Source organism: Neorhizobium sp. T6_25, assembly GCF_002968555.1.
GTDB lineage: Bacteria > Pseudomonadota > Alphaproteobacteria > Rhizobiales > Rhizobiaceae > Neorhizobium.
The window spans coordinates 1-57,671 of sequence record NZ_PVBL01000016.1; the positions used below are offsets into that span (position 1 = coordinate 1).

Here is a 57,671-nt window from a genome sequence, read left to right on the forward strand (position 1 = left end):
TTATATCCTCGATCATCCGGAAACGGTCGCGGGCAAAGAGGTGCTGGATTTCGCCAGCGGCTCCGGCCTGGTGGCGATTGCAGCCCGGCTCGCCGGCGCCGCCGACGTGCTGGCCGCGGATATCGATCCCTGGGCTGCGAGCGCCATAGCGTTGAATGCCGCGGAGAACCGAGTGGTAATCCGCTCCACCGCCGACGACCGGATAGGCAAGGCTGTCGAGGCGAATGTCATCGTGGCCGGCGATGTCTTCTACGACCGGGATTTTGCGTCGGCCCTGATCCCGTGGTTCACGCGGCTTGCGGGCGAGGGAAAGCTGGTCCTGGTCGGCGATCCCGGCCGCAGCTACCTTCCGAAGGACAGGCTCAAGTCGCTGGCGGTCTATCAGGTGCCGGTCACCCGGGCGCTGGAAGACAGCGAGGTGAAGATGACGACCGTCTGGCGGTTTGTTTAGCTTCGAGCAGGTAACGCCGCCCCTCAATTCCCGCCGCGGATGACGCAGACGCCGGCTTCGTAGGAGCAGGCGTTTCCGAAGCCCCGCATGCCGCTATCGACATCGATGATCTTGGCCTTGGGCGCGAGCACCACGCGGCCTTCCTGCGCCCACCAGTAGTCTTCCGAAAAATAGCGCGCGAAATGGATGCCGAAGTCGGGGATCGGGGGAGCCTGCAGCGGTCCGCTGAAAATGCCGAGTCGGCGGACGAAGGATGCCGTGCCGGTATAGAAGACGCGGAAGCTTTCCACCTCCGGCGCGCGGTCCTTCCGTTCCGTCCAGCGATTGCCTGCCAGGCGATAGACGCTGCTGTCGGCATCGCTCCGGCCGTCGCGGGCGTTCGTGGCGGATGCGAGCGACGCCAAAAGGGCGGCAGCGACCAGGACAGGCTTGATGCGATTCGCGATCATGGCGAAACTCCGGAGGATATGATTAACGAAACGTTATCATAAATCGGCTCCTCCCGTCCCGGCGGCAACGAAATCTTTCGAAAGTGTAGTTAATGTGACAGTCGGGTTTGCACCGCATCAGCCCCGAGAAAGCCACAATCGATTAAATTGGAAATCCGTTTGAATTGTTCTTGTCGTCCGACATTCGTACGATTAAACCACGCCAATGATGCAATGCACATTTCTTCGGCATCGCGTGCATTGCCGGGCACCCGCTCTTGATACCGCATACGACGCCGCGAGGTTCTGATGGCGAATGTGACAAATAACCGGCCCCTGTCGCCGCATCTTCAAATCTACAAATTTATTCCCACCATGGCGATGTCGATCGTTCACCGCATTACCGGTGCGGCGCTCTACTTCGGCACGCTGCTGGTCGCCGCCTGGCTGATCGCGGCCGCGTCCGGCGAGGAATATTTCAACCAGGTCAACTGGCTGTTCGGCTCGATCGTCGGTCAGATCGTCCTGTTCGGTTATACCTGGGCCCTTCTTCACCATCTGCTCGGCGGCCTGCGCCATATCATGTGGGATATCGGCTACGGGTTCGAGAAGGAATTCTCGACCATGCTCGCCAAGGCCAATCTCGTGGCTTCCATCGCGCTGACCGTTCTGGTCTGGGCGATCGTGCTCATCGTTCGCTGAGGGGATCGATCATGGATATGCGCACTCCTCTCGGAAAAGTTCGCGGCCTCGGCTCGGCCAAGAGCGGCACGGAGCATTTCTGGCGTGTTCGAACCACGTCGCTCGCCCTCGTCCCGCTTCTCCTCTTCTACATCGTCTTCCTGATCGCCTATGGTGGCAGGCCTTATGCCGAAGTGGTCGGCGCGCTCGCCAATCCCTTCGTCGCGACGATCAACGGGCTGACCGTCATCGCCAGCATCATCCACATGCGTCTCGGCATGGAAGAGATCATCCAGGACTACATCCATTCCGAAATCACGAAGATCGTTCTTCTGATCCTCAACGCCTTCTTTTCCCTCGCGGTGGGCGGCCTCTGTCTTTTCGCCGTCCTGAAAATCGCATTTGCAGGATAACCCCGTCATGGCATCCGTCACACCCATCGCCCAGAACGGCAAGGCCTATACCTATGTCGACCATTCCTATGACGTGATCGTCGTCGGCGCCGGTGGCGCTGGCCTGCGCGCCACGCTCGGCATGGCCGAACAGGGTTTCAAGACCGCCTGCATCACCAAGGTCTTCCCGACCCGCTCGCACACCGTGGCCGCCCAGGGCGGCATCGCCGCCTCGCTGCAGAACATGACGCCGGATAGCTGGCAGTGGCACCTTTACGACACCGTCAAGGGTTCCGACTGGCTCGGCGACGTCGATGCCATGCAGTACATGGTTATGGAAGCGCCGAAGGCGGTCTACGAGCTCGAGCACTACGGTGTGCCTTTCTCCCGCAACGAAGAAGGCAAGATCTACCAGCGCCCGTTCGGCGGCCACATGCAGAACTTTGGCGCCGGCCCTCCGGTGCAGCGCACCTGTGCCGCGGCAGACCGTACCGGCCACGCCATCTTGCACACGCTTTACGGCCAGTCGCTGAAGAACAACGCCGAATTCTTCATCGAATATTTCGCGCTCGACCTGATCATGTCTGACGACGGGCGCTGCACCGGCGTCGTCGCCTGGAACCTCGACGACGGCACGATACATCGCTTCGCCGCCAAGATGGTGGTGCTGGCGACCGGCGGTTACGGCCGCGCCTATTTCTCGGCGACATCAGCCCATACCTGCACCGGCGACGGCGGCGGCATGGTGGCTCGTGCCGGCCTGCCCTTGCAGGACATGGAATTCGTGCAGTTCCACCCGACCGGCATCTACGGCTCCGGCTGTCTGATCACCGAAGGCGCGCGCGGCGAAGGCGGTTACCTCGTCAATTCCGAGGGCGAGCGCTTCATGGAGCGTTATGCACCTTCGGCGAAGGACCTTGCTTCCCGCGACGTCGTCTCGCGCTGCATGACGCTGGAAATCCGCGAAGGCCGCGGCGTCGGCAAGAACAAGGACCACATCTTCCTGCATCTCGACCATCTCGATCCGGCCGTTCTGCACGAACGCCTGCCGGGCATTTCCGAGAGCGCCAAGATCTTTGCTGGCGTCGACGTGACGCGGGAGCCGATCCCGGTTCTTCCGACCGTGCATTACAACATGGGCGGCATCCCGACCAATTTCTGGGGTGAAGTGCTCAACGCCGACAGCAACAATCCGGAACGTCTTCTGCCCGGCCTGATGGCCGTCGGCGAAGCGGGCTGCGCCTCGGTTCACGGCGCCAACCGCCTCGGCTCCAACTCGCTGATCGACCTCGTGGTCTTCGGCCGCGCCGCCGCGATCCGCGCCGGCGAGGTGATCAACAAGGCCGAGCCGATCCCGGCGCTCAACATCGCCGCCTGCGACAAGATCATGGAGCGTTTCGACCGCCTGCGGAACGCCAACGGCGGCACGCCGACCGCGGTGCTGCGCGACAAGATGCAACGCACCATGCAGGACGACGCCGCCGTGTTCCGCACGCAGGAATCGCTGGAATCGGGCTGCAAGCGCATGTCGGCGATCTGGGGCGAGCTGAAGGACATCAAGGTCACCGACCGTTCGATGATCTGGAACTCGGACCTGGTCGAGACGCTGGAACTCGAAAACCTGATGGCGAACGCGATCGCCACAGTGGTCGGCGCGGAAGCCCGCAAGGAAAGCCGCGGCTCCCACGCCCGGGAGGACTACACGTCCGGCCCGTTCGGCGGCCGCGACGACGAGAACTGGCGCAAGCACACGCTCGCCTGGGTCAGCGACAGCGGCGACGTCAAGCTCGACTATCGCCCGGTTCACACCGAGCTCATCGCCGAAGGCATCGATCCGCACAAGATCGAGCCGAAAGCGCGTGTTTATTGAGGTAAATTGTGGCGCGCATTGAGATTGTATCCTTGGCAGCGTTGGGGGTAATCGTTTTGATGCTCGCCGGATGTTCGTTCATTTTCGTGAACGGCGTTGAAGGCGCGTACAGCGCAACTGGAAAGCCACTTATCGGTAAGGTGAGCGCGCATAACGAGCCGGGTGGGACGCTGGCTCTCGGTTCTCCCGATAAGCAAGAGTGCCAAGGGCGATATACGGAACTGCGCTCCGGTATTTCCGTGCTCGGGCTGCAGGTCAAAAATGCGACTTACAAGGGTCGCCTCTATTGTCTTGATGGCCGAACTGGAAGCTTTGAGTTGATTTCGGCACCACATGGACGAACGGGTTCAATTACGGGCGAGATTGGCGGCGAAGCGTTTCGTCTAGCGTTGATCGAACCGAAGAAAGCAAGATGCGATAACGATGAATGCCGATGGGGCCTTAAATGGACCTATGGAAACGAACTTAGGGATATGCGGACCTACAATAAGGTCGAGGCCGAACATATCGCCAGTAAAGCAATTCGGTCTGCCGGTGACATGTAAGGAAAACAAACATGGTTGAACTCGCTCTTCCCAAGAACTCTCAGATGACCGAAGGCAAGACCTGGCCGAAGCCGGCGGGTGCCAAGAACGTCCGGGAATTCCGCATCTACCGCTGGAACCCGGATGACGGCCAGAACCCGCGCATCGACACCTATTATATCGATGTCGACGATTGCGGCCCGATGGTTCTCGACGGTCTGCTCTACATCAAGAACAATATCGATCCGACGCTGACGCTGCGCCGCTCCTGTCGCGAGGGCATCTGCGGCTCCTGCGCCATGAACATCGACGGCACCAACACGCTCGCCTGCACCAAGGGCATGGACGACGTGAAGGGCACCGTGAAGGTCTATCCGCTGCCGCATATGCCTGTGGTCAAGGACCTGGTTCCGGACCTCACCAACTTCTACGCCCAGCACCGCTCGATCGAGCCCTGGCTGAAGACGGTTTCGCCGCCGCCGGCCAAGGAATGGAAGCAGAGCCACGAAGACCGCCAGAAGCTCGACGGCCTCTACGAGTGCATCCTGTGCGCCTGCTGCTCGACCTCCTGTCCGAGCTACTGGTGGAACGGCGACCGTTACCTCGGCCCGGCCACCCTGCTGCAGGCCTATCGCTGGCTGATCGATAGCCGCGACGAAGCCAAGGGCGAGCGCCTCGACAATCTCGAGGATCCGTTCCGGCTCTATCGCTGCCACACGATCATGAACTGCGCCCAGACCTGCCCGAAGGGCCTGAACCCGGCCAAGGCGATCGCCGAAATCAAGAAGATGATGGTCGAGCGTCGCGTCTGAGGCGTTCTCGACATTTGATGCCTCATTCGGTCCTCGCGTCGGCGGGACCGGATGCATTGCAGCATTCTTCTTGATCAGCCATGCCGAATTGTTCCAATACGACTTGATTAACCAAGGTGGTTTACGATAATTCGGTCTCAATTCAGTGGCATCGGTGGCGGGTCAAGCTGAAAGCAGGAGTTAGATGATGCAGTTCAGATACGTGGCGACGGGACTTGTTCTTGCCTTGGCGCTGGCCGGTTGCCAGCGCACATCCTATAGCCCCTATAGCGATCTGCCCGCCCAACCCTCTCAGCCGGCGCCGCTTCAGGCGCAGCCCGTGCCGTCCGTTCAGGGCGGCCAGCTTCCGCCGCCTCCCGGCGCTGCCGGTTCCTCCCAGTTCCCGAGCGCGCCCGGCGCAAATCCTGCCATGGCGTCGGCCAATGCCGCACCGCCTGCGACTGCGCTCGACATCAAGAAGGAAGCGATGGTCGGCAATTGGCGTGTGTCCAATTCCGGTTCGTCCTGCGACATGTTCCTGACGCTCACCAATCTCGGCGGCGGTTCGCGCGGCGGTACCCGCGGCTGTGCCGGCGAACTGACGGCGATGGGCTCCTGGGACGTGTCGGGCAAAATGGTCCAGTTCAAGAACCGGGCCGGCGACGTGATCGGACGTGTCTACAAGAGCGCCGAGAACCGCTTCGACGGTACGATGAACTCCGGCCAGCCGGTCAGCCTCAGCCGCTAAGCGGTTCCCCACAGTATCGAGGGCGTCCGGTTGGAACCCATTCCCGAATACACGACGAGCGTCGGCGAGGAGCTGAAGGCTTTGACCGTGTCGGGTGTGCTGACCGCCGACGCAGCCCAATTGGCGGTTGCCGTCAAGCTCGACCATCTGCTGACCTGCCTTCGCGAGACGGGACCTGCGAAGAAGAAGAGCGCGCTTGGCTGGCTTTTCGCCAAGGGCGGCGGGCGGCCGCGCGAAATCCGCGGACTCTACGTGCATGGCAGCGTCGGGCGCGGCAAGACCATGCTGATGGACATGTTCTTCAAGAAGGCGCCGACGACAAAGAAGCGTCGGGCGCATTTCCACGAGTTCATGGCGGATGTGCATAACCGCATTCACGACCATCGCCAGAAGCTGAAGCGCGGCGAGACCAAGCAGGCCGATCCCGTGCCGCCGGTCGCTGCCGCCCTCTTTGCGGAAGCCGAGCTTCTCTGCTTCGACGAATTCTCGGTCACCGACATCACCGATGCGATGATCCTGGCGCGGCTGTTCACGGAGCTGTTCGGGCTCGGCTGCGTGCTGGTCGCGACCTCCAACGTGGCCCCCGGCGATCTCTACAGGGACGGGCTGAACCGCGGGCTGTTCCTGCCGTTCATCGCGCTTCTCAACCGCTACGTGGACGTGGTCACCCTCGACTCGCCCAACGACTACCGCATGCAGAAGCAAGCAAGCCTGCCGGTCTACGTGACGCCGCTCGATGCGCGCGCCGACGCCGCGATGGAGTCCGCCTGGCACCAGGTGACCGAAGGCAAGAAGGCGGCGCCTGCCGAGATCCCCATGAAGGGCCGCAGCATCCACGTGCCCTCCGCCGCCGGGCGAGCAGCACGCTTCGATTTCAAGGACATCTGCGGCAAGCCGCTGGGGGCGTCGGACTATCTGGCGCTCGCCAATCGCTTCGACGCGATCTTCGTCGAGCGCGTTCCGCAGCTCGGGCCAGAGAAGCGCAACGAAACCAAGCGGCTGATCAACCTCGTCGATGCGCTCTACGACCACGCGGTCCGGCTCTATATTTCCGCCGCGACCGCGCCGGAACATATCCTCCTGGAGCGAAAAGGCACAGAAGGCTTCGAGTTCGACCGCACCGTCTCGCGTCTTTTTGAGATGCGCAGCCCGGACTATCTTGCACTGCACCAGGAAAAGCGCCGCCGACTTTAACGGTTTTGTGACATAAACTATTACGTTTACGTAAGAGTTTTAACATCTAACCGATTGAAAAAGTTGGGCCGGAAATAATCGATTGCCATTTTAGGCGGATGGCGGTATGCGGTCTGGCACGTTGGTAGGCGAGCCGTAGTCTGCCATGGATTCGGATCTCGAAAGGAAGCTTTTCGATGGCGCGCAAGAAGATCGCACTTATTGGTTCTGGCATGATCGGTGGAACGCTGGCACATCTCGCCAGCCTGAAGGAATTGGGCGACATCGTCCTCTTCGACATCGCTGACGGCATCCCGCAGGGCAAAGGCCTCGATATCGCCCAGTCCGGCCCGGTCGAGGGCTTCAATGCCAAGCTTTCCGGCGCCAGCGACTACGCGGCTATCGAAGGCGCCGATGTCTGCATCGTTACCGCCGGCGTCGCCCGCAAGCCGGGCATGAGCCGCGACGACCTGCTCGGCATCAACTTGAAGGTCATGGAACAGGTCGGCGCCGGCATCAAGAAATATGCCCCGAACGCCTTCGTGATCTGCATCACCAACCCGCTCGACGCGATGGTCTGGGCTCTCCAGAAGTTCTCGGGTCTGCCGAAGAACATGGTCGTCGGCATGGCCGGCGTGCTCGACAGCGCCCGCTTCCGCCTCTTCCTTTCCGAAGAATTCAACGTTTCCGTCCAGGACGTCACCGCCTTCGTTCTCGGCGGTCATGGCGACACGATGGTGCCGCTCGCCCGTTACTCGACCGTCGGCGGCGTGCCGCTCACAGACCTCGTCAAGATGGGCTGGGTCACCAAGGAACGTCTCGAAGAAATCATCCAGCGCACCCGTGACGGCGGCGCCGAAATCGTCGGCCTGCTGAAGACCGGTTCGGCCTATTACGCGCCGGCCGCCTCGGCGATCGAAATGGCCGAGTCCTTCCTCAAGGACAAGAAGCGCGTTCTGCCGGCGGCCGCCTATCTCTCCGGCCAGTACGGCGTCAAGGACATGTATGTCGGCGTTCCGACGATCATCGGCGCTGGCGGTGTCGAGCGCATCATCGAGGTCGAGTTCAACAAGGACGAAGAAGCTGCCTTCCAGAAGTCCGTCGGCGCCGTTGCCGGCCTCTGCGAAGCCTGCATCAACATCGCCCCGGCTCTCAAGTAATTGACGCGCTGAAGTCATCGAAACAGGGACAAACCCATGAACATTCATGAATATCAGGCCAAGGCTCTGCTGAAGGGCTATGGCGCGCCGGTTGCGGAAGGTGTCGCGATCCTCAAGGCTGACGAGGCCGAGGCTGCTGCGAAGTCGCTGCCGGGTCCACTTTACGTCGTCAAGAGCCAGATCCATGCGGGCGGCCGCGGCAAGGGCAAGTTCAAGGAACTCGGCCCCGACGCCAAGGGCGGCGTTCGCCTCGCCTTCTCGATCGAAGAAGCCAAGGCGCATGCCAAGGAAATGCTCGGCAACACGCTGGTGACCGCGCAGACCGGTGAAGCCGGCAAGCAGGTCAACCGCCTCTACATCGAAGACGGCGCCGACATTGCCCGCGAACTCTATTGCTCGCTGCTGGTGGACCGCTCGGTCGGCCGCGTCGCATTCGTGGTTTCGACCGAAGGCGGCATGGACATCGAAGCCGTTGCCCACGACACGCCTGAGAAGATCCAGACGATCGCCATCGATCCGGAAGCCGGCGTGACGGCGGCGGACATCGCCGCGATCTCCAAGGCTCTGGAACTCGACGGCGCTGCCGGCGAAGATGCCAAGTCGCTCTTCCCGCTGCTCTACAAGGCCTTCAACGAGAAGGACATGGCCCTTCTCGAGATCAATCCGCTGATCGTCATGAAGAACGGCCACCTGCGCGTTCTCGACGCGAAGATGTCGTTCGACGGCAACGCGCTCTTCCGTCACGACGACGTCAAGGCGCTGCGCGACGAGACCGAAGAAGACGCCAAGGAAATCGAAGCCTCCAAGTGGGACCTCGCTTACGTCGCGCTCGACGGCAATATCGGCTGCATGGTCAACGGTGCCGGTCTCGCCATGGCGACGATGGACATCATCAAGCTCTACGGCAAGGAGCCGGCTAACTTCTGCGACGTCGGCGGTGGCGCCGGCAAGGAGAAGGTGGCTGCGGCCTTCAAGATCATCACCGCGGACCCGAAGGTCGAGGGCATCCTCGTCAACATCTTCGGCGGCATCATGCGCTGCGACGTCATCGCTGAAGGCGTTGTCGCGGCGGTGCAGGAAGTCGGCTTGAAGGTTCCGCTGGTGGTGCGCCTCGAAGGCACCAATGTCGAACTCGGCAAGAAAATCCTCAACGAGTCCGGTCTCGCGATCACTGCGGCTGACGATCTTGACGACGCGGCGAAGAAGATCGTCGCGGCGATCGAAGCCTAACCTGGAAGGACCGGAATCAATGTCTATTCTCGTTAACAAAGACACGAAGGTCATCGTCCAGGGCCTGACCGGGAAGACCGGCACCTTCCACACGGAACAGGCGCTCGGCTACTACGGCACCAAGATGGTGGGCGGCGTTCATCCCAAGAAGGGTGGCGAATCGTGGTCGTCCGGCGTCGACGGTACGGCGCTGCCGATCTTCACCTCGGTTGCCGAAGCCAGGGAACGGACCGGCGCCGACGCGACCGTGATCTACGTTCCGCCGGCAGGCGCCGCGGACGCGATCATCGAAGCGATCGAAGCCGAAGTTCCCTTCATCACCTGCATCACCGAAGGCATCCCGGTCATGGACATGGTCCGCGTCAAGGCTCGCCTCGACCGCTCCAAGTCGCGTCTGCTCGGCCCCAACTGCCCGGGCATCCTGACCCCGGAAGAATGCAAGATCGGCATCATGCCGGGCTCGATCTTCCGCAAGGGCTCGGTCGGCATCGTTTCCCGCTCGGGCACGCTGACCTATGAGGCCGTGTTCCAGACCTCGAACGAAGGCCTCGGCCAGACCACCGCTGTCGGCATCGGCGGCGACCCGGTCAAGGGCACCGAGTTCATCGACGTCCTGGAAATGTTCCTCGCTGACGAAGCCACGACCTCGATCATCATGATCGGCGAAATCGGCGGCTCGGCAGAAGAAGACGCAGCGCAGTTCCTGAAGGACGAAGCCAAGAAGGGCCGCAGCAAGCCGATGGCCGGCTTCATCGCGGGCCGCACCGCTCCGAAGGGCCGTACGATGGGCCATGCCGGTGCAGTGGTTTCCGGCGGCAAGGGTGACGCGGAATCGAAGATCGCGGCAATGGAATCGGCAGGCATCAAGGTGTCGCCGTCCCCGGCCCGTCTCGGCAAGACCTTGGTTGAAGTCCTCAAGGGCTGACGCCACATAAAGAACACTCGCCGCCGCTAGATAGATAGGTGGCGATTGATCCGACAAGCTTCGGACAGGCGAAGCGCTCCATGCTTCGCCTGTCCATGTTTTGCGTCTCTCAGTTTCTGGAGACGCGTGACCGCCAAGCGCGGTTCGGTACCAAGACGAAGACCAAGAAAATGCGGAATACCGGAAGTATTTTTCGGTTCCGATTACGTCAGGAGGCGGGCGCGGCGCCCGCAGATAACCATGGCACGGCAAGAAGCCAACGAGCAGTTCCTCATCACCTCTTTCCTCGACGGACAGAACGCGGCCTATATCGAGCAGCTCCATGCTCGTTACGAGGACGATCCGACATCCGTCGCGCCGGAATGGCAGGCCTTCTTCAAGGCACTCGCCGACAATCCGGACGATGTGAAGGCGGCGGCGAAGGGTGCCTCCTGGCAGCGCAAGAACTGGCCGATCACGGCCAATGGCGAGCTGGTCTCGGCGCTCGACGGCAACTGGCCGATCGTCGAAAAGGCGATCGAAACCAAGGTCAAGGCAAAGGCGGAAGCGACTGCCGCGGCGACCGGCAAGCCGGTCAACGAAACCGATGTGCTGCAGGCGACGCGGGATTCCGTGCGCGCCATCATGATGATCCGCGCCTACCGCATGCGGGGTCACCTGCATGCCAAGCTCGATCCGCTCGGCATTGCCAGCGCGGTCGAGGACTATAACGAGCTTTCGCCGACGGCTTACGGCTTCACGGAAGCGGACTACGACCGCAAGATCTTCATCGACAACGTGCTCGGGCTCGAACACGCGACGCTCCGCGAGATGATCACGATCCTGGAGCGCACCTATTGCTCGACGCTGGGCGTCGAATTCATGCATATCTCCAATCCGGAAGAGAAGTCCTGGATCCAGGAGCGCATCGAAGGCCCCGGCAAGGGCGTCGAATTCACCGCCAACGGCAAGAAGGCGATCCTTCAGAAGCTGGTGGAAGCGGAAGGTTACGAACAGTTCCTGGACGTACGCTTCAAGGGCACCAAGCGCTTCGGCCTCGACGGCGGCGAATCGCTGATCCCCGCGCTCGAACAGATCATCAAGCGCGGCGGCCAGGACGGCCTGGAAGAAGTCATCGTCGGCATGGCCCACCGCGGCCGCCTGAACGTTCTGACCAACGTCATGGGCAAGCCGCACCGCGCAGTGTTCCACGAGTTCAAGGGCGGTTCGTTCAAGCCCGACGAAGTCGAAGGCTCGGGCGACGTGAAGTACCATCTCGGTGCTTCTTCCGACCGCGAGTTCGACGGCAATACCGTGCACCTGTCGCTCACCGCCAACCCTTCGCATCTTGAAATCGTCAACCCGGTCGTCATGGGCAAGGCGCGCGCCAAGCAGGACATGCGCGCCAAGGTCTGGGAAGGCGACGTCATTCCGCTCAAGGAGCGTTCCAAGGTTCTGCCGCTGCTGTTGCACGGCGATGCGGCCTTTGCCGGCCAGGGCGTCGTGGCTGAAATCCTCGGCCTTTCGGGCCTGCGCGGTCATCGCGTCGCCGGCACGATGCACGTCATCATCAACAACCAGATCGGTTTCACCACCAATCCGGCCTTCTCGCGTTCGTCGCCCTACCCGTCCGACGTCGCCAAGATGATCGAAGCGCCGATCTTCCACGTCAATGGCGACGATCCGGAAGCGGTCGTCTATGCCGCCAAGATCGCGACCGAATACCGGATGAAGTTCCACAAGCCGGTGGTCATCGACATGTTCTGCTACCGCCGCTTCGGCCATAACGAAGGCGACGAGCCGGCGTTCACGCAGCCGAAGATGTACAAGGTCATCCGCGCCCACAAGACGGTCGCGCAGATCTATGCCGACCGCCTGATCGCCGAAGGTCTCCTCACCGACGGCGAATTCGAGAAGATGAAGGCCGACTGGCGCGCCAATCTCGAAACCGAATTCGAGGCCGGCCAGAGCTACAAGCCGAACAAGGCCGACTGGCTGGACGGCCAGTGGTCGGGCCTGCGTTCGGCCGACAATGCCGACGAACAGCGCCGCGGCAAGACCGCGATGCCGATGAAGGAACTGCGCGAGATCGGCCGCAAGCTGTCGACCATTCCGGAAGGCTTCAACGCTCACCGCACCATCAAGCGGTTCATGGAAAACCGCGCCCAGATGGTCGAAACCGGCGAAGGCATCGACTGGGCCATGGCGGAAGCCCTGGCCTTCGGTTCGCTCGCCGTCGAAGGCACCAAGATCCGCCTGTCGGGCCAGGATTGCGAACGCGGCACGTTCTCGCAGCGCCACTCGGTTCTCTACGATCAGGACACCGAAGAGCGCTACATTCCGCTCGCCAACCTGGCGCCGACCCAGGCCCGTTACGAAGTCATCAACTCGATGCTTTCGGAAGAGGCGGTCCTCGGCTTCGAATACGGCTATTCGCTTGCCCGCCCGAATGCGCTGACCCTCTGGGAAGCCCAGTTCGGCGACTTCGCCAACGGTGCACAGGTCGTGTTCGACCAGTTCATCTCGTCAGGCGAACGCAAGTGGCTGCGCATGTCCGGTCTCGTCTGCCTGCTGCCGCACGGTTATGAAGGACAGGGTCCGGAACACTCCTCGGCACGCCTGGAGCGCTGGTTGCAGATGTGCGCCGAAGACAACATGCAGGTCGCCAACGTCACGACGCCGGCCAACTATTTCCACATTCTGCGCCGGCAGACGAAGCGCGATTTCCGCAAGCCGCTGATCCTGATGACGCCGAAGTCCCTGCTGCGCCACAAGCGGGCTACCTCGACGCTTGCCGAAATGGCCGGCGAGTCTTCCTTCCACCGTCTCCTCTGGGACGATGCGGAGGTCATCAAGGACGGCCCGATCAAGCTGCAGAAGGATGCCAAGATCCGTCGCGTCGTGCTCTGCACCGGCAAGGTCTATTACGACCTTCTCGAAGAGCGCGAAAAGCGCGGCATCGACGACATCTACCTGCTGCGCATCGAACAGCTTTATCCGTTCCCGGCCAAGGCCCTGATCAACGAGCTCTCCCGCTTCCGCAACGCGGAAATGGTCTGGTGCCAGGAAGAGCCTAAGAACATGGGCGCGTGGTCCTTCATCGACCCGTATCTGGAATGGGTTCTGGCGCATATCGATGCGAAGTATCAGCGCGTTCGTTATACGGGCCGGCCGGCAGCGGCTTCGCCTGCGACGGGCCAGATGTCGAAGCATCTCGCACAGCTCGAAGCCTTCCTCGAAGACGCGCTCGGCGGCTGATTCCCAGCCGCTTCTCCACTTTTCACAGACACAACCTGACAAACACGGAAACAGATCATGGCCACCGAAATCCGCGTCCCAACCCTCGGAGAGTCCGTCAGCGAGGCAACCGTCGGCACTTGGTTCAAGAAGGTCGGCGATACGGTCAAGGCCGACGAGCCGCTCCTCGAGCTCGAAACGGACAAGGTGACCGTTGAGGTTCCGTCGCCGGCTGCAGGCGTTCTGACCGAGATCGTCGCCGCCAACGGCGAGACCGTCGGCCTCGGCGCCCTGCTCGGCCAGATCGCGGAAGGTGCTGCTGGCGCCGCGACCGCTGCTCCGGCTGCAAAGCCTGCCGAAGCCGCGCCGGCCAAGGCTGCCGAACCGGCTGCTCCGGCACCGGTCGCCGCTGCCGCCACCTCGATGCCGCCGGCTCCGGCTGCCGCCAAGATCGCTGCGGACAACAACATCTCGACTGCCGATATCGATGGTTCGGGCAAGCGTGGCCAGGTTCTGAAGGGCGACGTGATCGCTGCCGTCGCCAAGGGCATTTCCGCTCCGGCCCAGGCGCCTGCCGCTCCGGCAGCACCGCGCCCGGTTTCCTCGGCCGACGACGCATCCCGCGAAGAGCGCGTGAAGATGACGCGCCTGCGCCAGACGATCGCCCGCCGCCTCAAGGACGCGCAGAACACGGCCGCCATGCTGACCACCTATAACGAGGTGGACATGAAGGCGGTCATGGACCTGCGTAACCGCTACAAGGACGTGTTCGAGAAGAAGCATGGCGTCAAGCTCGGCTTCATGGGCTTCTTCACCAAGGCCGTGACCCACGCGCTGAAGGAACTGCCGGCCGTCAACGCCGAGATCGACGGTACCGACATCATCTACAAGCAGTATTGCCATGTCGGCGTCGCCGTCGGCACAGACAAGGGCCTCGTGGTTCCGGTCGTGCGCAACGCCGACCAGATGTCGATCGCCGAAATCGAGAAGGATATCGGCCGCCTCGGCAAGCTCGCCCGCGACGGCCAGCTCTCCATGGCAGACATGCAGGGCGGCACGTTCACCATCTCCAACGGCGGCGTCTACGGTTCGCTGATGTCCTCGCCGATCCTCAACGCTCCGCAGTCCGGCATTCTCGGCATGCACAAGATCCAGGACCGCCCGGTCGTCGTCGGCGGCCAGATCGTCATTCGCCCGATGATGTATCTCGCGCTCTCCTACGACCACCGCATGGTGGACGGCAAGGAAGCCGTGACCTTCCTGGTGCGCGTCAAGGAAAGCCTCGAGGATCCGGAACGCCTGGTTCTCGATCTCTAAGACGGGGACGGACCCATGGAAACGCTCGGGGTTACCGCAACGCCATACATGACGCTGCTGGCCTTGAGCGTTGTCCTTCTGGTGTTCCACATCCTGCTGCAGGGCACGCTCTCCACTCGCGAACTTGGTCGTGAATGGAACGCCGGCCCGCGGGACCAGGGACTGGCACCGAGGGGCCGGTTCGCGGGGCGTGCCGAACGCGCCTCGAAGAATTTCCAGGAGACCTACCCGGCGTTTGTCGGCCTGCTGCTCGGCGTTGCCTTTGCGGGAGACGACGCGTCCGGCTGGGGACTGATCGGCGGCTGGATCTGGCTGATCTCCCGGATCGTCTATATCCCGCTCTACATGGGCGGCGTGCCCTATATCCGATCCCTCGTCTGGACGGTAAGCCTGATCGGGCTTCTCGCCATGACCATCGCGCTCTTCCGGTGACGCCATGATCGCATCCTTGAAAACATGGCTTCCGATATTCTGCCTGGTGCCGGGCATGGCGATAGCTGCCGAGCGATGCGCCATCGAGAAGGCCGTGTTCGTCGAGGCTACCGCCGGGACCGTGCTGTCGTTCAAGCCGGTCGGTTCGGACGCCGCGGTGGTCAGCCATCTCTTCACGATCACCGGGGCCAAGCTGAAGCTCGACGGCAACGTCATGTATGACGAGGAATCCAAGCGTCCGGGTGGCATGGTGACGAACAATTGCCCGCAGGGTGATGCGACCGGCGCCGAACTTCGAGCCTGTACGGTCTGGACAGGCGTCCCCTATGCCCTTGATGTGGCGACCGGCCATATCGACATATTGGGCGCGGCCAATGCCCCGGCGCCGGACGCGATCCTGATGCCGGGCTTCGGCCCGTCGATCCGACATTCGACGCTATGGGGCAAGAGCGGTCTGAAACAGGTCCCCTGGGACCTGTACGAATTCAAGGAATGCAAGGCATGAGCGAAGACCCTGTTCTCCTGGTGACCGGCGGAAGCCGCGGCATCGGCGCGGCGGTCTCGCTGATGGCCGCCAGCCGTGGTTGGCGGGTGGCGGTGAACTACGCCTCCAATCGGCAGGCGGCTGAAAAGGTGGTTTCGGAAATCGAGGCCGCCGGCAGCGAGGCGATAGCGGTCCAGGCTGATATCGGCAATGCGGCCGAGATCGTCGCGATGTTTCAGGCGGTCGACCGACATTTCGGGCAGCTCGACGGGCTGGTCAACAATGCCGGGATCGTCGACATGCCGCAGCGCATCGACGAGATGAGCGCGGAGCGCATCGAGCGGATGATGCGGATCAATGTCACCGGTTCGATCCTGTGTGCCGGGGAAGCGGTCCGCCGGATGTCGACGAGACACGGCGGCAAGGGTGGCGCGATCGTCAATATCTCGTCGATGGCCGCCAAGCTTGGCTCTCCGGGGCAATATGTCGACTACGCAGCTTCGAAGGCGGCGATCGACACGCTGACCATCGGCCTGGCACGCGAAGTCGCGACCGAAGGCGTGCGCGTCAACGCGATCCGCCCGGGCATCATCGACACGGATATCCATGCGTCCGGCGGCCTGCCGGACCGGGCGCGCGACATGGCGCCCAGCGTTCCCATGCAACGGCCGGGCAGGGCGGAAGAGGTGGCGGATGCCGTCCTCTATTTTCTGTCGCCAGCGGCTTCCTACGTAACCGGCGCCATACTCGACGTGAGTGGCGGGCGCTAAAGCAATTCCAGCAAAAGTGCGCAGCGGTTTTGCGTTCGGAGTTGCGATGAAACGAAGAGATGAAGAGAAGGAAAAACAACTATGGCATATGATCTCGTCGTCATCGGGAGCGGCCCCGGCGGTTACGTCTGCGCGGTGAAGGCTGCCCAGCTCGGCCTCAAGGTCGCGGTCGTGGAAAAGCGCGCCACCTATGGCGGGACCTGCCTCAACATCGGCTGCATCCCTTCCAAGGCGCTGCTGCACGCTTCCGAAATGTTCGCCCACGCCGCCCATGGCATGGATGCGCTCGGCGTCGAGGTTTCCGCGCCAAAACTCAATCTTGAAAAGATGATGGCCCACAAGGACGCGACCGTTAAGTCGAACGTCGACGGCGTCTCCTTCCTGTTCAAGAAGAACAAGATCGACGGCTTCATCGGCACCGGCAAGATCGTTTCGGCGGCCAAGGTCTCCGTGACCGGCGACGACGGCAAGGTCCAGGAACTCGAGGCCAAGAACATCGTCATCGCCACCGGCTCCGACGTTGCCGGCATTCCGGGCGTCAATGTCGAGATCGACGAGAAGGTGATCATCTCGTCCACCGGCGGCATCGCGCTCGAAAAGGTGCCGGCGCACCTGATCGTGGTCGGCGGCGGCGTCATCGGCATGGAGCTTGGCTCGGTCTGGTCGCGCCTCGGTGCCAAGGTGACCGTGGTCGAATATCTCGACAAGCTGCTGGGCGGCATGGACGGCGACGTTTCCAAGCAGTTCCAGCGGATGATGGCGAAGCAGGGCATGGACATCCGCACGGATGCCAAGGTCACCGGTGTCGAAAAGGCCGCCAATGGCGCCAAGGTCACCTATGAGCCGGTCAAGGGCGGCGACGCCCAGACGCTCGAAGCCGACGTCGTGCTGATCGCCACCGGCCGCAAGCCCTACACGGCGGGTCTCGGCCTCGAAGAAGCGGGCGTCAAACTCGACAACCGCGGTCGCGTCGAGATCGACGGGCACTTCAAGACCAATGTCGAAGGCATCTACGCGATCGGCGACGTCGTTCGCGGCCCGATGCTCGCCCACAAGGCGGAAGACGAAGGCGTTGCGATCGCCGAGATCATCGCCGGCCAGCATGGCCATGTGAACTACGACGTCATCCCCGGCGTCGTCTACACCCAGCCGGAAGTAGCGTCCGTCGGCAAGACCGAGGAAGAGCTGAAGGCTGCGGGCATTGCCTACAAGGTCGGCAAGTTCCCGTTCACCGCCAATGGCCGCGCCCGCGCCATGCTGGCCACGGACGGTTTCGTGAAGATCCTCGCCGACAAGGATACCGACCGGGTTCTCGGCGGCCATATCGTCGGTTTCGGCGCCGGCGAAATGATCCACGAGATCGCCGTGCTGATGGAATTCGGCGGTTCGTCGGAAGACCTCGGCCGCACCTGCCATGCCCATCCGACCATGTCGGAAGCGGTCAAGGAAGCCGCGCTGGCGACCTTCTTCAAGCCGATCCATATGTAAGCGCGTCCAGCGCTTTCATGCCGGTACGATCAGAAAGGGTGGGACATTGTCCTGCCCTTTTCGCTGTCCGCGCTCCCTATCCCTCGAGGCGGCCCGTGGCGTCGCGGTCGCGCTCGTATCGCCTCGCGAGCGGAAACGGCGGCAACCAGGACTCGCGGCGGATGATCCAGCTTTCGTAGGTTGGCGTCAGCTGGTCAGGGGCATCCAGGGATCCGAGGTTGACTTCGATCTCGTCCGCGGTGCGTGCGAAAACCGAGGAACCGCAGCGGGGACAGAAAAACCGGCCGGCGTAATCGTGCGTCTCGCCATCGACCGTCACCGCGTCCTGCGGAAATATTGCGGAAGCGTGGAAAAGCGCTCCATGGTGCTTGCGGCAGTCGAGACAATGACAGAGGCCGACCCGGTACGGCAGTCCCGACGCCACAAATCGTACGTTGCCGCACAGGCAACCGCCGGTAAATCGATCCATGTTGCATCTCCTCCAAGATCAAGCGGCCGGATTTTTACACCCAGCAGCGTCTTCGGTGCAATTGTCCGCAGCGGACGATAATGGTCATCGCTACCGGCCGAACGCACGGCATGGAATTACGATTGGTCAATTCCAGGATTAAATCTTGGACAGGCATGCCGCTTTCGCTTGAGCCTCCGGCAAACGGCCATAGATTGGATGCCATTGTTCCAATCTTCTGAAAAGGCTGAGAAATGGCTCTCTCCTTCACCTTGCCGCAGCGTATCCTGCATTGGCTGATGGCGGCGCTGATCCTCTTCAACCTGCTTTTCACCGATGCGATGGAGACTGCCGCGCGGCTGATGTTCCGCGGCCAGGCGCTGACGCCGGAACAGGTGAGTGCGGCGAATATCCACGCCTATGTCGGTATCAGCGTGCTGGTTCTCGGCCTGATCCGGCTCTGTCTGCGGCTCGTGCAGGGCGTGCCGCCGGAGCCGAGGCAAGAGCCGCCGTTCCTGCGGGTGGTGGCGAAGATCAGCCACTGGGCTTTTTACGCGCTCTTTGTCGCCATGCCGCTCGCCGGCATCGGCGCCTGGTTCTTCGGCAACGCGACAGCCGGCTTCGCCCATGCCGGGCCGCTGAAACTTTTGATGTGGGCGTTGATCGTCGCCCATATCGGCGGCGTGCTGGTGCATCAGTTCTACTGGAAGACCGATGTGCTGAAGCGGATGACGAGCGGTCGATGAAGGATGGGCGGCGTCAATTGACCGCCGTCACCTTGAAGCCCTTCTTCCGGAGGAGTTCGACAAGGCCTTCCTCGCCCGGCAGGTGAAGAGCGCCGACGGCCATGAAGGCGGCGCCCTGATCGAGGATCGGGGCTGCCCGATCGGCCATCACATGGTTGCGCTTGCTGACCACCAGGTTTTCAAAGTCGCCATAACCGGCCTCGTCCTCGGTGCCATCAGGTGCCACGGCTTTCAGCATCGGTATGGCAAGGCCGATCTCGCCGGAAAGATAGACTTCCGTCAGCGTCTCGAAGACATCGTCGACGCGCTTACCGAGCTTGATGGTTTCGATCAGCGACTTGAGGTGCAGATCGATCGGGATGGCATTCAGTGCCGCTGCCTGCTCTTCGAGCGTTTCCAGGCCCTTGACGGGCTTGCCCTCGGCCGTTGCCTGTTCGGCGATCTTCTTGTCGAGGAAGGCGACGTTCTGGGCCTTGCGGGCAAGCTCGCAGGCCGGCACGGAAACGAGCGCCATCAGCATCCATGGCCGCATGCGCGAGACGGCCGAGAGCGGCACTCCGCGGGCCTTCAGACCGGTTTCGAGCAGCGCAACATCGTCCTTCGGCAAGAGCGAATCGATCGTGCTGCCGTCCGTCAGCATCATCAGTTCCGGTTTGGCCAGCATCTTGGCCATCGCCTTCTTCTCGTCGATGACCTCGTCGGATTCGATGATGATGGTCTTCGCCTTGGAATGGGCTTCTGCGGCGCCGAGCGGCATTTTCAGAACCCGCGGATCGGACACATGCATGGTGCCGAGCAGGTAGGATGGTGCCAGCCCGTCCTTCTCGATCTTCCAGAAAATGCCCTTGCCGTTCGGCACTTTGGCGGCTTCAGTGACGATCTGGTCGTAGAGCGCCGACTTCTCGGCCTTCATCTCTTCGAGGAGGTTCCGGCCGTCGCAGGCGGGCGTTTCCGCCCGTGCCGGGGACAGCGAGCCGAGGACGAGAAGGAAAGAGGCAAGCGCCACGACGTGGGCAGCCGCGATCAGCCACAGCACGAAACCTTGGGCGCGCTTGATCAAAGCGCCGGTGGGGGAGGCAAAGGCGGGAGTCATCATGTCATCCGTCTGAAAGTTGCCGGCATGTTAGCGATGGCGGCTGCACAAGCGCTTAACGCAGTTGGTTAAAACTTCGTTCAGGCAGATTTAGGGGCTAAGCACGGGGGTGGGCGCGGTCGTAGACTTCCAGCAGCCTTGAGGAATCGACGCCGGTATAGACCTGGGTCGTCGAAAGGCTGGCATGGCCGAGCAGTTCCTGGATGGTGCGCAGATCGCCGCCGCCGGCGAGCAGATGGGTGGCGAAGGAATGCCGCAGCGCATGCGGGGTTGCCGTCTCCGGCAGCCCGAAGGCGCTTCTTAGTTTCTGCATTTCTCGCTGGATGATCGCCGGCTGCAGCGGTCCGCCGCGGGCGCCGCGAAACAGCGGCTTTTCGGCTTCCAGATGGTAGGGGCAGAGTTTCCTGTAGGTGGCGACGGCATCGAACACGGCCTGCAGCAGCGGCACGAGACGGGTCTTGCCGCCCTTGCCGGTGATCCGCAGGGTTGTCGCGCCCGGTGTCAGGTCCGTTGGTCTGAGACCCAGGGCCTCGGAGATGCGCAGGCCGCAGCCGTAGAGCAGGGCCAGCACGGCCGCATCCCGGGCGGCGATCCATGGCTCCTCCTGCAGCTGGGCACCTGTCGTGACAAGATTGAGCGCCTGGCGGTCGGTCAGCGGTTTCGGCAGGGACTTCGGCTGCTTCGGCGCCCGGATGGCGCCGGCTGCTGCAGCGTTCACCAGGCCCTTTCGCTCGAGATAACGAAGAAATGAACGGAGCCCGGCGAGATGCCGGCCGAGCGACTTTGCTCCGGAACCGTCTCGGCGGCGCGCGGCCAGGAAAGCACGCAGGTCGGCCGGGCGCAGGGTGTGGATATCGGAAATTTTCGCCGGACCTGCCAGATGTCGGGTCAGAAACGTCAAAAACTGCCGCGTATCGCGTTCATAGGCATCGAGCGTGTTGTCCGAAAGCCGGCGTTCGTTTGCCAGGCTCTCCAGCCATTCGCGACGTTTTTCCACGATATCGGGTGCGGCGATAATCAGCAGCTCATTCACTGTCGGCCCCGTTGAATTTGGATTGGTTGCGCCCCAGATTGCTCTGGACGGCGTTACAAAATCCCTAAGACTGCCTTAGTCGTGGGTAACGATGTCATCGTTCGATCATACGGGGCTGCCATACCAAGCAGGTCCTGCCTGCGGGAGTTTCTATGGCGCGCCGTGATTCTACGACCACTTTTGGACAGTTCGCGGAAACAGTCGCCCTCGTTTCACAAGGCAAACCCGGTCACATCGTCGACACATTGATTGCCGAGCGCGGCCAGCGGATCGTCCAGAATCCGCTCTGGCCGGTAATGCGGCCATTTCTCTACACGCTGCTCCGTTATGGACGGGCGATCAACTTCGCCAACGACATCTCGACGCTCAGCGGCTTCCAGTGCTTCGAATACATGAGCGATCTCCTGAAACTGGATGTGACGGTCGCCAATGCCGAACGCATTCCCGAAAAGGGCGGCTTTATTCTCGTCAGCAACCATCCGACGGGGATCGCCGACGGGGTTGCCGTCTTCGACCTCCTGAAGTCGCGCCGGCCGGACATGATGGTGTTCGCCAACCGTGACGCGGTGCGCGTCAATCCCCGCTTTTCCGAGATGATCATCCCCGTCGAGTGGCGGGAGGAATACAAGACCAAGCTGAAGGCGCGCGAGACGCTGGTTCTGACCAACAAGACCATCGAGGACGGCAAGGTCATGGTGCTGTTTCCCTCGGGGCGCATCGCCTACTGGGCGGAGGGCAAGCTCAACGAACGGCCGTGGAAAACCTCCGCCGTCAGTCTCGCCCGCAAGTACAATCTGCCGATCCTGCCGATCCACATGCGGGCGCGCAATTCCGGCCTGTTCTACTGGTTCGCCAAATGGTCGACGGAACTGCGTGACATGACGGTGTTCTACGAGCTCCTGAACAAGAAGGGCGACCATTTCGATTTCACCGTCGGTCAGATGATCCCGCCGAGCGCGCTCGATGGCGACATGACGGAGGTCACCAAGGCGCTGGAACAGCACACGGTGTTCGAACTCGCCGCGGATGGCGATGCGACGTTCAAGGCCGTGGAGAAATCGCAGACGGCTTCGGCGGCGTGAAGTCGGGTTGAGCAGCATTTTTTCCATCCCGTTGTTCGGCTAGGAATAGCGCATGCTGCTTCGCTCGATGTTTGCCGCCAATTATCGCTCGCTGCGCTCGATCCGCATGGATCTGGCCGGTGTCAACCTGTTCATCGGCGAGAACGGCGTCGGAAAGTCCAATCTTTACCGTGCCCTGCAGCTGGTGCAGGCGGCGGTTCGCGGCAATCTGGCCTATGAGATCGCGGCCGAAGGCGGCATGGCCTCGGCGCTCTGGTCCGGCCATCGCCGGCAGGAGAAGAATTTCCGCATCAAGCTCGAGGTCGAGGTTCTTGATGAAGAGCGGGCGGTGACGTTCCGCTACCGGGTCGAGGCGGGGCTTCGTCCGCCTATCGATGCAGCGGGTTTTGCCTTCGAGCCGCAGGTGAAGGAGGAGGAGCTTGTCGTTGAAACCGGTTCGCGGCCCGTGACGATGATAAAACGCACCGGGCCGGGGATCATGGTGCGCGGGACAAGTGGCCGCATGGAAGAGTATCCCGAAAAGGCGATGACCTCGGAAACGGCAATCGCGCTGCTCGGGGATGCCGGCCATTATCCGGAAGCCGGCGCTTTTCGGCGATTGATGGACGGCTGGCGGTTCTTCCATGGTTTTCGAACGGATCGGGATTCCAACCTGCGGCAGCCCTGCCTGGCCGTTACCTCGCCGCTGCTCGATCAGGACGGCGGGAACGTGGCGGCGGTGTTCGCGACACTCGTCCACACCCGCGGGGACACGGTGGAGCTCGACCGCGCCGTTGCTGCGGCTCTTGGCGGGGCGAAACTGCATGTGCCTGAGCCCGGCGAATATGCGGAATTCGGCCTCGTCTTCCCGGATTTTCCCAAACGGGTATTTCAGCCGCGTGAACTTTCCGACGGGCAGATCCGTTTCCTCGGGCTTGCGGCGGCGTTGATGTCCTATCGCCAGCCCCCACTGATCGCGCTCAACGAGCCGGAGGCGAGCCTGCATCCGGACATGCTGCCGCCGCTGGCGGACATGATCGCCCAGGCCGCTCGCCACAGCCAGATCTGGATCGTCACCCATTCGGAACCACTTGCTTCCGCCGTCGAGGAACGTTGCGGTACGCGGCCGCGGCGGGTGATACGAAAGGAGGGCGCGACCTGGATCCAGGGCATGCGACTGACCGGCGCCATCGACGACGAAGATGAGTAATCCTGTTTAGGGTTCACTTTTGTTCCGCGTTTGGGCATGGTCCCGCCCATGGGCATAGATTCGTCCGATCTCTTCGGTTCACTGTTCGAAGCGCCGTCATTGGCAAGGGTGGTGCCGGTCCTGGTGCCGCTGCCGGTGCCGGGCGCCTATAGCTATGCCGTACCGGAAGGGGTGCATGTGGAACCCGGTTCGGTGGTCCAGGTGCCGGTCGGGCCGCGGCAGCTGATCGGCGTCGTCTGGGACGGTGAGAATGACGACAGGCTCGATCCGAAGAAGCTGAGGCCGATCACGCTGGTTTTCGATTGCCCGCCGCTTTCCAAGGAAATGCGCGATTTCGTCGATTGGGTGGCGAGCTATACGTTGTCGCCGCCCGGCCTCGTGGCACGCATGGCGATAAGGGCGCCGGCAGCACTCGACCCCGAGCCGATGGTCGAAGGATTGCGGTATCTCGGCGGGCAACCGGAGCGGCTGACGCCGGCGCGCGCCCGGGTGCTCGATCTCGCCGGCGAGGAGGAAATCCCGTGGACGCGCAGCGGGCTGGCGCATGCCGCCGGCGTCTCGATGAGCGTCGTGGACGGGCTGACCGCGCAAGGGATTTTCGAGACTGTCTTCCTGCCTCCGCCGCCCGTTGTCGCGCGACCAGATCCGGATTATATCAGCCCGCGCATCGAGGGGCCGCAGAAACAGGCGTCCGTGGACATCCTGGAATCGATCCGCGCCGGCGGGTTCTCCGCCTCGCTGATCGACGGCGTCACCGGCTCGGGCAAGACGGAAGTCTATTTCGAGGCGATCGCCGAAACCTTGAGGCAGGGTCGCCAGGTACTGATCCTGCTGCCGGAGATCGCGCTCACCTCGAGCTTCCTCGAGCGCTTTCAGGAGCGGTTCGGCGCCAAGCCCGGCGAATGGCATTCGGACCTTGCCCCCCGCATGCGCGAAAAGGTCTGGCGCGGCGTGGTGACCGGCGAGGTGAAGGTGGTGGCCGGCGCGCGCTCGGCGCTGTTCCTGCCCTTCGAGGACCTCGGCCTGATCATCGTCGACGAAGAGCACGACCCGGCCTACAAGCAGGAAGACCGGGTCTTTTACAATGCCCGCGACATGGCGGTGGTGCGCGCCCGGATCGGCGATTTTCCGATCGTGCTGGTTTCGGCGACGCCCTCGGTCGAGAGCCAGGTCAACGGATTGGCCGGCCGCTACAACACCGTGCACCTGCCGACCCGTTTTGGCGATGCGGCGATGCCGGACCTGCATCTGATCGACATGCGGCGCCACCCGCCGGAGCGCGGCGGCTTCCTGTCGCCAGTGCTTTTGCGGGCCATGAAGAAAACCCTTGAACGGAAGGAGCAGTCGCTGCTGTTCCTCAACCGGCGTGGATATGCGCCGCTGACGCTCTGCCGCGTCTGCGGCCACCGGTTCCAGTGCCCGCAATGTTCGAGCTGGCTGGTGGAGCACCGGTTCAAGAGCCAGATCCAGTGCCATCAATGCGGTTATTCGGAACGCACGCCGGAAGCCTGCCCTGAATGCGGCACGTTCGACCATCTGGTCGCCTGCGGGCCGGGGGTGGAGCGGATCGCCGAAGAGGTCGAAAAGCATTTTCCCGAGGCGCGGACGATCGTGATGTCGTCGGACCTGCTCGGCGGCGTCAAGCGCATGCGGCTGGAGCTGGAAGCGATCGCCAAGGGCGAGGCGGATATCGTCATCGGCACGCAGCTTGTCGCCAAGGGTCATAACTTTCCGCTGATGACGCTGGTCGGCATCGTCGATTCCGATCTCGGCCTGTCCAATGGCGATCCGCGCGCCGCCGAGCGCACCTTCCAGCTTTTGAGCCAGGTGACCGGCCGCGCCGGACGAACCGGCCTCAAGAGCCATGGCCTGCTGCAGACATTCCAGCCGCAGCATCCGGTGATGCAGGCGATCGTCTCGGGAGATGCCGGCGCTTTCTACGAGCGGGAGATCGCCGAGCGCGAGAAGGCGATCCTGCCGCCGTTCGGCCGGCTCGCCTCGCTGATTGTCTCCGCCGATACCCGGGCGGACGCGGAAACCCATGCGCGGGGCCTCAGGGCCGCCGCGCCAAAGGTCACCGGCATTTCTGTGCTGGGTCCCGCGGAAGCGCCGCTGGCGCTGGTGCGCGGCCGGCACCGCTTCCGGCTGCTGGTGCATGGACGGCGCAATTCCGACATGCAGGCGTTTCTGCGAGCGATGATGGAAAACGGCCCGAAACAGCGCGGCTCGGTGCAGATCCAACTCGATATCGACCCGCAGAGTTTTCTCTAGCGTATGCGGTGGTCCTGTTTTCCGGCCGTGTCGGCTACCAACCGGGTTCCAGCGAATCCGGTTCCGGTTTGTTGGCAAATCTGGCCGCCAACTGGCGAAGTTCGGAAGGGAGCGCCTGTAGCGCCGGATCATCGAAGCGCAGATGCGGCATATGTTCGGCGAGCAGCCGCGCCACGAGATCGGCCTGGTCCCTGTCCCGCCTTTTCTTGATCGCATCGCGATCGTCCCGTTCCGATACCCAGAGTTTATGAAGCGCGAAGCTGCGGGGATCCGGCACGGACATGACGACGGGATAACCCCGTGCATCGAGCACCACGATTTCTACTTTCGGACTGTTGACCAGCCAGACGAGCCCTTCGATCTCGACAGCCGTCAAGTCGCCTGCGCCCATGGCGGAGGGCGTACGCTTCGGCCGTATGGGGTCCTGTCCGGTGGGTGTGATGAGATCGACCAGAAAACCCTCGTCGTTGGCGGCCCGAAAATCGCCTTTCGCGAGGAGGTGGAAGGAGTGATCCACCTGCTGCAGAAGGCCGAGCCAGCCGTTTTCGGGGAGGCTCTTGCCGAGCAGTCTCAGACTGGTGCGGGCGTCGAAGAGCAGATCGATATCGCCCGTCGCGACGAGCTGGCTATCCACCCTCACACCCACCATCCGCTCATAGGCGAAAATGCAATGGGTCCCGACCACATCGACGGCGCTGCCCATCAGAGACGAGGAACCGAGGGCACGCAGGATGCGTGCTGCGATCAGCGGGAGACGCCCGAGCCGCATCGCGCGGTTGACGGCGGCCAGTTCGTCCAGGCGTCGAGTGAGCGCGGCAGTCCTCTCCCTCAATCGCTCCCGACCCTGGTGGAATCGCTGATGGGTTAGTTCGGCATCGTTATTCCGCGGGCCTAGCGATTTCCATATCGTGCCGGTCTTGCGGTAGAGGTAGTCGCGGCCAGCGACGGTCTTGAAGGCCATGGAACCTGAATACCGGCTTTTCAATTCCGCCGATGCGGCTTTCCATGCCGAAAAGGCTTGTTCGGTATCGATAATCTGACGGGATTGCTCTCCGCTTAAAACGCTGATTTCGAACATCTTATCCCTTTTTCTTTCCGAGTAGACGGCAAAGGGATAAATCGAATCGACGCCTCGTCCCGTGATTTTATCCCTGCTTGGCGTATTTTCCCAATAATAGGGATAAATTGTTAAATTTCAATGGCACTTGCTCCGCGACGTGTCTGCATGGCCGGCTCATCCGGCCCTTCCGGCTCAGGATACGTTGTGGCATATCTTGCGAATCTCAACGCGGCGGAGGCGACATGGAACTCTATTTTCCCACTGAACTCGGCGAGCAGGTGGCTTTCGTCTGTGCGGCGGCAACGGCTGCGCTCGGTCTCCTCGTCTTCCTGTTTCCCGCCGTCGTCCTGCGCCTGACCGCATTCCAGATCGGCGAGGTGCGGCCGGAAGGTTATGCCGCGGTCCGCTCCGCCGGCGCCCATCATCTGGGCTTCGGTCTGGCGGCGATCATGCTGGCCCAGGACTGGATCTACATGACGCTTGGCATTGCGCTCGGATTTGCCGCTCTGGGGCGGCTGCTGTCCTGTGCCCTGGATCGAGGCCTCACCCCCAGAAATATAGCATTTTCCCTACTTCAGGTTGCGCTTGCCGGCGGGCCGCTCGCCTATGTCTTCGGCTATATCTGACGCATAATTCGCAGATTGCAGGCGGTTGCCTGCCGAAAATCCTTCCGCTTCCGGTATAAAATCGCTCTCAGCCCTTGCGTGTCCGGCTTTTTCCGTTATCAGGCGTGTTGCGAGTCCTTACAGCCTATGCTAGACGGACCGCGAAAGTCGGAAAGGGTAGGGCGCAAGCTCTGCAGGTTCTGAGAAAAAATCAAACGATTTCAAGCTCTTGCTTCACCTCTCCCGTAGGGTCTGGCGCTTGGATGGCAATACAGGGAAACTGTGCCCGTGGCTGACACGTCCCAGCTTATTTCCGGTGTAGCGGAGCGTTATGCTTCCTCGCTTTTCGAACTGTCCCTCGAGGCTGGTTCGATCGACAAGGTCGGTGCCGATCTTGATCGTTTTCAGGCGCTGCTGGATGAGAGTGAAGACCTGCGACGCCTGGTCGCAAGCCCGGTATTTTCCGCCGAAGATCAGCAGAAGGCCGTGCTCGCCGTTGCCGAGCGAGCTGGCATTTCCGGTCTCGTCGCCAATTTCCTGAAGGTGGTCGCCGGCAATCGTCGTCTTTTCGCGATGCCCGGCATGATCCGCGCCTTCCGCCAGATCGCCGCAGAGCACCGCGGTGAAATCACTGCCGAGGTCACCTCGGCGCATGCGCTTTCCCAGGCGCAGGAAAACGAACTCAAGTCGGCGCTGAAGGGCGTAACCGGCAAGGACGTGACAATCGCCGTGACCATCGACCCGTCGATCCTCGGCGGACTGATCGTCAAGGTCGGTTCTCGTCAGATCGATACTTCCCTTCGCACCAAACTTTCCACCCTTAAGCTTGCACTGAAAGAGGTTGGCTGATGGATATCCGCGCCGCGGAAATTTCCGCAATTCTGAAAGACCAGATCAAGAACTTCGGCCAGGAGGCTGAGGTTTCCGAAGTCGGACAGGTTCTGTCCGTCGGCGACGGCATTGCCCGCGTCTACGGTCTGGACAACGTCCAGGCCGGTGAGATGGTCGAATTCCCGGGCGGCATCCGTGGTATGGCGCTGAACCTCGAAGCCGACAATGTCGGCGTCGTCATCTTCGGTTCCGACCGTGCGATCAAGGAAGGCGACATCGTCAAGCGGACCGGCGCCATCGTCGACGTTCCTGTTGGTCCGGAACTGCTCGGCCGCGTCGTCGACGCGCTCGGCAACCCGATCGACGGCAAGGGCCCGATCAATGCGACCCGCCGTTCGCGCGTCGACGTCAAGGCTCCGGGCATCATTCCGCGCAAGTCGGTTCATGAGCCGATGTCGACCGGCCTCAAGGCCATCGATGCGCTCATCCCGGTCGGCCGCGGCCAGCGCGAGCTGGTCATCGGCGACCGCCAGACCGGCAAGACCGCGATCATTCTCGACACGATCCTCAACCAGAAGGCCATCCACGATAACGGCCCGGACTCGGAAAAGCTGTTCTGCGTCTACGTCGCTATCGGCCAGAAGCGCTCGACGGTTGCCCAGTTCGTGAAGGTTCTCGAAGAGCGCGGCGCTCTGCCGTACTCGATCATCGTTGCTGCGACCGCTTCCGATCCGGCTCCGATGCAGTACCTTGCACCGTTCGCCGGCTGCGCCATGGGCGAATACTTCCGCGACAACGGTCAGCACGCCCTGATCGGCTACGACGACCTTTCCAAGCAGGCCGTCGCCTATCGTCAGATGTCGCTTCTGCTGCGCCGCCCGCCGGGCCGCGAAGCCTATCCGGGTGACGTTTTCTATCTGCATTCCCGCCTTCTCGAGCGCGCTGCAAAGCTCTCCGACGAGCGCGGCAATGGTTCGCTGACGGCTCTGCCGGTCATCGAAACCCAGGGTAACGACGTTTCGGCCTTCATTCCGACCAACGTGATCTCGATCACCGACGGCCAGATCTTCCTTGAAACCGACCTGTTCTACCAGGGCATCCGTCCGGCCGTTAACGTCGGTCTGTCGGTTTCCCGCGTCGGCTCGGCCGCGCAGGTCAAGGCGATGAAGCAGGTTGCCGGCTCGATCAAGGGCGAACTCGCCCAGTATCGCGAAATGGCCGCCTTCGCCCAGTTCGGTTCCGACCTCGACGCCTCGACGCAGCGCCTTTTGAACCGTGGTGCACGCCTGACGGAACTCCTGAAGCAGCCGCAGTTCGCGCCGCTGAAGACGGAAGAGCAGGTCGCGGTGATCTTCGCCGGCGTCAACGGCTACCTCGACAAGATCTCGGTCGCCCAGGTCGGCAAATTCGAGCAGGGCTTCCTCTCGTACCTTCGTTCCGAAGGCAAGGCTATCCTCGATGCGATCCGCACCGAGAAGCAGCTTTCCGACGACACGCGTGCGAAGCTGAAGGCGTCTCTCGACAGCTACGCCAAGTCTTTCGCCTGAGAACAGATCAAGCTCGAGGACCGATAACGGATGCCTTCACTTAAGGATCTGAAAAACCGGATCGCCTCCGTCAAGGCGACGCAGAAGATCACCAAGGCGATGAAAATGGTCGCCGCGGCGAAGCTGCGCCGTGCTCAGGAGGCGGCCGAGGCCGCTCGTCCCTACGCGGAACGCATGACCAAGGTGCTGGCCGGCCTTTCGGCCGCCAATGCCGGCAATGCGGAAGCGCCGCTGCTGCTTTCGGGCACGGGTAAGGATCAGGTTCATCTGCTGATCGTCGCGACCGGCGAACGCGGTCTGGCCGGGGGCTTCAACTCCTCGATCATCCGTCTCGCCCGCGATCACGCGCTGAAGCTGCTTGCCCAGGGCAAGACGGTGAAGATCATCACCGTCGGCCGCAAGGGCAACGACATCCTGCGCCGCACGTTCAAGGACAACATCGTCGACTACGTGACGTTCCGCGAAATCAAGCAGCTCGGTTTCGCCCAGGCCGACGAGGTGGCACACAAGGTGCTCGCGCTCTACAATGCCGGCGAATTCGACATCGCGACGCTGTTCTACGCACGCTTCCAGTCGGTGATCTCGCAGGTGGCGACCGCCTCGCAGATCATCCCGGCCAAGTTCGATGCGACGCAGGCTGCGGATGCCTCCTCGGCGCTCTACGAATACGAGCCGAGCGAAGAGGAAATCCTCGAAGACCTGCTGCCGAAGAACGTCGCAGTCCAGATCTTCCGGGCTCTGCTCGAAAACAACGCTTCCTTCTATGGCGCGCAGATGTCCGCAATGGACAACGCGACGCGCAATGCCGGTGACATGATCAACAAGCTGACGCTCTCCTACAACCGTCAGCGCCAGGCACAGATCACCAAGGAACTTATCGAAATCATTTCGGGCGCGGAAGCGCTCTGAGGTAAAGAAAGAGGGTAAGAATCATGGCTACCGCAACGGGCACGTCCCTCGGCAAGGTGACCCAGGTTATCGGCGCTGTCGTCGACGTCACTTTCGACGGCGAACTGCCGGCGATCCTGAACGCGCTTGAAACCGACAACAACGGCAACCGCCTCGTTCTCGAAGTCGCGCAGCACCTCGGCGAAAGCGCCGTCCGCACCATCGCAATGGACTCGACCGAAGGTCTGGTTCGTGGTCAGCACGTCACGGATACCGGCGCCCCGATCACCGTTCCGGTCGGTCCGGAAACGCTCGGCCGCATCATGAACGTCATCGGCGAGCCGGTGGACGAAGCCGGTCCGCTGGTCACCTCCGGCAAGCGCGCCATCCACCAGGAAGCGCCTTCCTACGTCGATCAGTCGACCGAAGGCCAGATCCTGGTCACCGGCATCAAGGTCGTCGACCTTCTCGCGCCTTACGCAAAGGGCGGCAAGATCGGCCTCTTCGGCGGTGCAGGCGTCGGCAAGACGGTTCTGATCATGGAACTCATCAACAACGTCGCAAAGGCACACGGCGGTTACTCCGTGTTCGCAGGCGTCGGTGAGCGTACCCGCGAAGGCAACGACCTTTACCACGAAATGATCGAATCGGGCGTCAACAAGCATGGCGGCGGCGAAGGCTCCAAGGCCGCGCTCGTCTATGGCCAGATGAACGAACCGCCGGGCGCCCGCGCTCGCGTGGCTCTGACCGGTCTGACCATCGCTGAAGATTTCCGCGACAAGGGCCAGGACGTTCTGTTCTTCGTCGACAACATCTTCCGCTTTACCCAGGCAGGTTCGGAAGTGTCGGCTCTGCTCGGCCGCATCCCTTCGGCCGTGGGCTATCAGCCGACGCTCGCCACCGACATGGGCCAGATGCAGGAACGCATCACCACCACGACCAAGGGCTCGATCACCTCGGTTCAGGCCATCTACGTTCCCGCCGACGACTTGACCGACCCGGCGCCGGCAACCTCGTTCGCCCACTTGGACGCAACGACCGTTCTGTCGCGTTCGATCGCCGAAAAGGGCATCTACCCGGCCGTCGACCCGCTCGACTCCACCTCGCGCATGCTCGACCCGCTGGTCGTCGGCGAAGAGCACTATGATATCGCCCGCAAGGTGCAGACGACCCTGCAGCGCTACAAGTCGCTGCAGGACATCATCGCCATCCTCGGCATGGACGAACTGTCCGAAGAGGACAAGATGACCGTCCAGCGCGCCCGCAAGATCGAGCGCTTCCTGTCCCAGCCGTTCTTCGTCGCCGAAGTCTTCACCGGTTCGCCGGGCAAGCTGGTCGCACTCGAAGACACGATCAAGGGCTTCAAGGGCCTCGTCAACGGCGACTACGACCATCTTCCGGAAGCTGCCTTCTACATGGTCGGCTCGATCGAAGAAGCCGTCGAAAAGGCCAAGAAGCTGGCCGAAGCCGCCTGATCCTGAACGAGATGGCGCGCGGGAACTTCTCCGGCGCGCCTTTCCCGCATAAAACACGCGGGCTTCTCGGCAAGGAATTGCCTCGATGCCCTGGTGATTTAGTTTTTCGCAATCCCGGACGCAAAACCGCTCTGCACTTTTGCTGGAATTGCTTTGAGGAAGTGGACCTTCATGGCCGAGGCTTTCAACTTTGAACTGGTTTCGCCCGAGCGCCTGCTCGTCTCGGAAAAGGTCACCGAAGTGGTGATTCCGGCGACGCTTGGCGAAATGACGGTGCTTGCCAATCACGCGCCGACGATGACGACCATCAAGCCGGGTGTGGTTTCGGTGAAGCTTGCCTCGGGCCAGGTCACCAAATACGTCGTGTTCGGCGGTTTTGCCGACATCCTGCCGACCGGCTGCACGCTGCTTGCCGAATCTGCGGTTCCGGCGAGCGAGCTGACCCACGCGACGCTGCAGAAGCGGATCGAGACGACGCAGTCCGAGATCAACCATGCGCAGAACGACGAGCACAAGACCAAGCTCGAGCAGTTCCTGGCGGAATTGACCCATCTCAACGGCGTCGTCAATCCGGCCTGATTTTCCAAAATTCTCTGCGAAAGAGCGAGGCGGTCCGAAAGGCCGCCTTTTTCTTTGGGCGGTGATCGGCTCCCCGTCGCGGCTATCGTCGTAACCGGATGACTGCTTGTATGTCCCGCGCCATCTTGTTAGCCCTTGTCGGCGGAGGAACGCGATGATCGACAAGCTGGAATTTTTCATTGCCCTGGCGCGCGAGAGCCATTTCGGCCGGGCGGCGGAGGAATGCGGCATCTCGCAGCCATCGCTTTCGGCCGCCATCCGCCAGCTCGAGGAGAGCCTCGGCGTGCAGCTGGTGGTGCGCGGCTCACGCTATCAGGGCCTGACGCCGGAGGGCCAGCGCGTGCTGGAGTGGGCAAAACGGATCGTCGGCGACGCGCGCACCATGCGCGAGGAGATGCGTGCCGCCCGCAAGGGTCTTGTCGGCCATATAAGACTGGCGTCGATCCCGACGGCACTGGCGATGATCCCCAGATTGACGGAACCCTTCCAGGCCAAGCATCCGGAGGTCACGTTTTCCGTCGTCTCGCGCAATTCGCTGCAGGTGCTTTCGCAGCTCGACAATTTCGAAATCGACGCGGGCATTACCTATCTCGACAACGAGCCGCTGGGGCGGGTGACGAGCGTGCCGCTTTATGCGGAGCGCTACAATCTGGTGACCGCCGAAGGGGCGCCCTATGCGGACCGGGAAAGCGTTACCTGGAAAGAGATGGCCGATCTTAGGCTCTGTCTATTGACGCCGGACATGCAGAACCGCCGGATCATCAACCAGCACCTCGCGGAAGCGGGGGTGACGGTGAAGCCGATGCTCGAATCGAACTCCATGGTGGTGCTTCTCTCGCATGTGGGGACCGGGCGCTGGGCGAGCATCATGCCGCGCAACGTGGCGCGTTCATTCGGCTTTACAAAAGAAATCAGGACGATCCCGATCGTTGATCCGGAAGCCACACATATCGTCGGGCTTGTTGCGACACACCGCGAGCCGTTTACGCCGCTGGTGTCGGCCCTGCTGCACGAGGCTCGCAGCCTCACTCCCGCTGCCATGGCTTGATAGCTTTTTTCTATCGCGTAACCGATCTCCTTTATTGACGGTTGCGACACTGGTTGCGACATTCCATTCCCAGTAGGCGAAGTACGACTGTCGGACAACTTCGTCGGCTTTCTGATCCCAATACGGCCGTAGCGGCTTCGATGCCCCGAAAACGGAAACGGATCAGCTGGGAGGCTACAGACTATGAATATGCGAATTTCCGCCGGTGAGCTCACCGAGCGGTCGCTTCAGATCATCAGGGATCTGAAGCATCTGGAAGGGCCGATGCTGCCGATCCTGCATGCGATCCAGGCGGAGTTCGGTTATGTGCCGGAGGAGGTGAAGCCGGTTATCGCCAGCGAACTCAACCTGTCGCGCGCCGAAGTGCATGGCGTCGTCACCTTCTATCACGAATTCCGCGACCATCCGGCCGGCCGGCATGTGCTGAAACTCTGTCGCGCCGAAGCCTGCCAGTCGATGGGCAGCGACCGCATTGCGGATCGCGCCCGGCAGCTTCTCGGGATCGACTTCCACCAGACGACGCTCGACGGCGCGGTGACGCTGGAACCGGTCTACTGTCTCGGGCTCTGTGCCTGCGCCCCTGCCGCCATGCTCGACGGCGAAGTTTTTGGCCGCGTCGACGAACACTGTCTTTCCGAAATCGTTGCGGGGCTAAGCCGATGACGGTGACGATTTTCGTTCCGCGCGATGCCGCAGCGCTGGCTCTCGGGGCCGAAAAGGTGGCGAAGGCGATTGCCCAGGAGATCGCGGCCCGCGGGCTCGAGGCGAAAGTCGTGCGCAACGGCTCGCGCGGCATGTTGTGGCTGGAGCCGCTGGTTGAGGTGAGTACCGAGCAGGGACGCATCGCCTATGGGCCGATCAAGGCGGGCGACGTGAAGGGATTGTTCGATGCCGGCTTCCTGGACGGTGGACAGCATGCTTTGCATCTCGGGCCGACCGAGGACATTCCATTCCTGCGCCAGCAGACGCGGCTGACCTTCTCCCGTTGCGGCGTCACAGATCCGCTGTCGCTCGACGACTATCGCCACCATCAGGGTCTGAAGGGTCTTGAGAACGCGATCGCCATGAGCCGGGCCGAGATCGTCGCCCAGGTCACCGACAGTGGCCTTCGCGGCCGCGGCGGCGCCGGCTTCCCGACCGGGATCAAGTGGAAAACGGTGATGGATGCGGCGGGACCGCAGAAGTACATCGTCTGCAATGCGGATGAGGGCGACAGCGCCACCTTCGCAGACCGGATGATCATGGAGGGCGATCCCTTCGTCCTGATCGAAGGCATGATCATCGCTGGCATCGCGACGGGCGCCACCAAGGGTTATGTCTATACCCGCTCGGAATATCCGCACGCCATCGCGACGATGACGGAAGCCGTCGAGATCGCCCGCGCCGCCGGCATACTCGGGCCGTCGGTGATGGGCTCAGCGTTTGCCTTCGACATGGAAATCCGTTCCGGTGCCGGTGCCTATGTCTGCGGCGAGGAGACCTCGCTGCTGAATTCGCTCGAAGGCAAGCGCGGCATCGTGCGCGCCAAGCCGCCGCTGCCGGCGCTGCAAGGGTTCCTCGGCCGTCCGACCGTGGTCAACAACGTCATCTCGCTTGCATCCGTGCCGGTTATCATGGATCGCGGCGCCGCCTTTTATCGCGATTTCGGCATGGGCCGGTCGCGTGGCACGATCCCGATCCAGATCGCTGGCAACGTCAAATACGGCGGCCTCTACGAGACGGCCTTCGGCCTGTCGCTCGGGGATATCGTCGACCAGATCGGCGGCGGCACGGCGACCGGGCGGCCTATCAAGGCGGTGCAGGTGGGCGGGCCGCTCGGCGCCTATTTCCCGCGCTCGCTGTTCGATACCCCGTTCGACTACGAAGCCTTCGCGGCCCGGGACGGTCTGATCGGCCATGCCGGCATCACCGTGTTCGACGACAGTGCCGACATGCTGAAGCAGGCGCGGTTCGCGATGGAATTCTGTGCCATCGAGAGCTGCGGCAAGTGCACGCCTTGCCGCATCGGTTCGACCCGCGGCGTCGAGACGGCCGACAAGATCGCTCAGGGCATCGAGCCGGAAAAGAACAAGGCGCTGCTCGCCGACCTCTGCAACACGATGAAGTTCGGCTCCCTCTGCGCGCTCGGCGGGTTTACGCCCTATCCGGTGATGAGCGCGATGAACCACTTTCCGGAGGACTTCTCTCCGGCACCCCTTATCGAAGCGGCGGAGTAACATCATGTCCCTCGTTCATGAAATCGACTACGGCACGCCGGCTTCCCAATCCGAAGCCCGGGTGACGCTCACCATCGACGGCCGCGCCATCACCGTGCCGGAGGGCACCTCGATCATGCGCGCCTCGATGGAGGCCGGAATTAAGGTTCCGAAACTCTGCGCCACCGACATGGTCGATGCCTTCGGCTCCTGCCGCCTCTGTCTCGTGGAGATCGAGGGCCGCAATGGAACGCCGGCCTCGTGCACCACGCCGGTCATGCCGGGCATGGTCGTGCACACGCAGACCGGCCGGCTGAAGGACATCCGCCGCGGCGTGATGGAGCTCTATATCTCCGACCACCCGCTCGACTGTCTCACCTGCGCCGCCAACGGTGACTGCGAATTGCAGGACATGGCCGGCGCAGTAGGCCTTCGCGACGTGCGTTACGGATACGAGGGCGACAATCACGTCAAGGCTCGCAACGACGGTGCGATCAACGCCAAGTGGATGCCGAAGGACGAGTCGAACCCCTATTTCACCTACGACCCGTCGAAATGCATCGTCTGCTCGCGCTGCGTCCGCGCCTGCGAGGAAGTGCAGGGCACGTTCGCGCTGACGATCGAGGGCCGTGGCTTCGGCAGCCGGGTCTCGCCCGGTGCCCACGAACTTTTCCTCGATTCCGAATGCGTTTCCTGCGGCGCCTGCGTGCAAGCCTGCCCGACGGCGACGCTCACCGAAAAGTCGGTGATCGCGATCGGCCAGCCGGAACATTCGGAAGTCACCACCTGCGCCTATTGCGGCGTCGGCTGCTCCTTCAAGGCGGAAATGCGCGGCGAAGAGCTTGTCCGCATGGTGCCATGGAAGGACGGGCAGGCGAACCGTGGCCATTCCTGCGTCAAGGGCCGCTTTGCCTATGGTTATGCGACCCATAAGGACCGCATCCTCAACCCGATGATCCGTGAGAAGATCTCGGATCCGTGGCGGGAGGTGACCTGGGAAGAAGCCTTTTCGTACGTTGCTTCCGAGTTCCGCCGCATCCAGTATCAGTACGGCCGGGAATCGATCGGCGGCATCACCTCGTCGCGCTGCACCAACGAAGAAACCTTCCTCGTCCAGAAGCTGATCCGCGCCGGTTTCGGCAACAACAATGTCGATACCTGCGCCCGCGTCTGCCACTCGCCGACCGGTTACGGCCTCGGCCAGGCCTTCGGCACTTCGGCCGGCACCCAGAATTTCGACTCGGTCGAGCATACGGATGTCGTCATCGTCATCGGCGCCAACCCGACCGACGGCCATCCGGTGTTCGGTTCGCGCCTGAAGAAGCGCTTGCGCCAGGGTGCCAAACTGATCGTCATCGATCCGCGCCGCATCGATCTGGTACGCACGCCGCATGTGGAGGCCGATTATCACCTGCCGCTGCAGCCGGGCACCAATGTCGCCGTGCTGACGGCGCTTGCGCATGTCATCGTCACCGAAGGCCTGTTTGACGAAAAGTTCATCCGCGAGCGCTGCGACTGGTCCGAGTTCGAGGACTGGGCCGGTTTCGTTTCGGAAGACGCACACAGCCCTGAGGCGACCGAGAAATATACCGGCGTGCCGGCGGATCTCGTGCGCGGCGCGGCCCGGCTTTACGCCAAGGGCGGCAACGGGGCGATCTATTACGGTCTCGGCGTCACCGAGCACAGCCAGGGTTCGACAACCGTCATGGCGATCGCCAACCTTGCGATGGTGACTGGCAATCTCGGCCGTCCGGGTGTGGGCGTCAATCCGCTGCGCGGCCAGAACAATGTCCAGGGCGCCTGCGACATGGGGTCGTTCCCGCACGAACTGCCGGGCTATCGCCACATCTCGGACGATGCGACCCGCGACACGTTCGAAAAGCTCTGGGGCGTGACGCTCAACAACGAACCGGGCCTGCGCATTCCGAACATGCTGGATGCGGCCGTCGAGGGCACGTTCAAGGGCATCTACATCCAGGGCGAGGACATCCTGCAATCCGACCCGGACACCAAACACGTCTCGGCAGGCCTTGCCGCGATGGAATGCGTCGTCGTCCATGATCTCTTCCTGAACGAGACGGCCAATTACGCGCATGTCTTCCTGCCGGGTTCGACCTTCCTCGAAAAGGACGGCACGTTCACCAATGCCGAGCGCCGCATCAACCGCGTCCGCAAGGTGATGAGCCCGAAGAACGGTTATGCCGACTGGGAAGTTACCCAGAAGCTCGCCCAGGCGATGGGGCTTGCCTGGAACTATGCGCATCCGTCTCAGATCATGGACGAGATCGCCGTGTCGACGCCGAGCTTCGCGCTGGTTTCCTACGACTATCTCGACAAGATGGGCTCGGTTCAGTGGCCGTGCAACGAGGCGCACCCGGCCGGTTCGCCGATCATGCATGTCGACGGTTTCGTGCGTGGCAAGGGCAAGTTCATCCGCACCGAATATGTCGCGACCGACGAACGCACCGGCCCGCGGTTCCCGCTGCTGCTCACCACCGGTCGCATCCTTTCCCAGTATAATGTCGGCGCCCAGACGCGCCGTACTGAAAATGTCACCTGGCATGCGGAAGACCGGCTGGAGATCCATCCGCACGATGCCGAACAGCGCGGCATCAAGGAAGGCGACTGGATCAAGCTCGCCAGCCGCTCGGGCGATACGACGCTCAGGGCGCTGATCACCGATCGCGTCGCGCCGGGCGTGGTCTATACGACCTTCCACCACCCGAACACGCAGGCAAACGTGATCACCACCGACTTCTCCGACTGGGCGACCAATTGCCCGGAATACAAGGTGACGGCGGTGCAGGTGTCGCCCTCCAACGGCCCGACCGAGTGGCAGAGCGACTATGACGAGCTGTCGCGGCGGTCCCGGCGGATTGCGGGGAAGCTGGAGGCTGCGGAATAATCGCATGACCTTCTTCAAAACCACCGCCGCAGCCCCCGAGATCGCGCGCCGCAACGGCGTGACCCGCGCCGGCTCGCGGGTGGTGCCGGAGGAGGTGCCGATTGCCTTTTCCTATGGCGGATCAACCCATGCTGTGATGATGGGCACGCCTGCCGATCTCGAGGATTTCGCGGTCGGTTTCAGCCTGACGGAAGGCATCATCGCATCGATGGCGGAGATCGAGAGCATAACCGTCGTCGAGGAAGGTGCCGGCCTCGATGTTCAGGTGACGCTTCTCGAAGATAAGGAAGATGCGCTGCGCGCCCGCCGGCGGCATATGGCGGGGCCGGTCGGCTGTGGGCTTTGCGGTATCGAATCGATCGAGCAGGCCATGCGCCCGGTGCCGGATGTTTCCGCGGTGACGATGGCTCTCAGCGCCAAAGAAGTGAGTGAAGCCGTCGCGGCGCTCAACAGCGCGCAGCCGCTGCATCGGCAAACCCATGCGGTTCACGGCGCCGGCTTCGTCGTGCCGGGCAGGGGGCTGGTTGCGGTCCGCGAGGATGTCGGCCGCCACAATGCGCTCGACAAGCTCGCCGGAGCAGTCACCCGCAAGGGTATCAGGGGTTCGGCCGGCGTCGTGGTCGTCACCAGCCGCATCTCCGTCGAGATGGTGCAGAAGACGGCGATCCTCGGAAGTTCAGTGCTAATCGCCATTTCCGCGCCGACAGCACTTGCCATCCGGACGGCGGAGACGGCGGGCATGACCTTGATCGCGCTGACCCGCGGCGAGGATTTCGAAATCTTTACGCGTACCGATCGCATAACCACTGGAGTTGTCGCCGATGTCGCATGACCAAAGCCCCGAGCAACTTGTGCTCGACAAACTGGTCCGGATGGCCAACCAGATCGCCACTTTCTTCCTATCTCAGCCGGAAAAGGTGCGCGCCGAGGGCGTCGCGACGCATATCAACAAGTTCTGGGAGCCCCGCATGCGCCGGCACCTTTTCGAGCATCTCGACAATGGTGGGGCGGGGCTGCTGCCGCTCGTCGTCGAGGCCTCGACGCTGATCCGCCGGCCGGAGGCGAAGGTCGGATCGGGCGTTGGTGTGGGCGAGGATGCGAGGCAGGGCGCGCCGGGCGGCAAAGGTCCCGCCGAAGGAGAATCGCTGTCCGAACCGAGCGTTCCGGAAAGCGCCGCATGAATTCATCCATCCGGCAGTGAGGGGCCGGAGGAGGAATAGAGCCTAGCCATCATCCGAGGGAGGATATTTTAAATGGCAATTGCAGGAACGACGGACGAGGGCCTGACAGGCAATGTCGGGCTCCTCGACAGGGAACGTATTATCGCAAAACCAGGTTTCAATCGCTGGCTCGTGCCGCCGGCAGCTTTGGCCATTCATCTTTGCATCGGCATGGCTTACGGCTTCAGCGTCTTCTGGCTGCCGCTGTCCCGCGCCTTGGGTACCACGCAGGACCCGTCCTGCACCAGCCTCAACCTCATCTCGGCCCTGTTCACGACAAGCTGCAACTGGCGTGTCGCGGATCTCGGCTGGATCTATACGTTGTTTTTCGTACTGCTTGGTTGCTCGGCGGCGATCTGGGGTGGCTGGCTGGAACGGGTCGGCCCGCGCAAGGCCGGTTTCGTCTCGGCCTGCTGCTGGTGCGGCGGCATTATCGTCGCGGCGATCGGCGTCATGACCCATCAGCTGTGGCTGATGTGGATCGGCGCCGGCGTGATCGGTGGCGTCGGCCTCGGTCTAGGCTATATTTCGCCGGTGTCGACGCTGATCAAGTGGTTCCCCGACCGCCGCGGCATGGCGACGGGCATGGCCATCATGGGCTTCGGCGGCGGTGCGATGATCGGTGCCCCGCTCGCCAACCTCCTGATGAACTATTTCAAGACCGATGCTTCGGTCGGCGTGTGGCAGACCTTCATCTGCATGGCGGTGATCTATTTCGGCTTCATGATGGGCGGCGCCTTCGGTTACCGCATCCCGCCGGCCGGCTGGCGTCCGGAAGGCTGGACACCTCCGGTTTCCAAGACGACGATGATCACCACCAAGCACGTCCACCTGCGCGATGCCCACAAGACCAAGCAGTTCTGGCTGATCTGGGCGGTGCTTTGCCTGAACGTTTCGGCTGGCATCGGGGTTATCGGCATGGCCTCGCCGATGCTGCAGGAAATCTTCGCCGGATCGCTGATCGGCCTGCCGAACCTGACCTTCTCGCAGCTCGATGCGGGCCAGAAGGGACAGATCGCCACGATCGCCGCCGGTTTTGCGGGTCTCCTGTCGCTCTTCAATATCGGCGGGCGCTTCTTCTGGGCGTCGCTCTCCGACAAGATCGGCCGCAAGAACACATACTATACGTTCTTCGTGCTCGGCATCGTGCTCTACGCACTCGCTCCGACGTTTGCCGACATGGACAACAAGGCGCTCTTCGTGCTCGCCTTCGGCATCATCCTGTCCATGTATGGCGGTGGTTTTGCGACCATCCCTGCCTATCTCGCGGATATCTTCGGCACCCAGTTCGTCGGTGCGATTCACGGTCGTCTTCTGACGGCCTGGGCGACGGCCGGCATTCTCGGTCCCGTCGTGGTCAACTATATCCGCGAAGCGCAGCTCACCGCCGGCGTGCCGGCCGGGCCGGCGCTCTATACCGGCACGATGTACATCCTCGCCGGCATGCTGGTGCTGGGTCTGATCGCCAACTCGCTGGTGCGTCCGCTTGCCGACAAATGGTTCATGTCGGACCAGGAAGTCACTTCGCTGCAGGCAAAGACAGCCGCCGCGAATGCCGGTCCGACGGGGTCCTTCGGCATCGGCACGGGCGGTCTCGACGCCAAGGCGGCGGTCGCCTGGGCCGTGGTCGGCATCCCGCTTCTCTGGGGCGTCTGGGTGACGCTGCGGAGCAGTCTGGTTCTGTTCGGCTGACATTCGTCGACAGGAATGACCAAGGGAGGGCGGCCTGTGCCGCCCTTTATTTTTGTCTCGCACGGAAATGTGAGGACAAAAACGGAGGCGGCTCCGATTGACGTCGCGGGATTCCGGACTAGATTGCGTTGCGGAGCCCGAAGCCGCTTTCTCTTGCGGGACGCACGCGCCCGCGTGCCCGATCCGGCTCCGAACGACTGCTTATATCGCTTCATATCTTCAGTGCACACGGGAGCTCTCCATGCGCTACAATCAATTGGGCAATACCGGTCTTTTCGTCTCCGAACTCTGCCTCGGCACGATGACCTTCGGCGAGAACCAGACGGGCGCCGTCTGGAGTGCCGTCGCCGGTCTCGATCAGGACGCCGCCGACAAGATCGTCGAGCGTTCGCTCGCCGCGGGTGTCAATTTCATAGATACCGCCAATGTCTATTCCGAGGGTAGATCCGAGCACATCCTCGGCCAGGCGATCAAGAATCTCGGCGTGCCGCGCAAGGACGTGGTTATCGCCACGAAATTTTATGGCCAGATGGGCGACAAGCCGAACGACCGCGGCGCCTCCCGCGGCCACATCATGGATTCGGTCGAGCAGAGCCTCGAACGGCTGCAGATGGACCATATCGATCTCTATCAGGTGCATGGCACCGATACGGTGACCCCGATCGACGAGACGCTGCGGGCGCTCGACGATCTCGTATCGCGCGGCCTCGTGCGCTACATCGGGCTCTCCAACTGGGCTGCTTGGCGGATGGCGAAGGCGCTCGGCATTTCCGAACGCAAGGGTTATGCCCGTTTCGAGACGGTGCAGGCCCATTATTCGATCGCCGGGCGCGACCTGGAGCGGGATATCGTGCCGCTAATGCAGGAAGAGAAGCTCGGCCTGATGGTCTGGTCGCCGCTCGCCGGCGGGCTGCTTTCCGGCAAATACGGTCCGGGCGCTCCGGGCAACGGGGAAGGCCGCCGCGCCAACTTCGATTTCCCGCCGGTCGACAAGGATCGTGCCTGGGCCTGCGTCGCGGCCATGCGCGAGGTCGGCGCCAGGCAGGGTGCGAGCGTCGCGGAAGTGGCGCTGGCCTATATCCTGGCCAAGCCGTTCGTGACGAGCGTCATCATCGGCGCCAAGCGGCTGGAGCAGCTCGAAGAAAATCTGAAGGCCGTGAAGCTGAAGCTCGACACGGAGGACATGACAAAGCTCGACGAGGTCAGCGCGCTTGCTCCGGAATATCCGGGCTGGATGCTGGCCCGCCAGGGTGCCGGGCGCCGTCCGGCTCCGTTCGAGCCGAAGGAATAGTCATGAAAAAAGCCCGCGGCGGCTCAACGCTGCGGGCTCCATAATCGAATAGCGGCTTAGTGGTCTTTCCAGCCAACCGCCTTGGCCTTGAGGTCGGATGCGCAGGCCTTTCCTTGGCCTGCGCTATCGCAAATCAGGCAGCCAGATCTTCGGCTTCGGTGCCCTTGAACATCTTGGCGAGGTTCAGGAAGCAGATCATGCCATTCTCGTTGGCGATGATGCCTTCGGAGAACGACTTGTCGAAGGAGGCGGAGATTTCCGGAACCGGCTGAACCTGGCTCGAGGGGATCGTCAGAATGTCCGAGACACGGTCGACGAGCATGCCGATGACCATGTTGTGGACTTCGGCAACGACAATGGCGCTGCGCTCGTTGGCAACCGTGCTCTTCATTCCGAGCTTGTAGGCAAGGTCGATGATCGGAATTACCGAACCGCGAAGGTTCATGACGCCGATGACATCGGCCGGAGCGTGCGGGATCGGCGTCGAAGGCGCCCATCCGCGGATTTCGCGGATCGTCGTCGTCTTGACGCAGAACTCCTGGTCATGAAGACGGAAGGCGATGATTTCCAGCGTTTCGCCGCTGTAGCTTGTGGAGTTGATCGTCGTAGCCATCAGAATTCTTCCCAACTATCCGTTGCCTGAGCGGCAGCGGCGGCACCTGTTGTGGTCCGCGCGACCGTTGCCATGAGTTTGCGTGCCGGCGATGCAACGGGTCGTGCATCAGGTCGCGCTATTGCAATCTTATGCGAAGAATGTTGCGCAAATCTAAATCGTGACAGGAGATCGCGCAGTGTTTCGGCTTCGCGTGCCAGGTTGTGGCTGGCGGCGCTTGTTTCCTCGACCATCGCAGCATTCTGCTGCGTGTTCTGGTCCATCGAGTTCACCGCCTTGCTGATCTCCTTGATGCCCGTGGACTGTTCGCGGGCAGCCTCGACGATCGCTGCGACATTGCCGTTGATCTCGTCCACCTGGGACATGATCTCATCGAGCGCCTTGCCGGTTTCGCCGACGAGCGCGACGCCACGCTTGACCTGTTCGGAGGAGGTCGAGATCAGCGTCTTGATTTCCTTGGCCGCACTGGCGGAACGTTGCGCCAGTTCGCGGACTTCCTGGGCGACGACGGCAAAGCCCTTGCCCGCTTCGCCGGCGCGTGCCGCCTCGACACCCGCATTCAGCGCCAGCAGGTTCGTCTGGAAGGCGATCTCGTCGATCACGCCGATGATATTGGAGATTTCCCGGGACGACGTCTCGATCTGGCCCATCGCGTTGACCGCGTTGCGGACCACGGCGCCGGAATGTTCGGCGCTTTTTTTCGCATGCGAGACCAGGCCGCCGGCTTCTTCCGCGCGCTTGGCGCTGTCGATGACGGTGCGGCTGATTTCTTCAAGCGCCGCGGCGGTCTCCTCGACTGCCGCTGCCTGCTGCTCGGTGCGTTTGGCAAGGCTGTCGGAAGCCTGGCGGATCTCGTTGGAGCCTCCCGCAATCCCCTCGGCGTTCTCGCCGACGGTGCGCATGGCCCCGGCCAGCTTTCCGATGGCTTCGTTGAAATCGAGGCGGATCTGTTCGAGTGTCGAAATGAAGGGGACTTCGATCCGGAACGTCAGGTCGCCGTTCGAAAGAGATGTCAGGCCGCCGGCGATGTCATCTACGGCACGGACACGTTCGGTGATGTCGGTTGCAAACTTGACCACCTTGAAAACCCGGCCGTCGGCGTCGAAGATCGGGTTGTAGGACGCCTGGATCCAGACTGCCTTGCCGCCCTTGCCGATGCGCTTGAACTCGGCGGCAATCGCTTCGCCGCCGGCAAGCTTCTTCCAGAATTGCGGGTATTCGGCGCTGTCACGGAACGACGGCTCGCAGAACATGCTGTGATGTCTGCCGGTGATTTCCGAAAGCTGGTAGCCGACACAGGCGAGGAAATTTTCGTTGGCGGTCAGGACGTCGCCACCGGGCGTGAACTCGATGATGGCCTGGGTGCGCGAGATGGCGCTGATCTTACCTTCGTCATCGGCGGATTTGAGCTTCGCCGCAGTGATGTCGGTTGCGAACTTGACCACCTTGTAAGGCTTGCCGCCTGAGGTCACCGGATTGTAGGAGGCCTGGATCCAGACCTCGCGGCCGCCCTTGCCGATGCGCTTGTAGGCGGCAGCATCAAATTTGCCGCTGCCGAGGTTCGCCCAGAAATCCCTGTAGGCTTGCGACTTCACGTAATCCGGGTCGCAAAACATGCTGTGGTGCTTGCCGACGATTTCGGAAAGTGTGTAGCCAAGCGTCTTGCAGAAGTTCTCGTTGGCCGTGAGAACCTTTCCGGATAGATCAAACTCGATAATGGCCTGCGACTTGCTTAGCGCAGCAAGTACTGCTTTCGCGTCGGCGCCTGGAAGTGAAAGTATGGACATCTGGCTTGCGTGCCCCCGTCTGTAAGTTCCCGAACCGGCTCAATTTGCCAACAGCCTAACGAGATAGCCATCTCGCTGCCGGGACACTGAGTCTTGCTAAAAATAGCATTGAGGCATTAACGGAAGGTCAATAGTTCTATTCTCATGAACTTGTGGAAAATACGTATCCACTTGTCTATCGTCAAATTTACGAACTAGAAGTAGATAGGTACTTTATTTCCTGTAATAAAGACTTGTATTGGAGTTTATCGCGAATAATTTCATGTTTATTTTGGATATAGACTTGTGCAGCTGATTATGCAGAGCGGGTTGGACGATCAAGAACGCGTCGGCCGAAAAGACTTGCCGCCAGCTCCACCATGATCCGGGCGCTCTTGCCGCGATCGTCGAGGAACGGATTGAGCTCGACGAGATCGAGCGATGCGACGAGCCCGGTATCGTGGAGCATTTCCATGATCAGGTGCGCCTCGCGGAAGGTCGCGCCGCCCGGCACGGTGGTACCGACGCCCGGCGCTATGTCAGGATCCAGGAAATCGACGTCGAGGCTGACATGCAAGAGGCCATTGGCGGCATTCACCGCCGCGATCACCTGGCGCATGATCGCGGCGATCCCGTGCTCGTCGATGGCACGCATGTCGAAGACGTTGACGCCGTGATCGGCGATGAGTTTCCGCTCGATCTCGTCGACGGAGCGGATGCCGATCTGAAAGACGTTTTTCGGATCGACCTTGGGCCGGGCGCTGTCGAGGATAGGCGCGAACTCCGCCTGGCCGGTAAAGAAGGCGACCGGCATGCCATGGATGTTGCCGGAGGGCGATGTCTCGGGCGTGTTGAAATCCGTATGGGCATCGAGCCAGAGAACGAAGAGCGGTCGGCCGATCTCGGAAGCGTAACGCGCCATGCCCGGCACGCTGCCCATGGAAAGGGCGTGGTCGCCGCCCATGATCACCGGAATGGTACCGGCCTTGGCCATTTCATAAGTCCGGGTTTCGAGCGCGCGCGTGAACGCAGCGACGACCGGCAGGTTCTTCGCGTCGTTTCTCTCCGGCAGGTCAGATGCCGGTTCCGGGCGCAGGTCGCCATTGTCGACTACCCGGAAACCGAGGCCCTCCAGCGCCTTGACGATGCCGGCAAGCCTGAAGGCCGCGGGGCCCATGGCGCAGCCGCCGCGACCGGAGCCCTCTTCCAGAGGAACGCCGATCAATGTGATGTCTTTGGAGGTCATGCTTTTTCTCCCGAGCAAGCAGGAATGAAACGAAATATGCGAGATCAGTATTCGCGCTCATAAAAGATGCCGGCCTTGCCACCTTCGGTCCCTGCGCCGGCCTTGAGCTTAACACCGCGGCCGAGATCGAGATTGATCGTCGCTTCCGCGCCGCTCTCGCCGCCCTGCTCGACCTGGATATAGGTGCGGTTGTTGATGTAGCGGCCGACCGACACGGTGGTCTGGCCGGTTGCATCCGTGTTGATGTCGAGATCGTCGACGCCGAGATTGCTGCGCAACGTTTCCAGCAGCGATGTGGAGCCACCGCCAGCAAGCTGGGTGACCGCATCGGCAAGCTGGGCGATCTGCAGCGGCGACAGCCGCGACATCGACTGGCCGAAGATCAGTCGCGCCAGAACCTCGTCCTGGGGCAGGGCGGGCGAGGAGGAGAAGGCGATCGTCGGATCGTTGGCGACGCCGGTGACTTTCACCGTGATCGTCGTCGAGGCGGAGGTCGTGTTCGCCTCCATGTTGAGAACCGGGATCAGGCCGCCGCCGAAGGTTATGTCGCCATCGGTGAAATCCATACGTTTGGCGAGGATCACGATACGGCCGCGGCGCATCTCGAAGCCGCCGGCGACGACCGGTGCGATCGCCGTGCCCGTCACGGTCAGCTCGCCGCCGAGTTCGGCGTCAATGCCCCGCCCGCGAACGAAGATGCCGTTCGGTGCGCTGATCTGAAGGTTGAGGGCGATCGGGTTCGAGCTGCCGCTGGCGCTCTTCGGCCGCATCTTTTCCATCTGCCGCAGCACGTCGGGCGGTGCGTTGCGGTGGCGGATATCGATGGCGGAAAGCGATGTCGGCAGGCGGGCGGGCACGGTGATCGCCGCCTTGGTCAGTGTCACGCGGCCTCCGAGGACGGGGCCTGAGGTCAGAGGGCCGGTGATGGTCAGGGCGCCGTCGGCGGTAGCGGCAAAAAGCGCGCCATCGGCATAGGCTGCCTGAGCCAGAGTGATCCTGAGGTCGGCCGGGAAGCCAGAGCCCGGCGTGATGCCGACCGAGCCCTGGACCGAAACCGTGCCGCCACCCGAAAGCTTGCCCGTGAGCCTGGAGATATTGGCGCTTTTGCCATCGAAGGCGACATTGGCGGCAAGATCCGTCAGGGCGAGATTGCGCCGGACATCCACCAGCCTTGCGCCGGACGAGGATGCCGTGCCGGTGATCGCCGGCGCCGCCGCCGTGCCGCCGATCGCGAGGTCGACATTGCCGGTGCCTTCCAGGACGAAGCCTTGCGCGGCCATCTGCCCGGCGAGGATCGAGAAGGGCAGTTTCCCGCTGAATTTCAGATTGAGCGGCTTTTGGCCCGCAAGCGAGATCGAGCCGCCGCCCGACAACGAGACGCCGCCGCCGCCCGAAAGGCGGGTGTCGAGGGTGACGGTGCCGTTCTGAAACGTGCCGCCGGCGGTGATGTTGAAAGTCGCGACCCCGGCGGACGTGGTCTGCGCAACACCGGCATCGGCCCAGCGCAGATCATAACGGACAGCGGGAGCTTGCGGCGTTCCCGTCGCGGTAACCGTGCCGGAAATCGTGCCGCGGGCGCCGAGGCTCGGCGCAAACGCGTTGACCAGGCTGGCGGGCACGGCATTGGCGCGGGCGTTGATGTCGAGGGCGGGAATGCCGTCCTTCAGGATGACCTTGCCGGCAGCCGAGAGATCGAGGCCGCCGGAGCCCGTCAGGCGGGTCTTGTCTAACGTGACTGTTCCGTTGGCGAAGCTGCCGCTTGCCTGGACTCGAAACGGACTGATGCCAGCATCGCGCGACTGGCGAAGCTGTGCATCACTCCATTCTAAATCGTAACGTATGGCAGGGGCAGACGCGGCACCGGTGGCGTTTATCGTGCCGGATATGATGCCGGCGGCGTTGATCGCGGGGACGAACGCGTTGATGAGATTGGCGGGCAGCGCCTTGATATTGGCGGTCAAGTCCAGTGCCGTGCCGGCCGTGCCGTTGACGGTGACGCTGCCGGACCCGGTTGCTATGGTGAGGTCGGCGAGACGCGCACCGCCGTTGGCGACCGCGACGCGGGTCGGGGCAGTAAGCCGAACCGGGATGTTACGCGGCGCTGCTGCGAAGCTCTCGATGCCGACCGAGATATCGGCGCCGGTCTGGATATCGCCGACCGCGGTGAGGGGCGCGTTGTCATACTGGGCGGCGAGGTTGAAGTTGGTCCGGTTGCCCCCCTGGCTAACGCCGAGGTTGACGTCGTTGATGCCGACCGAGCCGGCGCCGATGCGCGTGGCACGGACCGTTCCCTCGGCCGCAATCGCCTTGATGTCGGCAATGGCGAGGTCGATATTCGGCTGGGCGATCTCGATCGTGCCGCGGCGAAGCGCCTTGCCGGAAGCCCGGATCACGGCGCCGGCCTTGCCGCCGGTATTGCTGAACATTACCGTTCCCTTCAGGTCGCCCTGGGCCTGCTGGGCCGCAAGTGCCGCAAGCAGGGAGACATCCGGGAAATCGAACGTGAGCTGGCCTTCCGGCAGGAAGGCGGGAGAGAAGTTCAAGGCGCCGGTCAGCTTGTTCGGGCCGATCTCGGCGGTGATCGCCGGCGCGCTTGTGCGGCCCTGGACGGAGGCGACGTCGGCATTGACGCGGATCGGCTGGCCGTCGAGCGAACCCGTGCCGGTCAGCTTGCCCTTGGGTGCGTTCGGATCGGCGGTGCCTTCCAGGATGAAGCTCATGTCCTGGAGCTTGCGGCCGACCAGTCGCGCGTCGGCGGAATTGACCACCGCCCTGACGCCCATTGCAGTCAACGGCCCCTTGGCGGAGATGTCGAAACCGGCAGCCCCCTCGGCCTCCGGCAGCCAACGCTTCAGATCCGGCACGCGGCCGGCCAGGCGCCCGGTGACAGTCCTATTGTCGAGCAGCATGTTTCCGTGCGCTTCGATGGCGTTCGAGCGCATCACGAAGTTCTCGAGGCTGATGCGACCGCCGTTCACCATATTGACATAGCCTTCAGCGGAAAGCTTGCCCTCGAACTTGGAAACCAGTCCCGGCGGCAGGATGGCAGGATTGGCGAAAACCCGGAAATTGCCGGTGACCGCCTGTTTCGACATGTCATAGGCACCGGAAAGCGTACCGTTCACGTTGCCGCTGTCGAAAGTCGCCGCATCCAGACCGATCGCCGGTGGTGCGAGCCTGAGCGGCGCATCCAAGGTCACCGGCCCGCGGATCACCCGGTCGAGATCGTCATTGGCGAAATCCGTGCGGGCGACGGTGAAACGGCTGCGGATGCTGCCCGAGCGGCTGATGAGGTTGAGGTCTTCGCTTTCCGCCTGCAGGCGGATCTGGCCGAAGCGCCCCTGCGGCAGTTCGGCGGCGCTGAGTGCCGCCGTCGCGTTGAAGCGCGCCGAGGTGGATGCTCCGGTCAGCGTGAAATTGATGCTTTCGAAGGAGAAGCGGCTCTCCTGACCGCTGATCGGCCAGACGAAATCGACCGGCCCCTTCACGCCGTTGAGGCTGGCGGTGAGGCTGTTGTCGCCCGTCGGATCCCAGGCCCCCTTGGCGGCGATCTTCACGGCGCCGGAGGTGAGATCGCCGCGTTCGATATCCACGCGGCCGGAGGGCGCATAGATCGCGGCGATGTTGATATCGGTCGTGCCGCCGAACAGCGGACGAAAGGCGGGCGGAAGAAGCGTCGACAGCTGGCCGCCGCCGGTCACCTCCACCCTGTGCCTGCCGTTTTCGACCAGCAGATGTTTGCCGTCGACCGCGATGACGGGAGTGCCGCCGACGCTGCCCTTCAACTTGCCGGCCCAATCGGAAAGAGGTCCTTCGCCATCGAGCGCAAGTTCGACCGCTGGGGTGCCGGGCAGACGCAGAAGGCGGGCGAGCAGGCCGCCCTGCGGCTCGGAGACGGCAGCCTTGAGGGTCAGGCGATTTTCGGACGGAGCGTAGACCACGTCGGCAGAAGCCCTGGCGTCCGGCTCGTCCTTGCGGGTCGCCTGCAGGTCGAGCGAAATGTCGGGCCCGGTCGCGTCGATCGATCCCTTCACCGAAAGGGAGAAGTCCCGTCCCGAAAATGCCTGGGAGAGATTGATGTCCGGCAGGTCGATCTGCGCAACGCGGATGCCGACCGGCAAGGGCGAGCCGGAGGAGCCCGTCGATGCCGTCTGTGTCGGGGCGGGCGCTTTCGGCGGCCGCGGCGCACGGATGAAATTGACGGTGTCGGCCGAAATGTGCTCGGCGCGGAAGACCCCGGTCACCAGGGATGTCGGCGACCAGTCGATCTTGATGCCGCCGATCTGGGCATAGGGGCCTGCATCGTCGGACAGCGTAAGGGCATCGATACGCAGGTCGCCGGTCAGAAGGCCTTCCGGCCGGGTGAAGGAGATGCCGCGGTCGGGTGTGGAGACGATGGCGGAAATGCGGTCCGCGGCGACGCGTCCGCCGACCGGGGTGAGGGCGACGAAAAGGAAGACGCCCAAGGCCATGACGAACAGGATCGCGACCACGCCAAGCGCGGCCTTCAAGACCCATTTCAACAGGCGTACCATCAGCATCATGCCTTAAACGCTACCCTTCACTGCCTTTCAGAATGCCTGTCCTATGCCCGCATAGATACCGTACTGGCTACCGCCGTCATAGCGCTGCAAGGGAATTGCAACGTCCAGTCTGAGCGGTCCAAAAGGCGTGGCATATCGCACGCCGATCCCTGCACCAGCACGTATATCAGAAAAATCGGGCACGATTCCGGTCGATACCGTACCAATGTCGACAAAAGGTACAATGCCTATGTTTTCTGACACTTTTACCCTCACCTCGAAAGATCCCAGCGTATAGGACCGCCCGCCCGTCGCTTCATCGGCGCTGTTATAGGGCGAAATTTCCCGATAGGCGTAACCGCGCACCGATCCGCCGCCGCCGGCGAAGAATCTGCGTGTCGCCGGGATTCTTTCAAGGTCGCTTCCGCCGACCAGCGTTCCGGCGGCCAGACGGGCGGCGAGCACGATGTTGTCCTCCTGTCCGAGGCCGAGATAGCCCGAGATCGAGCCCTCGAACGACGAGAAGATCGTGCCGTTCATCAGTTCGTAGCTCGGCTTGGCGGATAGGGTCGCGTAATATCCCTTGGTCGGGTCGAGCTTGTTGTCCCGCGCATCGCGCTCGAAGCTGATCGGCAGGCTGAGCGTCAGGTACTGGTTGTTGCCGAACGCATCGTCGGCGTCGATATAGGCGATCTCGCCGCCGCCCTTGAGCTTGTCGGTCTCGTTCAGCTCGTAGGTGATGCCGGCCGAATAGATGATGGTCTGCGCCTCGTAGACGTCAGGCGTTTCACTCTTGGCTTCCAGGCGGGATTCGAAGGTCGCTTCGGGCACGAAAGCGCCAGGCTTGGTGAAGATGATCCCGGCGGAATAATCGAAGGTGGTGACGTCGGTGGTGGCGCCGATGCCGGACACCTTGCCTTCGATGCGCAGCGATTCCGCTTCCCCGAAGAGGTTGCGGTGGCCCCAGTATCCTTCGAGGCCGGCGCCATCGATCGAGGAATATTCGGCGCCGAAGCCGAAATAACGATGCTTGCCTTCCGACACCTCGATCGTCAGCGGCAACGAACCGTCCGGCGCCAGCTTGTCCGCCTCGTGGATCGTCACGCTCGAGAAGACGCCGAGCTCGCGCAGGCGGTCGTTTGCCTTCTTCAATTGTACGGGCGAATATTGTCCATGTTTGTCGAGCCGCGAATAACGGCTGATGAAGGCGGCATCGACGGTGCGCGATCCCTTGACGGCGACAGCTCCGAACGGGGCCACGGTGCCGCCGATCGCACCGAGCACCACGTTGATCGTGTTAGTGCGGTGATCGGCCGTCACCTGCCGCTCCGTCAGCTTTGCGAGCGGACGGCCCTCGTCCTTCAAATCGACGAGAAGCTGCTGGCTGGCCTTCAGGATCAGCCGCGAACCCGCAGCGCCGCCGGCAACGAGATCGTATTTTTCCGGATCGCGGCCGACGGCGTCCCCCTCGAAACGGACCGAGCCGAGTTTGAAAACCGGGCCTGGATCGACGCGGACCGTGACCGGCACGGGTGCCGCATGGTCGAATGCAGGGTTGGGCGGCAGGCGGTCGATATCGGTTCCGGCGACGGAGATATGCACGGTGCCGCCGTAACGGGCCTCTTCGTAGAGCACGGCGACGAGCCGGTCGCGGTCTTCGCGCGCCTTGATGATGACGCCGAGATCGCCGGAGACCGGCTGCTTTTCGTCGGTGATCAGGGAGGCGGCGGATTCGAGACGCTTTTTGAGGTCCTTGTCCGCATTGCCGGCTTCTAGCGTCGCGTCGTAACGGACGGGATCGATGACCTCGACCTTGTCTTCGTCGTCGCCAAAGAGCGTGATGCCGAAGAGTTTGAAAGCGTAGGCGTTGCCGGAAAGCGGCGGGGAAACGAGAAGTGCAGCGGCGAGCATCGTGGCTGTACCGGCCCCCCTCAACCTCCGCTTTTCTGTCCGCCCAGTGTTTTCGTTCCGCATACGCAAACTGCTGTGGATCCCCCGGCTGGAAGCCTTCATAGCATCCGACGAAGCGGACTATCTAACTGCAAAAGACGAAGCCGGGTACCCCTTCGTGATGATTTCATGAAAGAAAAAGCCCCGGAGTGTGCTCCGGGGCCACAGTTTTTCTGCAATCCAGCCGTTTATTAGTAACGGCGCGGGCAGCTGTCGATATAGCGGCGGCCATAACGGTCACGGTAGTAGCACTGTCCCGGCTGTTCGGCGACCGAGCCGATCAATGCGCCGGAAACGCCGCCGATCGCAGCGCCAACGGCCGCGCCGCGGACGTTGCCGGTAGCCAGGCCGCCGATCACGGCGCCGGATGCTGCGCCGATGCCGGCGCCCTGTTCAGTTGCCGTGCAGCTCGCGAGCGAAGCGCCGACCATCAAAAGCACCAAGGCCTTCTTCATGAGATCCTCCTGTTTGTTCTTCATCTGCCCGGCCGTCTCGCAGACCCCGAACGTTTCCGCGGGTCAATTCAACAGCCATCAATGGGAACAATAGGTCGCGGCGAACAAGAGTCCATATGAGCTCGATATTTTGCGCATCGATTTTTGTTTTGGTTTGCCGATAGTTACTCGGCATTCGATGGAAGCGGAGGGTGGCCGCTCGTCCGGCTGCCGACCAAAATATTGCCATTTCCCTAGAAAGTAGCGGTTGATCCCTTAGGTAAAAAAGCAAATGATGACGGGCGTGTCCGGGAGGGACATGAGGAGGATCATATGACGAAAGTGACGCTGACCGTGAACGGCCGCGCGATGAGCGGCGAGTGCGAGGACCGCACCCTGCTCGTGCATTTCATCCGCGAAAAGCTTGGTCTGACGGGAACGCATGTGGGCTGCGATACGACCCAGTGCGGCGCCTGCGTCGTTCATATGGACGGCCATTCGGTGAAGAGCTGTTCGATCCTGGCGGTGCAGGCATCCGGCTCGACGATCACGACGATCGAGGGTCTCGCCGGCCAGGGCGAATTGCATCCGGTTCAAGCCGCTTTCAAGGAGCATCATGGCCTGCAATGCGGCTTCTGTACGCCCGGCATGGTGATGACGGCCGTCGACCTGATCAACCGCGAAGGCGGGACGCTGACCGAAGAGACGGTCCGCGCCGGGCTCGAAGGCAATATCTGTCGGTGCACCGGCTACCACAACATCGTCAAGGCGATCCTTGCCGCCGATGCCGAAATGGCAACGGGGCGTCAGGCCGCTGAGTGAGTGGATAATGAGTAGTCGCTGGTGATTGGCGGTCCGAGTGGCCGCATCTCAGCCCCTGAACTACTCACTACCGACTAACTCCTACTCACTTTCCATCACTAATCACCATCTCGGGAGGAGATGAACATGGGTGTTGAAGGAATCGGTGCACGCGTTACCCGCAAGGAAGACAAACGCTTCTTGACCGGCAAGGGCCGTTACACGGACGACATGACCGTACCGGGCATGAAATATGCCTGTTTCGTCCGCAGTCCCTATGCGCATGCGAAGATCGGCAATATCGATGCGACCGCGGCGAAGGCCATGCCGGGCGTTATCGACGTGCTCGACGGCAAGCAGCTTCAGGCGGACGGCATCGGCAATCTCATCTGCGGCTGGATGATCCATTCGAAGGACGGGTCGCCGATGAAGATGGGCGCCTGGCATCCGCTCGCGGTCGATACCGTGCGTTATGTGGGCGACGCGATCGCCATCGTTGTCGCCGATACCTCCGGCGAGGCGCGCGATGCCGCGGAAGCCGTGGTCATCGATTACGAACAGCTCCCGGTGGTGACCGAGGCCGTTGCAGCACTCGCCTCCGGCGCGCCGCAGATCCATCCGGAAGCGCCCGGCAACCTGATCTTCGACTGGCAGATCGGCGAACCGGATGCTGTCGACAAGGCGATTGCGGCAGCCGCGCATGTCACCGAAATCGAGATCCTCAACAACCGCCTGTCGCCGAACCCGATGGAGCCGCGCGCCACGCTCGGCATCTACGATACGGCGGAAGATCACTATACCTGCTACACGACCAGCCAGAACCCGCATGTGGCGCGACTGGTGATGAGCGCCTTCTATAATGTCGCGCCGGAAAACAAGCTGCGCGTCATCGCGCCGGATGTCGGCGGCGGTTTCGGCTCGAAAATCTATATCTACCCGGAAGAGATCATCTGTCTCTGGGCCTCGAAGAAGACAGGCGTGCCGGTGAAATGGACATCGGACCGCACCGAGGCGTTTCTGACCGACGCGCATGGCCGCGACCACGTCTCGAAGGTGCAGATGGCCTTCGACGCGAACAACCGGATCACGGCGCTGAAGGTCGATACGATCGCCAACCTCGGCGCCTATATGTCGCTGTTCTCCTCGGCCGTGCCGACCTATCTCTATGCGACCCTGCTCTCCGGCCAGTATGCGATCCCGGCGATCCACGCCAATGTCCGCACCGTCTATACCAATACGGTGCCGGTCGACGCTTATCGCGGCGCCGGCCGTCCGGAAGCGACCTATCTGCTGGAACGGACCATGGAGACGGCGGCCCGCGAACTCGGCGTTTCGCCGGCGGAACTGCGCCGGACGAACTTCATCCGCACCTTCCCCTACCAGACGCCCGTCATCATGAATTATGACGCGGGCGATTACGAAGCGTCGCTGAATGCGGCGATGCAGGCGGCCGACTGGAATGGTTTTGCCGCCCGGCGGTCGCAATCCGAAGCCAAAGGCAAAAAGCGCGGTATCGGCATGAGCTGTTATATCGAAGCCTGCGGCATCGCGCCGTCGGCTGCGGTCGGTTCGCTCGGCGCCGGGGTCGGCTTATGGGAATCCGCCGAAGTGCGGGTCAATGCGGTCGGCACGATCGAAGTGCTGACCGGCTCGCACAGCCATGGCCAGGGGCATGAAACGACCTTCGCGCAGCTGGTTGCCGGCCGTCTCGGCGTGCCGATCGACAGCATCAGCATCGTCCATGGCGATACCGACAAGGTGCAGATGGGCATGGGCACCTACGGCTCGCGCTCCGGCGCGGTCGGCATGTCGGCGGTCGTCAAGGCGCTCGACAAGGTCGAGGCCAAGGCGAAGAAGATCGCCGCGCACTTGATGGAAGCCTCCGAGGAGGATATCGTCATCGAGAACGGCGAGCTGAAGGTCGCAGGCACCGACAAGTCGGTGCCGTGGTTCCAGGTGGCACTCGCGTCCTACACCGCCCATAACCTGCCTTCGGGCATGGAGCCGGGCTTGAAGGAAACCGCCTTCTACGATCCCTCCAACTTCACTTTCCCGGCCGGCTGCTACATTGCCGAGGTGGAGATCGATCCGGATACCGGCGAGACGGACATCGTCCAGTTCGTCGCGGCGGACGATTTCGGCAACATCATCAACCCGATGATCGTCGAGGGCCAGGTGCATGGCGGCATTGCCCAAGGCATCGGCCAGGCGCTGCTCGAGAACGTGCAGTATGATGCGAACGGCCAGCTGCTGACGGCGAGTTACATGGATTATGCGATGCCGCGCGCCGACGATCTGCCATCGTTCACGCTTTCGCATCAGAACACGCCTTGCCCGAGCAATCCGCTCGGAATCAAGGGCTGCGGCGAGGCGGGTGCCATCGGTTCGCCGCCGGCGCTCATCAACGCCATCACCGATGCGATCGGCCATAACAAGCTCACCATGCCGGCGACCCCGATGAAGGTCTGGCAGGCATTGCACGCGGCTCACTGAGGAGAACAGACATGTATGCTACCAGCTATCATCGTGCATCCTCGGTGGAAGATGCCGTCAAGCTCAAGTCCGCCAACGAGGAGGGCAAATACCTTTCCGGCGGCATGACCCTGATCGCGACCATGAAACAGCGGCTCGCCGCACCGAGCGACCTGATCGACCTTCGCCATATCCCGACGCTGCGCGGGATTTCGATCGACGGCCGCAAGGTGACGATTGGGGCTGCCACGCCGCATGCGGATGTGGCGGCTTCGCGGGAGCTTGCCGCCATCTGTCCGGCGATCTGCAAGCTCGCGGGCCATATCGGTGACCCGCATGTGCGCCACATGGGCACGATCGGCGGTTCGATCGCCAACAACGACCCGGCGGCGGATTATCCCGCTGGCCTGCTCGGGCTCGGCGCGACCATCGTCACCGACCGGCGTTCGATCCCGGCGGACGATTTCTTCACCGGCCTTTTCGATACCGCGCTGGAGGAGGGCGAGATGGTGACGTCGGTCACCTTCGAGGCGCCGGAAAAGGCGGGCTATGCCAAGTTCAACAACCCGGCTTCGCGTTTTGCGATGA

49 protein-coding genes (1 of these 49 running past the window's edge) are annotated in these 57,671 nt (G+C 62.4%); 38 read left to right on the plus strand and 11 right to left on the minus strand.

Translation table 11 applies throughout. The features are described from left to right. Nucleotides 1–451: methyltransferase (locus C5L10_RS20320; RefSeq protein ID WP_105431137.1), on the plus strand; the 451-nt coding region annotated here is incomplete at its 5' end. A 23-nt stretch (nt 452–474) separates the two neighbouring features. Here the strand turns inward: C5L10_RS20320 and C5L10_RS20325 are convergent. Then, nucleotides 475–900, minus strand: coding sequence for a hypothetical protein (locus C5L10_RS20325; RefSeq protein WP_105431138.1), 426 nt, complete (start codon nt 898–900; stop codon nt 475–477). A gap of 288 nt (nt 901–1,188) precedes the next feature. Between C5L10_RS20325 and sdhC the strand changes: the two genes are divergently transcribed. From sdhC to lpdA, 16 genes are all read left to right on the plus strand, one after another. Next, nucleotides 1,189–1,581, plus strand: coding sequence for a succinate dehydrogenase, cytochrome b556 subunit (gene sdhC / locus C5L10_RS20330; protein ID WP_105431139.1), 393 nt, complete (start codon nt 1,189–1,191; stop codon nt 1,579–1,581). 11 nt (nt 1,582–1,592) lie between these two features. Further along, complete coding sequence (gene sdhD, locus C5L10_RS20335) at nt 1,593–1,973, plus strand: succinate dehydrogenase, hydrophobic membrane anchor protein (RefSeq protein WP_105425953.1); 381 nt, start codon at nt 1,593–1,595, stop codon at nt 1,971–1,973. 7 nt (nt 1,974–1,980) lie between these two features. Further along, nucleotides 1,981–3,822, plus strand: coding sequence for a succinate dehydrogenase flavoprotein subunit (gene sdhA, locus C5L10_RS20340; RefSeq protein ID WP_105431140.1), 1,842 nt, complete (start codon nt 1,981–1,983; stop codon nt 3,820–3,822). Between the two features lie 8 nt (nt 3,823–3,830). Beyond that, nucleotides 3,831–4,367, plus strand: coding sequence for a hypothetical protein (locus C5L10_RS20345; RefSeq protein ID WP_245448065.1), 537 nt, complete (start codon nt 3,831–3,833; stop codon nt 4,365–4,367). Nucleotides 4,368–4,378: 11 nt separating this feature from the next. After that, nucleotides 4,379–5,158, plus strand: coding sequence for a succinate dehydrogenase iron-sulfur subunit (locus C5L10_RS20350; RefSeq protein WP_007757759.1), 780 nt, complete (start codon nt 4,379–4,381; stop codon nt 5,156–5,158). A gap of 187 nt (nt 5,159–5,345) precedes the next feature. Beyond that, the gene (locus tag C5L10_RS20355; protein ID WP_105431231.1) at nt 5,346–5,885 is read left to right on the plus strand and encodes a protease inhibitor Inh/omp19 family protein; all 540 of its coding nucleotides are present in this window, start codon (nt 5,346–5,348) and stop codon (nt 5,883–5,885) included. A 30-nt stretch (nt 5,886–5,915) separates the two neighbouring features. Continuing rightward, the gene (zapE, locus tag C5L10_RS20360) at nt 5,916–7,079 is read left to right on the plus strand and encodes a cell division protein ZapE (RefSeq protein ID WP_105431141.1); all 1,164 of its coding nucleotides are present in this window, start codon (nt 5,916–5,918) and stop codon (nt 7,077–7,079) included. 176 nt (nt 7,080–7,255) lie between these two features. Continuing rightward, the gene (gene mdh, locus C5L10_RS20365; RefSeq protein ID WP_007757753.1) at nt 7,256–8,218 is read left to right on the plus strand and encodes a malate dehydrogenase; all 963 of its coding nucleotides are present in this window, start codon (nt 7,256–7,258) and stop codon (nt 8,216–8,218) included. 36 nt (nt 8,219–8,254) lie between these two features. Next, on the plus strand, nt 8,255–9,448 hold the full coding sequence (sucC, locus tag C5L10_RS20370) for an ADP-forming succinate--CoA ligase subunit beta (protein ID WP_046665079.1): 1,194 nt from the start codon (nt 8,255–8,257) through the stop codon (nt 9,446–9,448). Between the two features lie 19 nt (nt 9,449–9,467). Further along, complete coding sequence (sucD, locus tag C5L10_RS20375) at nt 9,468–10,373, plus strand: succinate--CoA ligase subunit alpha (RefSeq protein WP_046665078.1); 906 nt, start codon at nt 9,468–9,470, stop codon at nt 10,371–10,373. A gap of 240 nt (nt 10,374–10,613) precedes the next feature. Beyond that, nucleotides 10,614–13,610: a 2-oxoglutarate dehydrogenase E1 component gene (locus C5L10_RS20380; protein ID WP_105431142.1), complete on the plus strand. Its 2,997-nt coding sequence runs from the start codon at nt 10,614–10,616 to the stop codon at nt 13,608–13,610. A 57-nt stretch (nt 13,611–13,667) separates the two neighbouring features. After that, nucleotides 13,668–14,906 carry a 2-oxoglutarate dehydrogenase complex dihydrolipoyllysine-residue succinyltransferase gene (gene odhB, locus C5L10_RS20385; RefSeq protein WP_105431143.1) on the plus strand — a complete coding sequence of 413 codons (1,239 nt, stop codon included), beginning with the start codon at nt 13,668–13,670 and terminating at the stop codon, nt 14,904–14,906. Nucleotides 14,907–14,921: 15 nt separating this feature from the next. Further along, nucleotides 14,922–15,338, plus strand: coding sequence for an MAPEG family protein (locus C5L10_RS20390; RefSeq protein WP_105431144.1), 417 nt, complete (start codon nt 14,922–14,924; stop codon nt 15,336–15,338). Nucleotides 15,339–15,354: 16 nt separating this feature from the next. Continuing rightward, nucleotides 15,355–15,843 carry a hypothetical protein gene (locus tag C5L10_RS20395; RefSeq protein ID WP_172717089.1) on the plus strand — a complete coding sequence of 163 codons (489 nt, stop codon included), beginning with the start codon at nt 15,355–15,357 and terminating at the stop codon, nt 15,841–15,843. Next, nucleotides 15,840–16,592 carry an SDR family oxidoreductase gene (locus C5L10_RS20400; protein WP_038546504.1) on the plus strand — a complete coding sequence of 251 codons (753 nt, stop codon included), beginning with the start codon at nt 15,840–15,842 and terminating at the stop codon, nt 16,590–16,592. The genes C5L10_RS20395 and C5L10_RS20400 overlap by 4 nt, the downstream gene beginning before the upstream one ends. 81 nt (nt 16,593–16,673) lie before the next feature. After that, nucleotides 16,674–18,080, plus strand: coding sequence for a dihydrolipoyl dehydrogenase (lpdA, locus tag C5L10_RS20405; RefSeq protein WP_105431146.1), 1,407 nt, complete (start codon nt 16,674–16,676; stop codon nt 18,078–18,080). 76 nt (nt 18,081–18,156) lie between these two features. On the opposite strand, the gene C5L10_RS20410 is transcribed toward lpdA, so the two are convergent. Beyond that, nucleotides 18,157–18,549 carry a GFA family protein gene (locus tag C5L10_RS20410; RefSeq protein WP_105431147.1) on the minus strand — a complete coding sequence of 131 codons (393 nt, stop codon included), beginning with the start codon at nt 18,547–18,549 and terminating at the stop codon, nt 18,157–18,159. Between the two features lie 233 nt (nt 18,550–18,782). On the opposite strand from C5L10_RS20410, the gene C5L10_RS20415 reads away from it, so the two are divergent. Continuing rightward, nucleotides 18,783–19,274 (plus strand): cytochrome b, encoded by a 492-nt coding sequence (locus C5L10_RS20415; protein WP_105431148.1) that lies wholly within the window; start codon nt 18,783–18,785, stop codon nt 19,272–19,274. 13 nt (nt 19,275–19,287) lie between these two features. Here the strand turns inward: C5L10_RS20415 and C5L10_RS20420 are convergent, their stop codons facing one another. Beyond that, entirely contained in the window at nt 19,288–20,367 is a 1,080-nt protein-coding gene (locus tag C5L10_RS20420; protein ID WP_105431149.1) for a TraB/GumN family protein, read from the minus strand. A gap of 97 nt (nt 20,368–20,464) precedes the next feature. Further along, on the minus strand, nt 20,465–21,400 hold the full coding sequence (locus tag C5L10_RS20425; RefSeq protein WP_105431150.1) for a tyrosine recombinase XerC: 936 nt from the start codon (nt 21,398–21,400) through the stop codon (nt 20,465–20,467). A 152-nt stretch (nt 21,401–21,552) separates the two neighbouring features. Here C5L10_RS20425 and C5L10_RS20430 point away from each other — a divergent pair, with 152 nt between their 5' ends. From C5L10_RS20430 to C5L10_RS20440, 3 genes are read left to right on the plus strand one after another with little or no spacing between them, the layout of a single operon-like run. Then, entirely contained in the window at nt 21,553–22,482 is a 930-nt protein-coding gene (locus tag C5L10_RS20430; RefSeq protein WP_105431151.1) for a GNAT family N-acetyltransferase, read from the plus strand. A 52-nt stretch (nt 22,483–22,534) separates the two neighbouring features. Beyond that, nucleotides 22,535–23,671: an AAA family ATPase gene (locus C5L10_RS20435; protein ID WP_105431152.1), complete on the plus strand. Its 1,137-nt coding sequence runs from the start codon at nt 22,535–22,537 to the stop codon at nt 23,669–23,671. A 48-nt stretch (nt 23,672–23,719) separates the two neighbouring features. Continuing rightward, the gene (locus tag C5L10_RS20440) at nt 23,720–25,942 is read left to right on the plus strand and encodes a primosomal protein N' (protein WP_105431153.1); all 2,223 of its coding nucleotides are present in this window, start codon (nt 23,720–23,722) and stop codon (nt 25,940–25,942) included. Nucleotides 25,943–25,976: 34 nt separating this feature from the next. Here the strand turns inward: C5L10_RS20440 and C5L10_RS20445 are convergent, their stop codons facing one another. Beyond that, a complete protein-coding gene (locus C5L10_RS20445) occupies nt 25,977–26,903 on the minus strand; it encodes a nucleotidyltransferase domain-containing protein (RefSeq protein WP_245448067.1) in 927 nt (308 codons plus the stop codon). 341 nt (nt 26,904–27,244) lie between these two features. Between C5L10_RS20445 and C5L10_RS20450 the strand changes: the two genes are divergently transcribed. The 14 genes from C5L10_RS20450 to C5L10_RS20515 all read left to right on the plus strand — a co-directional run bounded on the left by C5L10_RS20450 (nt 27,245) and on the right by C5L10_RS20515 (nt 43,278). Then, nucleotides 27,245–27,628 (plus strand): hypothetical protein, encoded by a 384-nt coding sequence (locus C5L10_RS20450; RefSeq protein WP_046665065.1) that lies wholly within the window; start codon nt 27,245–27,247, stop codon nt 27,626–27,628. A 261-nt stretch (nt 27,629–27,889) separates the two neighbouring features. Then, on the plus strand, nt 27,890–28,456 hold the full coding sequence (locus C5L10_RS20455; protein WP_080950990.1) for a F0F1 ATP synthase subunit delta: 567 nt from the start codon (nt 27,890–27,892) through the stop codon (nt 28,454–28,456). Continuing rightward, nucleotides 28,456–29,985 (plus strand): F0F1 ATP synthase subunit alpha, encoded by a 1,530-nt coding sequence (gene atpA, locus C5L10_RS20460; protein WP_046637176.1) that lies wholly within the window; start codon nt 28,456–28,458, stop codon nt 29,983–29,985. The genes C5L10_RS20455 and atpA overlap by 1 nt, the downstream gene beginning before the upstream one ends. 30 nt (nt 29,986–30,015) lie before the next feature. Then, entirely contained in the window at nt 30,016–30,894 is an 879-nt protein-coding gene (locus tag C5L10_RS20465; protein ID WP_038590766.1) for a F0F1 ATP synthase subunit gamma, read from the plus strand. 23 nt (nt 30,895–30,917) lie between these two features. Next, nucleotides 30,918–32,348, plus strand: coding sequence for a F0F1 ATP synthase subunit beta (atpD, locus tag C5L10_RS20470; RefSeq protein WP_038590763.1), 1,431 nt, complete (start codon nt 30,918–30,920; stop codon nt 32,346–32,348). A 171-nt stretch (nt 32,349–32,519) separates the two neighbouring features. Beyond that, nucleotides 32,520–32,927 carry a F0F1 ATP synthase subunit epsilon gene (locus tag C5L10_RS20475; protein WP_105404599.1) on the plus strand — a complete coding sequence of 136 codons (408 nt, stop codon included), beginning with the start codon at nt 32,520–32,522 and terminating at the stop codon, nt 32,925–32,927. Nucleotides 32,928–33,081: 154 nt separating this feature from the next. Continuing rightward, the gene (locus tag C5L10_RS20480) at nt 33,082–33,975 is read left to right on the plus strand and encodes a LysR family transcriptional regulator (RefSeq protein WP_037081634.1); all 894 of its coding nucleotides are present in this window, start codon (nt 33,082–33,084) and stop codon (nt 33,973–33,975) included. 183 nt (nt 33,976–34,158) lie between these two features. After that, a complete protein-coding gene (locus tag C5L10_RS20485; RefSeq protein WP_105431155.1) occupies nt 34,159–34,638 on the plus strand; it encodes a formate dehydrogenase subunit gamma in 480 nt (159 codons plus the stop codon). Then, complete coding sequence (locus C5L10_RS20490) at nt 34,635–36,191, plus strand: NADH-quinone oxidoreductase subunit NuoF (protein ID WP_105431156.1); 1,557 nt, start codon at nt 34,635–34,637, stop codon at nt 36,189–36,191. The genes C5L10_RS20485 and C5L10_RS20490 overlap by 4 nt, the downstream gene beginning before the upstream one ends. 4 nt (nt 36,192–36,195) lie before the next feature. Continuing rightward, nucleotides 36,196–39,075 (plus strand): formate dehydrogenase subunit alpha, encoded by a 2,880-nt coding sequence (gene fdhF, locus C5L10_RS20495; RefSeq protein WP_105431157.1) that lies wholly within the window; start codon nt 36,196–36,198, stop codon nt 39,073–39,075. A 4-nt stretch (nt 39,076–39,079) separates the two neighbouring features. Beyond that, nucleotides 39,080–39,907: a formate dehydrogenase accessory sulfurtransferase FdhD gene (fdhD, locus tag C5L10_RS20500; RefSeq protein WP_105431158.1), complete on the plus strand. Its 828-nt coding sequence runs from the start codon at nt 39,080–39,082 to the stop codon at nt 39,905–39,907. Further along, nucleotides 39,897–40,256, plus strand: a complete 360-nt coding sequence (locus C5L10_RS20505; RefSeq protein ID WP_105431159.1) for a formate dehydrogenase subunit delta — start codon at nt 39,897–39,899, stop codon at nt 40,254–40,256. Before fdhD ends, C5L10_RS20505 begins: the two co-directional genes overlap by 11 nt. Nucleotides 40,257–40,328: 72 nt before the next feature. Further along, nucleotides 40,329–41,987: an OFA family MFS transporter gene (locus C5L10_RS20510; RefSeq protein WP_105431160.1), complete on the plus strand. Its 1,659-nt coding sequence runs from the start codon at nt 40,329–40,331 to the stop codon at nt 41,985–41,987. 241 nt (nt 41,988–42,228) lie between these two features. Then, nucleotides 42,229–43,278, plus strand: coding sequence for an aldo/keto reductase (locus tag C5L10_RS20515; RefSeq protein ID WP_105431161.1), 1,050 nt, complete (start codon nt 42,229–42,231; stop codon nt 43,276–43,278). A 133-nt stretch (nt 43,279–43,411) separates the two neighbouring features. Here the strand turns inward: C5L10_RS20515 and C5L10_RS20520 are convergent, their stop codons facing one another. From C5L10_RS20520 to C5L10_RS20545, 6 genes are all read right to left on the minus strand, one after another. Next, complete coding sequence (locus tag C5L10_RS20520) at nt 43,412–43,891, minus strand: chemotaxis protein CheW (protein WP_007769363.1); 480 nt, start codon at nt 43,889–43,891, stop codon at nt 43,412–43,414. Continuing rightward, on the minus strand, nt 43,891–45,678 hold the full coding sequence (locus C5L10_RS20525; protein WP_105431162.1) for a PAS domain-containing methyl-accepting chemotaxis protein: 1,788 nt from the start codon (nt 45,676–45,678) through the stop codon (nt 43,891–43,893). Before C5L10_RS20525 ends, C5L10_RS20520 begins: the two co-directional genes overlap by 1 nt. Nucleotides 45,679–45,973: 295 nt before the next feature. After that, nucleotides 45,974–46,903 (minus strand): arginase, encoded by a 930-nt coding sequence (gene rocF / locus C5L10_RS20530; RefSeq protein WP_105431163.1) that lies wholly within the window; start codon nt 46,901–46,903, stop codon nt 45,974–45,976. A gap of 44 nt (nt 46,904–46,947) precedes the next feature. After that, the gene (locus C5L10_RS20535; protein WP_105431164.1) at nt 46,948–51,447 is read right to left on the minus strand and encodes a translocation/assembly module TamB domain-containing protein; all 4,500 of its coding nucleotides are present in this window, start codon (nt 51,445–51,447) and stop codon (nt 46,948–46,950) included. 27 nt (nt 51,448–51,474) lie between these two features. Continuing rightward, on the minus strand, nt 51,475–53,400 hold the full coding sequence (locus C5L10_RS20540; protein WP_371411960.1) for an autotransporter assembly complex family protein: 1,926 nt from the start codon (nt 53,398–53,400) through the stop codon (nt 51,475–51,477). Between the two features lie 167 nt (nt 53,401–53,567). After that, nucleotides 53,568–53,831 carry a glycine zipper domain-containing protein gene (locus C5L10_RS20545; RefSeq protein ID WP_007759184.1) on the minus strand — a complete coding sequence of 88 codons (264 nt, stop codon included), beginning with the start codon at nt 53,829–53,831 and terminating at the stop codon, nt 53,568–53,570. A 312-nt stretch (nt 53,832–54,143) separates the two neighbouring features. Between C5L10_RS20545 and C5L10_RS20550 the strand changes: the two genes are divergently transcribed. From C5L10_RS20550 to C5L10_RS20560, 3 genes are all read left to right on the plus strand, one after another. Further along, on the plus strand, nt 54,144–54,632 hold the full coding sequence (locus C5L10_RS20550) for a (2Fe-2S)-binding protein (RefSeq protein WP_037081659.1): 489 nt from the start codon (nt 54,144–54,146) through the stop codon (nt 54,630–54,632). A gap of 126 nt (nt 54,633–54,758) precedes the next feature. Beyond that, nucleotides 54,759–57,104 (plus strand): xanthine dehydrogenase family protein molybdopterin-binding subunit, encoded by a 2,346-nt coding sequence (locus C5L10_RS20555; protein WP_105431166.1) that lies wholly within the window; start codon nt 54,759–54,761, stop codon nt 57,102–57,104. A gap of 11 nt (nt 57,105–57,115) precedes the next feature. Further along, a protein-coding gene (locus tag C5L10_RS20560) for a xanthine dehydrogenase family protein subunit M (protein ID WP_105431167.1) crosses the window boundary here: on the plus strand, nt 57,116–57,671 show its 5' portion. The gene runs 242 nt beyond the window's last position; the window shows 556 of its 798 coding nt (coding positions 1–556); its start codon is at nt 57,116–57,118; the stop codon falls past the right edge of the window.

Coding starts and splice junctions, on each gene's coding strand:
- odhB (WP_105431143.1), top strand. CDS start 13,668: ATGGCCACCGAAATCCGCGTCCCAACCCTCGGAGAGTCCGTCAGCGAG.
- C5L10_RS20410 (WP_105431147.1), bottom strand. CDS start 18,549: ATGGATCGATTTACCGGCGGTTGCCTGTGCGGCAACGTACGATTTGTG.
- C5L10_RS20450 (WP_046665065.1), top strand. CDS start 27,245: ATGGAACTCTATTTTCCCACTGAACTCGGCGAGCAGGTGGCTTTCGTC.
- C5L10_RS20435 (WP_105431152.1), top strand. CDS start 22,535: ATGCTGCTTCGCTCGATGTTTGCCGCCAATTATCGCTCGCTGCGCTCG.
- C5L10_RS20480 (WP_037081634.1), top strand. CDS start 33,082: ATGATCGACAAGCTGGAATTTTTCATTGCCCTGGCGCGCGAGAGCCAT.
- C5L10_RS20325 (WP_105431138.1), bottom strand. CDS start 900: ATGATCGCGAATCGCATCAAGCCTGTCCTGGTCGCTGCCGCCCTTTTG.
- C5L10_RS20420 (WP_105431149.1), bottom strand. CDS start 20,367: ATGACTCCCGCCTTTGCCTCCCCCACCGGCGCTTTGATCAAGCGCGCC.
- sucC (WP_046665079.1), top strand. CDS start 8,255: ATGAACATTCATGAATATCAGGCCAAGGCTCTGCTGAAGGGCTATGGC.
- mdh (WP_007757753.1), top strand. CDS start 7,256: ATGGCGCGCAAGAAGATCGCACTTATTGGTTCTGGCATGATCGGTGGA.
- sdhA (WP_105431140.1), top strand. CDS start 1,981: ATGGCATCCGTCACACCCATCGCCCAGAACGGCAAGGCCTATACCTAT.
- rocF (WP_105431163.1), bottom strand. CDS start 46,903: ATGACCTCCAAAGACATCACATTGATCGGCGTTCCTCTGGAAGAGGGC.
- C5L10_RS20475 (WP_105404599.1), top strand. CDS start 32,520: ATGGCCGAGGCTTTCAACTTTGAACTGGTTTCGCCCGAGCGCCTGCTC.
- C5L10_RS20440 (WP_105431153.1), top strand. CDS start 23,720: ATGGGCATAGATTCGTCCGATCTCTTCGGTTCACTGTTCGAAGCGCCG.
- C5L10_RS20485 (WP_105431155.1), top strand. CDS start 34,159: ATGAATATGCGAATTTCCGCCGGTGAGCTCACCGAGCGGTCGCTTCAG.
- C5L10_RS20515 (WP_105431161.1), top strand. CDS start 42,229: ATGCGCTACAATCAATTGGGCAATACCGGTCTTTTCGTCTCCGAACTC.
- fdhF (WP_105431157.1), top strand. CDS start 36,196: ATGTCCCTCGTTCATGAAATCGACTACGGCACGCCGGCTTCCCAATCC.
- C5L10_RS20505 (WP_105431159.1), top strand. CDS start 39,897: ATGTCGCATGACCAAAGCCCCGAGCAACTTGTGCTCGACAAACTGGTC.
- C5L10_RS20550 (WP_037081659.1), top strand. CDS start 54,144: ATGACGAAAGTGACGCTGACCGTGAACGGCCGCGCGATGAGCGGCGAG.
- C5L10_RS20415 (WP_105431148.1), top strand. CDS start 18,783: ATGGCTCTCTCCTTCACCTTGCCGCAGCGTATCCTGCATTGGCTGATG.
- atpA (WP_046637176.1), top strand. CDS start 28,456: ATGGATATCCGCGCCGCGGAAATTTCCGCAATTCTGAAAGACCAGATC.
- C5L10_RS20465 (WP_038590766.1), top strand. CDS start 30,016: ATGCCTTCACTTAAGGATCTGAAAAACCGGATCGCCTCCGTCAAGGCG.
- lpdA (WP_105431146.1), top strand. CDS start 16,674: ATGGCATATGATCTCGTCGTCATCGGGAGCGGCCCCGGCGGTTACGTC.
- sdhC (WP_105431139.1), top strand. CDS start 1,189: ATGGCGAATGTGACAAATAACCGGCCCCTGTCGCCGCATCTTCAAATC.
- C5L10_RS20380 (WP_105431142.1), top strand. CDS start 10,614: ATGGCACGGCAAGAAGCCAACGAGCAGTTCCTCATCACCTCTTTCCTC.
- C5L10_RS20510 (WP_105431160.1), top strand. CDS start 40,329: ATGGCAATTGCAGGAACGACGGACGAGGGCCTGACAGGCAATGTCGGG.
- C5L10_RS20400 (WP_038546504.1), top strand. CDS start 15,840: ATGAGCGAAGACCCTGTTCTCCTGGTGACCGGCGGAAGCCGCGGCATC.
- C5L10_RS20545 (WP_007759184.1), bottom strand. CDS start 53,831: ATGAAGAAGGCCTTGGTGCTTTTGATGGTCGGCGCTTCGCTCGCGAGC.
- C5L10_RS20350 (WP_007757759.1), top strand. CDS start 4,379: ATGGTTGAACTCGCTCTTCCCAAGAACTCTCAGATGACCGAAGGCAAG.
- C5L10_RS20490 (WP_105431156.1), top strand. CDS start 34,635: ATGACGGTGACGATTTTCGTTCCGCGCGATGCCGCAGCGCTGGCTCTC.
- sdhD (WP_105425953.1), top strand. CDS start 1,593: ATGGATATGCGCACTCCTCTCGGAAAAGTTCGCGGCCTCGGCTCGGCC.
- C5L10_RS20535 (WP_105431164.1), bottom strand. CDS start 51,447: ATGATGCTGATGGTACGCCTGTTGAAATGGGTCTTGAAGGCCGCGCTT.
- atpD (WP_038590763.1), top strand. CDS start 30,918: ATGGCTACCGCAACGGGCACGTCCCTCGGCAAGGTGACCCAGGTTATC.
- C5L10_RS20540 (WP_371411960.1), bottom strand. CDS start 53,400: ATGCGGAACGAAAACACTGGGCGGACAGAAAAGCGGAGGTTGAGGGGG.
- C5L10_RS20525 (WP_105431162.1), bottom strand. CDS start 45,678: ATGTCCATACTTTCACTTCCAGGCGCCGACGCGAAAGCAGTACTTGCT.
- C5L10_RS20390 (WP_105431144.1), top strand. CDS start 14,922: ATGGAAACGCTCGGGGTTACCGCAACGCCATACATGACGCTGCTGGCC.
- C5L10_RS20520 (WP_007769363.1), bottom strand. CDS start 43,891: ATGGCTACGACGATCAACTCCACAAGCTACAGCGGCGAAACGCTGGAA.
- C5L10_RS20355 (WP_105431231.1), top strand. CDS start 5,346: ATGCAGTTCAGATACGTGGCGACGGGACTTGTTCTTGCCTTGGCGCTG.
- C5L10_RS20430 (WP_105431151.1), top strand. CDS start 21,553: ATGGCGCGCCGTGATTCTACGACCACTTTTGGACAGTTCGCGGAAACA.
- C5L10_RS20555 (WP_105431166.1), top strand. CDS start 54,759: ATGGGTGTTGAAGGAATCGGTGCACGCGTTACCCGCAAGGAAGACAAA.
- C5L10_RS20445 (WP_245448067.1), bottom strand. CDS start 26,903: ATGGCCTTCAAGACCGTCGCTGGCCGCGACTACCTCTACCGCAAGACC.
- sucD (WP_046665078.1), top strand. CDS start 9,468: ATGTCTATTCTCGTTAACAAAGACACGAAGGTCATCGTCCAGGGCCTG.
- fdhD (WP_105431158.1), top strand. CDS start 39,080: ATGACCTTCTTCAAAACCACCGCCGCAGCCCCCGAGATCGCGCGCCGC.